The organism is Flavobacterium ginsenosidimutans (genome assembly GCF_003254625.1).
In the GTDB taxonomy this organism is placed as follows: domain Bacteria; phylum Bacteroidota; class Bacteroidia; order Flavobacteriales; family Flavobacteriaceae; genus Flavobacterium; species Flavobacterium ginsenosidimutans.
In genome coordinates, this window is the sequence record NZ_QJRJ01000081.1 from 230,687 (window position 1) to 288,357 (window position 57,671).

A 57,671-nucleotide genomic window follows, 5' to 3' on the forward strand; every position below is an offset into this window, starting at 1 on the left:
AATTTCAGTTGGAGTCATACAGCCTGGAGTGTACAAAACTTCTTTCGAAATTAAGAACGAAGCAATTTCAGGAACAAATCCAGGGCTTATAAAAAAGTCAGCTCCAGTTAAATAATACGTTTCTGCTTGCGCTAAATTTTTGATGGTTCCGATTCCTAAAAGCATTCCTGGCATTTCAGCGTTTCTTACTTTAACCATTTTTTTGAAATTAGAAAGCGCTTCTGGACCGCGGCTTGTATATTCTACTGCTCTAATTCCCGCGTTATAAAGTGTTCTTAAAATCGTGATGCTTTTGCTTTCGTCTGCATTAAAATACAATGGAAGCATTCCTTGTTTGACAATGACATCAATCGAATTCTGAATAGTTCTCATAACTTATATTTTTACTTTAATAACGATCTTTTTCAGTGTTCCTTCACCAATCATTGCGGTATGAACATCTTCTGGAAACAGAATTGCAAATTGTTTTTCCTGCATTTCAAAAAAAGTATCTGGTGCATCATGAAAGAAACGAACGTCTCTTTCATCGCTATAATCGCCATTTGGATTTACACATTTTTCTCTCGGTTTCCATGCAAAAGTTTCAGGTCCTTTAATCGAAATTTGAATGTCGATGTTTTTATCATGACATTCGAATCCTTTTACAGCTTCTTCTTTTGTATTTCCTTGTCCGACAATTACAATTAGTTTTAAACCTTCGCCAATTTCAAAAGCGCCTTCTTCTAGATTAGCAATGTCATTTTGATTTACATAATCAAAAGCTTTTTTGAAATTTGGATGCAAACCATAGTATTTTGGTGCATTTTGTAATGAGTCTAGTATCATTTTAATTGGTTATTATTTTTATTTTTTGATGTTATGTGTATATTTGCGTGTGCGTACACGGTATTTTACAAATGTATGCAAAAAGTGATGTAAAACAACTTATTTTTAGTAAAATAAATTAAATTTACCCGACTGCTTTTATTTTTTTAACTTAAAAAGAATCAATATCATAACAATAAAAAAAATTGCCGAACTAGCTAATATTTCTGCCGGAACTGTCGACAGGATTATACACAAACGCGGACAAGTAGCGCAGGAAACCGTTGATAAAGTGAATGCGATAATTGAAGAGTTTGGTTATACCCGAAATATTCTGGCAAGTAATCTGGCTTTGAACAAAAAATTTCATTTTGCGGTTTTCCTTCCAAAATCTGAAACTTTGGAATATTGGAAAAGTCAGACGGACGGAATCGAAAAAGCAGCTTTAGAATTCAGTAAATTTGGGATTGTATTGGATTATTTTTTCTATGATTATAATTGGGCATCGTTTAAAGAATCTGCGCAAAAAGTATTGGAATTTGATTGCGACGGTTTATTGTTTGCACCAATTTTTTACGAAGATTCTGTTCAGTTTTTAAAGGAATATGAAAAAAAGAATATTCCGATTGTAATGGTCGATTCGAATATTTCTGAAGAAAATGAGCATGCTTATGTTGGGCAAGATGCTTTTCAGAGCGGATATTTGGCTGGGAGATTAATTAGTTTTGCTGTAAAAAATGAGCGACAAGTTTTAATTTTTAAGATTACTAGAGAAATCGAAAGCACTTCTGTGTATCAGCAACGTATAAAAGGTTTCTATTCGTATTTTCAAGATCACGATGAATTGACCAATTTTAAATTTTCTGAATTTGCTTTAAAAGATTCTGGAATCGATCAATTGAGTTTGGAAATGTTTTCTGGCGTAAACAGCGTTTTTGTACCCAATTCCCGAGCGTATATTGTTGCCGAATTTTTAGAAAAAAACAATATAAAAGGCGTTCGAATTATTGGTTTTGATTTGTTGAAAGAAAATATTGAATACTTAAATAAAGGCATAATCGATTTTTTAATAAATCAAAGACCGGAAGAGCAAGGTTATTTGGGAATCAATTATTTGTATAAGAAATTGGTTCTACAGGAAGAGACTGAACGAACGCATTATATTCCGTTGGAGATTATTTTGAAGGAGAATTATTTTCCTGTTAGGAAGTGATTTTTTTATAGTTTTTTTGTCATCCTGACGAAGGAAGGATCGCACAAGTAGCTCTACACAGAATGTCAAAAAACTTTGCCGATTTCGTGTGTGATCCTTCCTTCGTCAGGATGACAAGATTGTGTTATTTTTTCAATTTCACAATCAAAGGATTATTAATCTTGTCAGCAAAAGAACTCAAATACTTTTCCCATTCTTGTTTAGTTTGAAACGGACTTCCTTTTTTCCATCCAAAGCCAACATAATAGATAGCTTTATTGTTCTTAACGGCAATATTTCCGTATAGATTACTTAGATCTTTTTCATCTGTTACATGATTGTCAAAACTGATTAAATTGCCTTTTGGAACAACCAGTCCCGTGCCAATTTCAGAATCGTCGATTGGCTCCCAATAACTTAACCAGCCTTCTTTTAAATTCGTTCCGATTGTTCCTTTTTTATCATGAAGTGTTAATCCAGCAGCAATTTGTTTTGTTCCAGTAATACTGATTTCGAAGCGCGAAAGCTGACTTCCGTAGTCTAAACTGATTAATTTTGATTCGGTTATTTTATTGCCTTTTGCATCCCAATCGGCATAAGTTAGAATAAAACTCGTTCTGATTGGACCCGTTGTAATGGTTTTCCAACTGATGAAATTTTTAGAGAAATAATATTTTCCATCAACATTTACAGCAATTCCGCCCACACCGCGGCTGTCACCTACGTGAAAGTTATCCAAACCTTCGCCAGTATCTTTATGATACGTTCCAGTTCCGTTTGCGGCTTTTTCATACCATTTATTAATTATTGGATAATCGACTCTTTTTAGCCACGCATCGATTCCGCTAGTTAATGTTCCGCCCGCGATATTATCCTCAACCATTTTTTGTGCTACAGGCCCGTAAGTTCTAAAAGCTACTTTATTGTTTTCCCAAGCATAATCGTCTGTACGTTCTGGAACAAAACGAGAATAGCAACTAACAACTTTTGAAGCCGAAGGATTTGTTCCCATTAAAACTTCAAAATCCTGTTTTGATGAAGCTTTAATTTTTGGCTGAAATAAAAGCAAATCTGCAATTCCGTCACCGTCATTATCTACCGTTTGGGTTCCTAAGAAAGAGTTACTGTTGAGATCTTTTACAACATAATTTTCAAGTTTTGAATCCGCATTTAATCCAAGTGATTTTTTAGTCAATTCGATAGTTTCAAACTCTCGGTCAACTTTTAAATTGTTGGTAATTGTAATGATTTTATTCTGAGAAAAAGCAGCAAAATTGGCTGTCAGAAAGGTTATGATAAAAAGATGTTTTTTCAAAATTCGTTGGTTTTATACATTTTAAAAAATAGGTTTGATAGGAATATAAAAGTACAAATCAAAACGGAATTGAAAATACAGAATAGGTGTAATTCTGTACAGAATGCTGAAAATGAGAAAACAAGATTTAGATTTTTGAATTGATTTATTTTACTAAAAAAAATATTCCGTTAGTAATATCTGGTCGGTTGAGAAAACGTATTTGCATAGTGTCCTGTAGGGACACCTATTTTGCGGAATGAATGGTATGTGCGTAATCAAATTTTCTAATCGGCATATTTTCTAATTATCAAATTCTCTTATTAAAACGCGATTTATTGCATTAAAATAAAATTTTATATATTTGAGTTTCGACATTCTCTTTTTTGCTTTAATAATAATGAATAATTGTTATTGATACATTTAAAAAAAGAATGTTTTTTGTCTAGAAAATGACTTTTCCCAAAGAAGCATTTTCCAGATTGTGATTTTAAAATCACAAAACTAACCTACAGACGCAAACAGAATGATGAAATTTAAAATTAGAATTTTACTTTTATTCCTATTATTTTCTCCAATTATCAATTCTCAAATCAAAAAGATTGGAGTTCCTTTTATAGTCAATTACAGTCCGAAAGCTTATAAAGCGGCATCAGAGAATTGGGATGTTTTGCAAGATTCTAAAGGCATGATGTTTTTTGCCAATCATTTTGGAATTATGCAATTTGATGGTGTGCGCTGGGGAATTGTGACGCAACCAGAAAACCGAAGCATGGTGCGCTCTATGACAATTGATAAAAACGATAAAATGTTCGTTGGCGCGCAAGGTGATTTCGGGTTTGTGATTCAGCTTCCAAATGGGCAATATCAATATACTTCTTTAGTAAAACTGCTTCCTAAATCGGCTCGAAATTTTGGAGATGTACTTCATACGGTCATTCGAAATAATGAAGTCATTTTTTTCTCTTATGAAAGGATTTTTATTTATAAAAACAATTCAATCACAGTCATAGATGCTAAAACTTCTTTTGATGATTTTTTCGAAGTAGGGAAAGAGATTTATGTTTCAGACAATGAAAAAGGATTGTTAAAGCTAAAAGATAACGCATTAATTCCTGTAGAAAATAGTCAGAAGTTTGTTGGATTGCAGGTTAGAAAGATTTTTCAAACCCAAAACGGACTTTTACTATTAACTCAAAAAAAGGGTCTTTTTACTTTCAATGAAAATCAAATAAAGCCTTTTATAACGGAAGTTGATTATTTATTAAAGCAAAGTCAGATTTCAGCAGGAATTGAACTTTCAGACGGTTATTTCGGAATTGGAACCCGTCAATCTGGGTTGATAGTTATAGATGGTTCAGGGCATTTGATTCAACACATCGATAAACAAATGGGACTTCAGAATGAATATGTAACCAATTTTAAAATTGATAAAGAAGGAAATCTGTGGGTGACACTTAAAGGCGGAATTTCGTTAATTCAGATTTCGTCTCCTTTGTCAAAAATCATTGACGGCACTAATTCTGAAACCAAAATTTATTGCAGTCAGATTTACCAAAATAAATTATATATCGGTACCGACAACGGTTTGTTTTGGCTGAATTGGGAAGCTTATAAAAGCGGAAAAAGAGAAAACGTGACCTTTCAGCATGTTTCTGGAATGTCTGAAAATGTTTGGAATGTTGGTGTTTTCGGTAATTCGTTATTGGCTTTTGAAAAAAACGGAATATTTGAAATCAATGGAAATTCCGCGAAAGCGTTAGCCAAAATTGATGGCGCTTGGCAGGGAATTCTAGTTCCCAATCATGCTGATTTATTGCTTGTTGGCGGTTATACCGGATTGTATCTTTTGAAAAAAACAAATGGTTCTTGGGTTTTTCAACATCGAATAAAAGGTTTTGAGGAAAGCAGCAGAATTATGGAAACCGATAAACAAGGAAACATTTGGATTGCACACGGATATAAAGGAATTTACAAGATTAAATTCAATGCAGCATTTGATTCGGTTACCGATATTCAGTTTTATAATGATAAAAATGGTTTTCCATCGAGCTTGTTTTTGAACACTTTTAAAGTCGATAATCAGATTTTGTTTGGAACAACAAAAGGCGTTTACAGACAAGATGTATCTTCAAAAAAGATGATTCCAGATCCTGTTTTCAAGAAATATCTCGGATTAGAAAATCATATCCGATTATTAAAACCAGACAATCAGGACAATATTTGGTATGTTTCTGGCGAAAACACAGGAAAAATGAACAAGCAGAAAAATGGAAGTTTTAAAGTGGAAGAACTTCCTTTTCGAAAACTTCGCTATTTATATGTTCCTGGTTTCGAAAATATTCAAACCACAAAAAGTGGCGATGTTTTCTTTGGAACACAAGAAGGTTTGATTCATTACAGCGCTATTAAAAATAAGAAATATCAAACGAAATATAAAGCAGTTATTTCAGAAGTAAAATGTATTTTCCCTAAAGATAGTTTGCTGTTTTCTAGCCGTTATGATGTTCTTCCGAATAAAACAGGATCAGTAAGCGATAAATTTTCGACTGTTTTGTCTCATTCTAATAATGCTCTTCATTTTTCTTTTGCATCCCTTTGTTTTGATGATGCCGATGCCACAAAATATGAATATTGGCTAGAAGGTTTTGAACCAACATGGTCAGATTATAGTCTTCAAACAGAAAAAGAATATACCAATTTGCCTGAAAACGAATATATTTTTCACGTAAGAGCAAAAAATATGTATGATGTAGTTAGTGAAGAGGCCGTTTTTCGATTTGAAGTTTTACCGCCTTGGTATAGAACTACTTGGGCTTATATTTTGTATTTGATGCTTTTTGGAGTTTTAATTTATACCATTATTAAATATCAAAAAGGAGTTGCAGAACGTGAGCGAGAGCAGTTAATTCTCAATCAGGAGAAAGAATTGCTTCGAAATCGTGCGGAACTAAATGAGCAGAAATTGGCTTTAGAACAAGAAAATATGGCGATTGTGCGTGAAAATCTTCAAACTACAATTAACCTCAAAAATGCTAAAGTGGCTTCGAATACCGTCAATTTGATTCATTTGAATGAAATTTTGCTTTCGATAAAAGAATTGATTGGTCAGATTGATAAGAAAAACGATCCAAATGTAAACTTCAGTCTTCTGATGAAAATCAATAAATTAATCGACCACGAATTGCAGGGAGACAAGCATTGGAATGAATTTGAAGAAATTTTCAATCAATTGCATGATAATTTTATGCAACGATTAAAATCAAGTTATCCAGAATTGACTCCACGCGATATGCGATTGTGTGCTTATTTGCGAATGAACTTCAATACAAAGGAAATTGCACCGCTTTTAGGAATTTCTGTTCGAGGTGTTGAAGATACTAGATACCGTATTCGTAAAAAATTGCAGCTTCCATCAGATACAAACATCACCGAATTTATTCTCAATTTTTAGTTTTTCTCTTGTAAATGAAATCCTAAGTAGTTTTACGGTTTTTATGGGCTATTTATTACATTTTTTTAATAGTACCGTAGTCAAACCGTACTCAAAAATGTAAGTCTTGCCTGATTTTTTAGTTAATATTGCGCTGTTATTGTCGGAAAATACGATCTATTTTTATAAAGTAGCATTGATTGAAGGAATAGCATTTACTAACTAAAACCTATTTAAAAATGAAGCAAAATGACTTTTTTTTCGGCCGACCACCGAAAAGCAATTCTTATTTATTTAAACAATTTTGTGTGGCAGTTTTATTCTTAATGCTGCCATTTCTTAAAACTCATGCCCAATGTAATACGCTCGTTTGGTCTGATGAATTTAATGGCACAACTGTAGATTTAACCAAATGGCAAAGCATCTCAGGAAACGGATGTCCGTCGCTCTGTGGATTTGGAAATGCCGAAGCACAGCGTTATGATCCAAATCAGGCCACAATCGTAAAAGAAGGAGCAAACAGTTATTTGAACATTCAGGCAAAGTATGAGCCGAATGCTTCATTTCCAGATCAGCCGTATGCTTCTTCAAAACTGACTACAGAAGGAAAGTATTCTTTAAAATACGGAAGAATTGAAGCTCGAATGAAGTTATCTAACGGGCAGGGAGCATGGCCAGCTTTTTGGATGCTTCCCGTAAATGGAAACTGGCCGTATACAGGTGAAATTGATATTATGGAAGCCAAACACAGAAATCCGCAATCTGTTGACGGAACGATTCATTATGATGGAAACGGATATCATTTTACGGGTAGAAGTTACAGTTCTCCAACTGATTTATCTTCAGATTTTCATGTTTATGCGGTAGAATGGGGACCAAACTTTATCAAATGGTTTGTTGATGATGTTTTATTTCACACCGCAACACCAAATACGACAGTTAATGGCGGATGGCCTTTTAACGATAGTCAGTTCTATATCATTTTAAACCTTGCTGTTGGTAGTGCAGGAACGCCTTACACCAGTGTAAATGGAGCAGGAGTAGCGCCAGTTTCTACTGATTTTCCAGTAAAATTACAAGTCGATTATGTTCGTGTTTACGATGGGAGTTTTAAATATGCGGTAACAGGTGATAATAAAGTTTACCAAAATGAAACTAGTAAAACCTATTCTGTAAATGCAATTGCGGGGGCGACCTACAACTGGACTGTTCCAGCGGGAGCAACAATTGCATCAGGGCAGGGAACAAATTCGATTACCGTAAATTGGGGAACTTCTGGAGGAGATGTTTCTGTAGCTGCAACAGTTTCTGGCTGTAATGTCAATACTTACAAACTAGCCGTTACAACCGAACCAGCATTGCCAGTAGAAAAAATACATGAAGATTTCCAGAGTAATCGAAATGTATTGTATCCTGTAAAAACGGGAGTTTTGACAGAAGCTGTTGCGAATCCTTCGGCTACAGGAATTAACACTTCTGCTTTGGTTGGAAAATATGTTCGAAATTCAAGTGAATTGTACGATGTTTTAAACATCAGAAATGTAACAATTACCAATGCGAACGATTATGTTTACGGAAGAAAAAGACTTTCGTTTGATATTTATACTTCGGCTCCTGTTGGGACAAAAATTTCGATGCAATTAGAAAACAGTAATGTTACGACTGCAACCAATTATCCGTCAGGAAGACATAGCGGTTTTAAAGCGACAACAACAGTTCAGAACAAATGGGAAACGATTGAATTTGAGTTTGAAAAAATAATCGATCCCAATACGAGTGCTTTATCAATCAATAATGTGGTGATTCTTTTTGAATCGAATTCTAATTCTGGAGCAACTTATTATTTTGATAATTTACTGACAAAAGCAGCGCCAGAAAAACCAATTATTGCAACAGATGTTCTGCAAAATTATGACGGCGTAAATAAAATCATAAAAGGAACTACAACGGGAACTTATTCTGTTGTGGCAAATCCTGGAACAAATTCTGTTAATGCTTCTGCGAATGTGGCGAAGTACGTTCGAAATGCATCTGAGCAATATGATGTGCTTTTCTTTAATACACAAACCTCAATTGAAGATGCTGGTTTATTTAAAAATCAGACCAATAAAATCATGATCGATGTATATACAACGGCGCCAATTGGTACGGTTGTAAGCATGAATTTTGAAAATAGTGCAACATCGCTTCCAGCCAATTATCCGACAGGAAGAAATAGTAATTATGTCGCAATTACAACCAAACAAAATCAATGGGAAACATTGACTTTTTACTATAATTCAAGTCCAGATGCGGGAACTTCAAATTTGGCAGTAAATCAAATGGTTTTATTGTTTAATTCAGGTTCATACACAAGCGATACGTATTATTTTGATAATATTAGAATTGGTTCTACTAAACTTCCAGACACATTTACGCAAGGTGTCGTATATGAAGATTATCAAACGATTCACAATATAACGTTTAGAGATGCAATTGGAACGTATACGCCAAACACAGCAAATCCAAATGCTAGCGGAATCAATACTTCTTCGAATGTTGGAAAATACGTTCGTAAATCGACTGAATTGTATGATAACTTCTCATTCAATACGACATTGACCAATATTGGAGATTTTAAAGCTGGAACTAAAAAGTTCGCGATGGACGTTTACACTTCAGCACCAGTTGGATCAATTATTTCTTGGCAGGCAGAGAGCAGTGCTTCGGTTCCATCCAATTATCCTGTTGGAAGACATAGTATTTATCAAGGAGTTGTAAAGCAAAGTAATGCTTGGCATACCATTACTTTTACGTATGTAAGCACGCCAGACGCTTCGACTCCAGATAATGATGTCAACCGTTTTGTTTTCTTGTTTGAACCGGGAACCAATTCTGGAAATACGTATTATTTTGACAATCTGAGAGCTTTAAATTTAGTTTCGACAGAAACTCCAGCAGGATTGCCTTCGCCTTGGATTAGCACCGATTTAGGAGCGGTTTCACCTGCGGGAGAAGCAACACATTCTAACGGTACTTTTACGATTAAAGGTGCAGGAAATGACATTTGGGAAACAAGCGATCAGTTTCAATTTGTGAATCAGCCAATTACTGGAGATGCCGAAATTATTGCTAAAGTAAATTCATTAATTAATACCAACACTTACGCAAAAGCAGGAGTAATGTTCCGTGAAACGTTAACACCGACTTCAAAACACGCCATGACCGATGCAAGCGCTGCGGCAGGAATTGAGTTTTTGACTCGTGAAACAACTTCGGGAGTAACAACTGCAGAAGTGGCAACAGGAGCAGCTCCAAAATGGATTCGTTTAGTAAGATCTGGAAATGTATTTACTTCTTATTCTTCGGATAACGGAACAACATGGACACAAATTGGAACACCAAGAACAATTTCAATGGCTAGTACAATTTATGTAGGAATGGCAGTTACTTCTCACGCTAATGGAACTTTAACAACTGGAGTTTTCAGCGATGTAACAGTTCGAAATATAACTCCAAATCCGAATGTAAATTTAGCTTTAGCTAAAACAGCGACGGCTTCTACAGAAGAAAACGCGACGTTTACAGCAAATAAAGCAACAGATGGAGATGCAGGTACAAGATGGGCGAGTTCTTTTGCAAATGCCACCGAATGGATTTATGTTGATTTAGGAAGCAATTATACTCTTAATCGTGTAGTATTAAAATGGGAAGCAGCTTATGCAACTCAGTACAAAGTACAGCTTTCCACTGATAATGTTTTTACAGAAAATGAAACAATCAATACACAAACGGCAAGCGATGGCGGAACAGATGATTTAGCCGTAAGCGGAACAGGAAGATATCTGCGTATTTTATGTACAACGAAAGCTTTAGCTCCTTACGGATATTCATTATATGAGATTGAAGCTTATGGTTCAGCTTCTACAGCTAGAATGGCTTTGAGTGTTGAGGAAGAACTTCCAGCAGAAGAAACTGTTTTTGCAGTATATCCGAACCCGACAACTAATTATGTTCAAGTTTCATCTCCTGAAAACTTAGATAATAAAGTCATTACGATTTATGACAATACTGGAAATTTGATTTTGCAAAATAGACCTCAAGGAAACGAAAGTGTAATTGACGTAAGTAAACTTCGCAGAGGGATCTACATTCTGAACTTCAAGTCAGATCAAAAAAGCTGGACAAAAAAGCTGATTAAGAAATAATTTTTTAAATCCGTTGGGTGCAATTCAAGGAGGGCATACCAGTTGCACCTGGCGGATTTATTTAGCCATTTATTTGAAAATGGCTTTGGTTAAAATCTATTTACATAACCCCAAAATTATTTAGATATGAATAAAATTAGACTTCAAAGATTTTCTTTTTTGACGACACTTTTTTTAGTGTTTTCAAGCTTGATGCATGCTCAAGGGCCTGTACCATTTACGATTAGTAATAATTCGCCGTTTGCAGACAGCGAATTATATGTAGCCATTGTTGGTATCGATTATACAACTGGAAATCACGTTTGGGTAAATGCCCAAACTAGTCAGGTTTTACCAATGAGCGCTTCTTACAATACGGTTACTGGACCAACTTACGGTGGAAACACAGGACCGGGACAAAATTCTAAATATGCTGCTTGCTTTACTAAGTTGAGTGATATTCCAAACAAAACCTTCACATTGCCATTAATTGCAGGATGCCGAGTTTTTATTTCTAAAGGCTCTCAACTGTATTTTTACTTTTTTGGTGCCAGCGGAGCTCCTTCGGGATATGCATCGCCAAATCCGCAGAACGCAACAGACCCGAATCAGGGAATTTTGTATGAAATGATTGAATTGACTAACAATCAATATGGTTTCTTCGGAAATCCAACAAGAGTTGATTCATACAAATATCCAATGGGATTGGAATTGTTTGGAGCAAACGGCTACCAAAAGAAAGTGGGTGATTTGAAAAAACACGCAGATATTGTTGCGGCTTTTAAAGCCAATGTTCCAGTAGAATTTCAAGGTTGTGTAAACGATGCAACGGGCGAAATTACAGCGCCTTCTAAAACGGCTGCTTACGCTGAAGGATCTGGACAATATGCAAATTATTTAAAATCATACATTGATGCAATTTGGAACAAATACAAAAATGAAGATTTGATTTTCTACGCAGGTGATGCAGGAGTTTTCAAAGGTAGAGTTATTGGAGAACAACTTGAAATGGTTGGACAATCTGGAGCTTTTGTTGGAAGAACTGGACGCGTACAAAATAGACCAACAACCCAAGAAGCTCTTGAAGGAAAAGGTGTTTTGGATAGAAGATTGGTTGACGGAGATTTAGATCTTGTAATTCAATCACAATTAACGGCTGCGATTAATCGTCATGTTGTAAATACAACAACGGCAAATCCGGGTCAGCAAAACTGGTATGATGCGTCTAAATTTTATCAGGTAAATCCAACGAATCATTATTCTAAGTTCTGGCATTTACCAGGCATCAATATTGATAATTTAGCTTACGGATTTGCTTATGATGATGTTGCAGATCAGTCGCCATCACTTCATTCGCCATCACCAACAAAAGTTATAGCAACATTTGGAGGTTATGCAGGATTAACGCCTTCAGTTCCAGCTTCAACAGATGTAATCACAGTTTATAAAGACTGCAACTACACTGGATTCTCAGGCGGATTAACCATTGGAGATTATAACCTAGCTCGTTTAAATTCTTTAGGGGTTTTAAATGATGATATTTCTTCGCTAAAAATTACTCAAGGTTATCAGGCAATTTTATATCAGGATGATAATTTCGGTGGAACTTCAACAGTAATTAATTCTGATAATTCTTGTTTGAATACCACTTGGAACGATAAAGTAAGTTCGATAAGAGTTATTGCAAACGGAACTACTACTTTAGGAAACCAAACTTTCTTCCTTCAAAATAGAAATAGTGGTTTGTATATGGACGTTTGGAATTCAAGTATGTCAAACGGAGCAGGAATTAATCAAGGCGCTTTGAACTCTGGTAACAATCAGAAATTTACGTTTACGCATTTAGGAGACGGAATGTATAAAATCATTGCAAACCATAGCGGAATGTCAATGGATATCAATAACTTCAATAAAGCTAATGGCGCAAGAGTAGAACAATATCCATACAATGCAACTACAAATCAGCAGTTTATTTTGGTTTCAACTGGCGATGGCTATTATAAAATTGTGGCTCGTCACAGCGGAAGAATTGTTGAAGTTGCGGGAGCAAGTACAGCATCGGGAGCAATTGTGCAGCAATGGGATAACAATAATCAAACTTGCGGACAATGGAAATTAGTTCCAGCAACGAGTTCTCAAACTTCAGTTTTAATTCAGGCAGAAGATTACTCAGCAATGAGCGGTATTCAAGTTGAAGCAACTACAGATACCGGCGGAGGTTCAAACGTTGGTTATACAGAAACAGGTGACTGGTTAGCATATAATAGCATCAATTTCCCAACGACAGGTTCTTATTTAATCGAATATCGAGTTGCAAGTGCCGTTACTGGCGGAAGATTATCATCTGACTTAAATGCAGGAGCGATTCTTTTAGGAAATGTTGATATTCCAAATACTGGTGGATGGCAAAACTGGCAAACCGTTTCGCAGACTGTAAACGTAAATGCAGGAACGTATAATTTTGGAATCTACATTCAAAATACAGGAATGAACATCAACTGGATTAAAATTACAAAAGTAGCAGGAACAGCGAGAATGGCTGCAACTGAAACGATAGTAGAAGAAGAACCGATTGCAGCTGAACTAAATATTTATCCAAGTCCAGCAGAAAATACTCTTTTTGTGACAACATCTGTAAGCGGAGAAAAAGTAAGTATTATAGATCAGACGGGAACGCTAGTTTCTGAGCAAAAAATCAATAATAATGCTATTGATGTTTCACGTCTTAGAACTGGAATCTACTTTGTTGTTTTCCATAAAGATGGTGCAAAAACGGTTAAACGTTTCATTAAAAAATAATTTTAGAATGCAGGTTTTAGATTTTAATCTAAAACCTGCAATTTTTCAATATCCCCATAATTTACAAATTAAAACAAATCACTATGAAAGACAATTACAAAAGAATGTCGGCAAAATGGATTCTTATTTTAGCATTGGGTGTTTTTAATTTTTCTGTAGCCCAAAAAAAGGTAATCGCATATATTCCAAATTGGATTGATTTAAATGCTTTTTCAAGCACTATTCAGTATAGTAAATTAACGCATATTAATATTGCTTTCGAAAATCCTGATGCAAATGGATATTTGAGTTTTAATTCGGGAAGCAATACGATCATAAATGCAGCACATGCACAGAATGTAAAAGTTTTTGTTTCTCTTGGAGGAGGATCAGTTTCAGAAGGAGGAGCGATTCGTGACAATTATTTTAATCTGATAACTCCAGCAAATAGAACTGCTTTCATTCAGAAAATATACGATTATGTTGTTGCTCACAATTTTGATGGAGTCGATGTAGATTTAGAAGGGCCAGCAATTAATGGTGATTACGGAGGATTTGTGATTGCTTTAGCGAATAAATTGCATGCCAATGGCAAATTGATTTCAGCAGCGCTTTCAGAAGGATATGGTGGTGCAAATGTACCTTCATCTACTTTTGCAACATACGACTGGATCAATATTATGGCTTATGATGCAACTGGGCCTTGGGCACCAAACAATCCGGGTCAGCATTCTCCTTATAGCATGGCGGTAAATCAGTTTAATTATTGGACAGGAAGAGGATTGCCTGCAAGTAAGGCCGTAATTGGACTTCCGTTTTACGGATACGGTTTTGGAGCTTCTGCTAATCAAGGAATTTCTTATGCCAATATTGTAGCTCAATATCCAGGTGCTGAAAATTTAGATCAAGTTGGAAACACAATTTATTATAACGGAATTCCAACTATCAAACAAAAAACGACTTTTGCGATTCAAAATGCGGCTGGAGTAATGATTTGGGAATTGTCTCAAGATGCAACAGGTTCAAAATCTTTGTTAACTGCCATTAATCAAGTTATTACAGGAAGCAATCCACCAGCAACAGGAACTTTAATTCAAGCAGAAAATTACAATACCATGAGCGGTGTTCAAACTGAAGCAACAACTGATACAGGCGGTGGATTAAATGTCGGATATTGTGATACAGGCGATTGGATGGCCTATTATAATATTAATTTCCCAACTTCTGGTTCTTATCAAATTGAATATCGAGTTGCAAGTGCAGTTACGGGCGGAAGATTATCATCTGATTTAAATGCAGGAACTATTCAGCTTGGTGCTATAAATGTTCCAAATACAGGTGGATGGCAAAATTGGCAGACGATTACTCAAACTGTAAATGTAAATGCTGGAACGTATAATTTCGGGATATATGTTCAAAACACAGGTTTTAATATAAACTGGTTTAAAATTACAAAATCGGGTTCAACGGCAAGATCAGCTGCGCCAACTACTGAACAATCTATCGCCAGTTTAGAAATTTATCCAAATCCAACAGAAAGTGAAATCTTTTTCAGCACCGAAGTTTCTGGCGGAAATGTAAATATTATTAATACTGAAGGCGGAGCAACTGTTTCCTCTCAAACCGTAAATAATAATAGCGTAGACGTTTCTACTTTAAAAACAGGTGTTTACTTGATTTCAGTTGAAAAAAACGGAATCAAAACGGTAAGACGTTTTATTAAAAAATAATCCTAACCCATTTGCCATAATGGTTTTAGATACATTAAATTTTAGGTTTTAATGTAATAAGAAGCTGTCATTTTTGATAGCTTTTTTTGTTTTTATTTTTAACGCAAAGTGCACAAAGGTTTAACGCAAAGTTCGCTAAGGTTTTTTTTAAGCTAAATTTTATAAAATAAAAAAGGGCGCAAAGCTTTATGGACATCGTTTTGTGGAGCTTAGTGAATATAGCCTGCGGTTTCAACCGCAGGAACACAATCCATATTGCCTATCCGTAAGTACCCGCGGTTGAAACCGCGGGCTATGTTAAAATTTAGTTTGTTAAAATTATTTTTCTGTAAATCTGCAAAACTAGAATTCATAAAGCTTTGCGAACTATGATTTGTAAAATCTTACTCAAAATACTCAGCGGACTTTGCGAAAAACCTTAGTGCTCTTTGCGTTAAAAAAAATACATCCTGTACAGAAAAAAATCACTTCAAGCTCTTAATCTCGCCATTTTTCAAATCAACTATGAAATGATCTGCTGGAACTTCGTGCATGAACTTATTGAAAATTATAAGAAATAATTTCATTTGTTTTTGCATCGGATTATCTTTCGAAAGATCAGCTTTAGAACCTTCTAAAAATAAATTAGATAAAACTTTATACTCTTTTGCTCTTTGAGTTCCAACATCAGCTAAAGCTAATTCGTCGGCGCTTCTGAAACGATAGAAATCTACTAAAAGATCGTAGCCTATCCAATTAAAATTATCTTTTTTCAGATTGTTTTGAGCTAAAATTCTATCAGATTTCGCTTCAGCTTCATTCCATTCTTTTTGAAACTGTTCTTTATTTTTTAGAATAAAATCAAAATCTTTATCCGATTGTATATTGGCTAAAACCAATAAATCTTTAGCAGAAACATTCAATATAAAATCTTTGAAAGCAGAAGGCCAATCGTCTTTTAAGAAACGAAGACGAACTAATTCTTTCAAATGAAAATCGGTAAAATCGTGATAGTTTTTTGTTTTTAAAATATCAATATTCCAAATGTCTTGCGTTTTCTGACTTTCTAAAAATTGATATTCTATTTTATACAAATCGAAAAGCTCGTTATATCTCGGAACATCATCGATAGTAATCGTTTGAATATCGACAACATTATCTTTTTTGAAAGTCAATAATTTATAAGCTGGAATATAAGTCGCTAAAGATGGCGTTTGAATATTAACCAAAGTATTTCCTTTTGCAGAAGTTCTGATACCCGTATCGTTTATATGCATGTGACCTCCAAAATGAATCTTCAATCCTGCATCTGCAAAAACCTGTGCCACTTCTTCAACTGGAACACGGTTTAACTGCCATTTGTTTGGGCCGAGAAGTTCTTTTATTTCCGCGGAAGCGTCATCATTAAAATCTATCATAGGGAAATGACTGAAAGCGATTAAAGTTTTTCCTTGTTTTTTGGCTTGAGCCGAAATAGTTTCAACCCATTTTATAAGATGTTTTTTGTTCGAAAGCACATTGTTATAACCTGTACTTGCTTCGCTGTAATTTTTAGAATCTTTTTCAGTAGAAGCATTTTTCTTCGGAATATAAACATTTCCGTCAATTGCCATTAACCAAAGTCCGTCGATTGGTTCTACAACATAACTAACATCTGGAACTTCGTATCCTGGTGCTACTTCATATACGCGACTTTCCAGTTTAGCGCTTTCTAAAGCTTTTTCGAATGTATAGTTTTCATTTGTATAAGAAGAAAATGGAGTAGCCCAAAATTTGTATTTTTTGTTGGGATGAAAGCCAAAATCCTGAAGCTGATCGGTAATTCCTAAATAACCCATTTTAGCAATATCGGCGGTAACAACTACGGGCTGTTCAATGTTTAAATTTGGCTTATAAAGACCTTCTTTGCTATAAATGGGTTGACTTTTACCTTCTTTTCCTAAGAAATCTTCTTTTCCAGATTCTTGAGCAAAAGGCCCAACTGGATCATGGTTTCCTGTAGTAATGAAGAATTCTATTCCGTATTTTTTACTGTATTGATTTAATATTTTGGCTAATCCGCGAACGTGAATTGGCTGGCCGTCATCTGTGTAATCTCCTGGAAGTGCTACATATTTGATTTTTCGCTTTGCGATATCTTCTAAAGCAGCTATAAATGCAAAATAATTTTCATTGAAAATTCGAGTAGAATGAAGCTGTGATGACATGGTGCGCACCAAAGCATATTTTCCTGTTTTCGGATTTAAAACGCCTTTATAATCTGAATCTGAAAATTTGCCAAATAAATCTTGTAAATGGACATCAGATAAAAACGCAACTTGTGTTCCGTTGAGGTTTTTAGCTTTTTGCGCCAATGCGGTATAATTGAAAAAGGCAAAAAACGATAATAGGTACAATATTGTAAATCTTGAATGCATAGGTTTTTAACTTTAATAAATTGGGGTTTATTAGAAGTTTTGGAACTTTTAATTGACCGCAATTTTATTGATTTATAGCGGAAATCAGTTTATGATAGTGTTATGTAATGATAATGTTTTGAGTTTTTTTTTATCGCAATACCTATTTAAGTATTAGACATAAACCTTTGTCACTTTGCACTTTGAAACTTTGTCTCTTAAAAAAATATAATAAACGAATAGTTAAATGTAAATTCTATTTCGCTGATTATAAGTATATTTGAGATACAATTGAGTATTTTATAAAGTGCTCTGACAAAACTCATTTAAGTAACTCAAAAAAGTATAAAAATCATGATACATCAAATTGATACTACCGATAATATTGTAGCTTTTAGAGCATTGGCAGAAGTAACAAAAGACGATTTTTTGACAGCAGTAGTTCCAGCCGTTGAACATTTGGTAAAACAAACCAACGAGATTAATTTTTTATTGGTTTTAGATACCGATATTCAGAATTTTACCGCGGGTGCTTGGCTTCAAGATGGACTTTTAGGGCTTAAACATTTAGGAAAGTGGAATAGAGCTGCAATTGTAACGGATACAGATGAAATAATTTCTTTCACAAACGGATTTAGTTACATTGTTCCAGGGGAATTTCGTGGCTATAAAAAAATAGACTTTAATAAAGCTTTAAATTGGGTTGAAGGAAATATTTCTTAAAAACAGTTTTTAATTGAAATAAAAAAGAGCACTTATACAAAAGTGCTCTTTTTTGATGAGATATAACAAAAACTATTAATGATTGTATTCGATACCGCTGCTTGCTTGAGCGTCTATTTTTTCTTTGCTAACTTGATTGTATTTTTTATAACAAGCCGATGCTAAAATTGGTAAAGCAAGACTTCCTACAACGGCACTTGCTTTTTTATGTCCTGTTTTTTTCAAAACAGCCGATGCTAAAAGAACACCAACCCCAGCACATACCATTTGTTTTACAGAAAGATTCAGCGGCTTTTTTTCAGGTGTGATTCCGTGTAATAATGGGTCTATGAAATTTAAGTTCTCCATAATGTTAATTTATTTAGTTATACTTATTTAATTGTGTTTTCATTATCCGTTTCGCTTTCAATTTTCTCGATTTCGACTTTTTCTTTTTTTATAGTCTGACGAAGCAAAGCAAAAAGACTCATATAAACATTTGCCATAAAAACTAGAGAAAACCCTGCCAAAATATAGCCTCTCCAATCATTTAACAAAAGTTTATAATCGCAGATAATCAAAAAAGCGATTGTGACATAGTGACTAAAGCAATACTCGCACGTAAGAAGATAAAAGAACTTTCTAGACAAGATGTACCTGTCATTTTTAGAATGTCTGACACACCATTCATGAGGTTCTCTAAAAATCTCTTCATGCGTGACAGTCCAACTTACGCAAGCAATCGGAATTGCTAATACAAAAAGCCAGACGATTTGCGTTCCTAAAGTCATAAACTAATGCTTTTACAATTTACGAAAATTTCGTTATTCTCGAGGATGGTTTTCTGGATAATGTTCTGCATCGAAATCGTCTAATTCTTCATCTTGATCGTGATCTGAATCTTTTTCTACATCTTCTTCATAATCTAAATCAGGATGGTGTTCTTCGTTCAAATCATCTTTGGTGCCATCATTGGTAATGGCATCATCTTCATTAATAATTCGCTCTTGATTCGGAATATTTTCTGATCGAATATTGGAGTTCGATTCAAAATCAACTTGCGGATGTTTTGGATCTTCGATAAACTCTTCCTGATATTGATACGGGTCTTCATCTCGCGCATAATTGTCATTATCAATAAGAGTATTTTGTTCGTAATAATCAGGATCACTTTCGCCAAATTCCCGATTGTCATGTTTTTTCAACACTTGTTTAAACTGATCTTCATTTGTATAAGTACCATCAGCAAGAGTGTTTTGATCTATATAATCAGGGTCAAACTGACCATAATCATGGTTGTGTTGCTTTTCCATAATACTGTTTTTTAGATTATTATTTTTTCTTGGGATTTATAATTTCCTGTATATCGCATTTTACAAATTTACGATGAAATCAAGAGCATATCCTTACAAGAAAAAACAAGATAGTTGCATAATTAACAGTTACTTATAATGTAATTGTTGTAAGGAATTATGTAAGTTTAATCTGTTGAAAAGAATCTACATTTGGTTAAGAAAGAAATGTGCAATTAAATCCTAAAACATTATGGCATCTGATAAAGTTACTCAATGCTGCGAAGCCTTAATAGAAAAAAACTTGACAATATCATTTGCAGAAAGTGCTTCTGCTGGAAAAATGTGTTATGAATTTTCGACGGTATTCAACTCCGGAAGAATTTTGATTGGCGGAATGATTTGTTATCATTCATCGATGAAAGAAGATTTACTTCAAATTCCGTGGGGAACTATCGAAAAATACAGTGCAGAATCTGCTGAGGTTACCAAATTAATGGCGCAGAATTTTTATCGGTATATAAACTCTGACATTTGCGTAGGTCTAACGGGATTAACAACTCCTGGTGGAAGTGAAAGTGAGTCAAAGCCAGTTGGAACAATTTTCATGCATATCGTTTTTTCAGATAAAGAAATAGCGAAACGTTATGAATTTAAAGGAGATCCAGAAAGTATAATCAATCAAGCAATTGATGTTGTTGCAGATTTGATTTTGAAGGAGATATAAATTAGAAATATAGATCAAATAACAAAAGCCGTAAAGAAATTAAATTTTACGGCTTTTAAATTTTTAAATTTGCATCTAAAGAATTTTGATTTCCATTTTATGAAACCTCTCTATAGTTTTAATGTAAGAGCTTATGCTATCTGTGAAAATGATAATAAGATTTTAGCACTTTACGAATATCACAAAGATAAAATATACTGCAAATTTCCAGGTGGAGGTGTGGAATTTGGCGAAGGCATTTTAGATTGTCTTCACAGAGAATTTCAAGAAGAACTTAATGCTAAAATCAAAATCGTAGATCATTTATATACACAAGAACATTTTGTTGAATCTATAATTGATGACGGAAGACAGATTCTTTTAGTTTATTATATTGTAAAAATCAGCAATCTTGAAGAAATGGCAATCAGTACTCCAGATATTCAAAGATTTGAATGGATAGATGTTAATGAAAATCCGTTTGTTTTGCCAATTGATAAAATTGCTCTTGCCAAGTACAGAGAACGATTTAATATTCTCAAACAGTAAATTATTTTTTAATATAAAGTGAACCATTCTTTATTGTCTTTTTATCCAATAAACCTTGCTGATATAATTTCTCTAAAATAGAAGTAGCTTCAGAAGTCGATTTATATAAAATGACAGCATATTCTTTTGGAGCCAATGTTGGAAAAATCTCAAACAAATCTAACGGATTTTCATTTTGAATGCTTTTCTTTTTCGCTTCAGGAAATAATACTAATAAAGCATTTTCGTAAGAATCGTAAGGCTTAGAACCATAAACAGTTAATTGATTATTATCGGCATCAGCCAAAAATAAAGTTGGAAAACCTCGTACGCCAAGAGTTTTTCCTAAATTTAAATCTTCTTGAAAAAGTTCTTCGGCATCATCATAATCTGCTTTTAGTTTCGGAACATCCAAACCTGCGATTTTTGCAGCTTCTGCTATGTTTTCCCATTTTGCAATATTCTTTTTATCGAGATAAAGCTTTTCGCGAAGAATACGCATAAAGTAAATCGCTTTTTCTTTGCTTTGCATCTGAGCCGCTTTCATAGCAATGCAAGAAGGATAAGAAGAATCTAACGGATCTTCAATCCAAACATTTCCATCGATTGGCATTTCGTAATATAAACTGGCTTCATCCCAATGATGTGCAACGTCAGAAGGTTTGTTTATTCCGCCGCTGTTATAACTCCAGTCGGGCAATAAACCGCCCATTCGGTAATCAATTTCAAAATAATCTCCATATTCTAATTTTAGTTTTCTAAGTTGAGGTTCAATTCCCCAGCAAGAAGAACAAATTGGATCAGTATAGTAAATTATTTTGACAGGTTTATTTTCTGTTGGAATAGCTGTTTTTTCATTTGATTTTTCGCCAACAGGCATTTCACACATTCCACTTACAGGATCACATAATAACGGATTTGTTTTGTTTTCACTCATTTTTGAATTCGTTTGTGATTGGCAACTTGAACTGCAAATCAGGATTAATAGTATCGACAGTATTTTCATAGTAATTTTTAAAAGGTACTCTCGGATTTATGAATATGTTGCAAAGTTCAGCCGAATATCATCGCCAGTCAATTAGTCAAAAAAACATGACTAGAAAATACATCCTAATCTTAAGAAATTGCTTTTGCTAAAAAGTGAGATTATCATTATAAAGTGATTGCAAGCTTGTAATTAATTGTTTATTTTTCACTTCGTAAAAATAGAAGCCTAAAATGAATTATATTCAAAAGATTAAACGCCTTTACAACTTGTCTGAAACTGAAAACTACGGATTTTCAGAAAATCAAATTCTCGATCTTGAGAAAACATTAGATATAAAACTTCCTTTAAATTAAAAGAATATTATCTGGAATTAGGAAAAGAGGAAAACCTAAATTACTGCTTTAACAGACTTTTGAAACCTGAAAATGAAATCGGATTTTCTGATGATGATTTTTTGATTTTTTATGAAGAAAATCAAAACGTAGCCTTTTGGGGAATTAAAAAGGAAGATCTATCACAGGAAAATCCGCCGATTTATGGCAATTATGATACGATAGAAAAATCGGATTGGGAAATGGAAACCGAGACTACGGAGAACTTTTTTCTGCTGATGGCAGTTTTTAATGGAACTTTGGGCGGACTTCAATTTAATGGAAATTATTTAGGAGAAATTGACTCGAAAATTGTAAAGTTTATTGAAGAGAATTATGCTCTTGTTTCCGAAATCAGCAGAGAAAATCAAAAAGTATATACAGATGATTTTTATGAAGTGATCAGTTTGTCATTCGATCAGGAAAACAATTGTACGGGAGCTTTTATTGGATCAAGCGATCAGGAACGATTTGATGCTATTTTGGATAATATGGATATAGATTGGTCTTATCTTTCTTATGATGATGAAGAATATGATGATGAAGAATATGATGATGAAGAAGAAGAAGAATCAAATTAAAAATGTGACAATAAAATAAAGAATGAGAGAATTAAATTATTTAGTAAAAATAGAAGGAAACGAAGCGCTTTTAGAAAAATTCATTGAAGCGATTGATAATAATACAGTTAAAATTGATAAAGCATATCCAAATCCGTACGTACTAGATTCGGGCGAAAAATTTCTGCTATCACCCATAATTGAATATTTTTTCCAGACTAGACCTTTTTCAAAAGAGTTTTATATTTCATTTGTAGAAAAACTTCGAAAACTTACAGGATTTGATAGTTACCGTTATTCATTAGGATTGCAAGCTGAGGAATTAGTTTTTAATAGTTTTGAAAGAGTAAAAAAAGGCAAATACAAGATTTTTATACCAAAAACTCAAGAAGAACTTCCGAAACCAATATTGACAGAAGAACAAAAAGAACTTTTAAGTTTTATATGTTATATCGCTGTTTCTCATATTAAATACGGCCCAAGTTATGCCACAGTTACTGCAAATGAGTATTTTGATGTTGTAACGGAATTAGGTTCTGATGAAGTAGAACAGCTTAAGAAAAACGGAACAGGAAAACTTCCAAAAGAACTAATTGCATACAAAGACAGCGATTTAACAGCTAAAGCCAATGATGTTTTTGCGACAATCAATATAAAACTGATTACTGAAACAGAAGAAAGTTATAAAAAAGCATTAAACTTCGTTAACAGCCTTCTAAAATTTGATTTTCCTAAAAGCTTCGAAATTAGTTTTTCATCAAAAAATAAAGAATTACTCCCAATAAAAGGCCTTCCAAAATGCGGGCAGAACTATCTTTTTGCTGGAGCTGTTAAATATCCAAATCTTCACAATGACATTTTAGAATATATTAATCTGGCTAAAAAGAAATATGAATGGTACAACAATCTTGAAGACGAAAATTGTGCCATGCCATCGACTTTTGCCGTTTTTGCTTTAGGATTACAAGACGAAAAATATTTTGATACTCTGATTGATTATTATAAAACAGTTGATGATGAACACCAATCTGTTCATGCAAAATTTACATCTGTATTTTTAGAGAAATTCGGCGTAACCGAAAAATCTATAAAGGTTTATATAAATGCCGTTTTATCCATGCAGGAACATCCGCATAATAAAGCTTTCGTTTCTTATTTTGCAAATGAGAAGAGCCTAAAATTATTGTTGGATAGCAGAGAGAATTTCATTTCGTATTATTTTACAGAGGAAGATTTAAAAGAATATTCAGATAGTGGTACTAATATACAGGAAATGGCAGATTATTGCTGGGAAAGCATTATGTATACCACTTTTGGACAAAGTAAAGGTTTTGCTAAGATTAGCAAAGAGCTTAAAAATTCAGAAAAAGAAATTTTTGAAAAACTTTTGCAACGATAGATTTAATTAGCACCATAGAATCTCAACATATTAGAACCTCAAAAGAATCATTAGATTTTCATTAACAAAATCTAATTAAGCATTAGTTTATATTTGTAGGAAACAAATTAATTTTAAGATCAAAAGGTCTATGAAAAATAAACTTTTAAAAATTTCCTTTCTTCTATTTCTGCTTTTTTCCATTAAAGGATACAATCAGAACGTAAAGCTTTTAAATATAAATCAGCTTAATGAAAGAATTAAAAACGGAAAAGACAGCACTTATGTAGTCAATTTTTGGGCAACTTGGTGCGCGCCGTGCATAAAAGAATTACCGCATTTCGAGAAATTGGGAGCAGAACATAAATCAGAGAAAGTAGCTGTTTTATTGGTAAGCTTAGATTTTAAATCCAAATTGCAATCGAATGTAATTCCGTTTGTAAAAAGGAAAAACTTAAAGAATGAAGTCTTTCTTTTAAACGAAAGCAATCCACAAGAGTTTATTGATCGAATTGATCCGAGCTGGTCAGGAAGCATTCCAGCAACGCTTTTCATTAAAAATGATAAAAGAAAATTTGTTGAAAGCGAATTTACCTATGAACAATTATTAACTGAATATAAAAAACTGTAAATCATTATGAAGAAAATAATCTTATTATTAGCATTAGCATTTTCTGCTTTTCTATCTCACGCACAAAATGCTGTAACACTTAAAGCGGGCGATGCCGCTCCAGATTTCAAACTGAAAAATGTTGACAACAAAGACGTTTCTTTTGGAACTTTTAAAGATGCAAAAGGTTATATCGTCGTTTTTACTTGTAATACTTGTCCATACGCAATTGGTTATGAGCAAAGAATTATCGATTTAGATAAAAAATTCAGATCACAAGGATATCCTGTAATTGCAATAAATCCAAATGATCCTGAAGCTTCTAATGCAGATACATTTGCAAAAATGCAAGATTTAGCAAAAGATAAAAAATATCCTTTCCCATATTTATTTGACCCAGGACAAAAAATTACAGATGAATATGGTGCAAAACGCACACCTCACATTTTTATCGTTTCTAAAACTTCAAAAGGAAATGTTGTAGAATATGTTGGAGCAATCGATAATGATCCAGAAGGAAATAACCCTCAAAAAGTAAAATATGCAGAAGATGTAATTGCATCATTAAAAAGCGGTCAAAAACCAGCAATTACCCAAACTAAAGAAATTGGCTGTACAGTAAAAAGAAAAGCAAAAGCTTAATTTTTTTGTTTCAAGTTTAAAGTTTCATGTTTTATTCCGTTGCGTTTAACTTGAAACCTGAAACCTGAAACAAAAAAACATAAAATAGAAACGCCCCATATTTGGGGCGTTTTTGGCATGTATAGTGAACAAGTTTACTTTCTATTTTTTATCAATTTTGTAAAGTCTTCCTTGATCGGTAACGGCGTATAATGCTTCATCTTTTCCTTGAGTAATATCTCTAAATCTTTGTCCTTGTCCGGCCAATAATCGTTCTTCTCCAGCGACTTTATTATCTTTAAAAGCTAAGCGAACAATATGTGTGCCACTTAATGAACCAATGAATAGATTATTTTGCCATTCTGGAATACGGTTTCCAGCGTAGAAAGTCATACCGCTAGGAGAAACTACAGGATCCCAATAATAAACGGGCTGTTCCATTCCAGTTAGCTGTGTAATTCCTTCTCCAATTTTTTCTCCGCTATATTCGATTCCGTAAGTAATTGTTGGCCAGCCATAATTTGCCCCAGCTTTAATTCGGTTAATTTCGTCGCCGCCTCTCGGCCCATGCTCGCTTTGCCATAATTCACCCGTTGTTGGATGAATAGCCAAGCCTTGCGGATTTCTATGGCCAATAGTGTAAAGTTCTGGTAAAGCCCCACTTTGTGTAAAAGATGGATTTCCTGCTGCAGCTTGTCCGTTCGTTGTAATACGAACAATTTTACCCAAACTACTGGTTACAGACTGCGCTAGCGGACGTGTTTGTAAAACAGATCTTTCACCAATGCTCACAAAAAGATTTCCAGTTTTGTCAAATAAAACTCGGCCTCCATAGTGTAGTGTGCTTGCGTTTGGTGTATTCGAACGATAAATAACAGTTGTATTTTCAAGTGCAGTTTCGTTGTCTGAAATTCGTCCTTTCGCGACAGCGGTAATATTTCCGCCAGCTACAATTTCAGAGAAGGTGAAATAAATCATTCTGTTTGTTGCAAATTCAGGATCTAGGCAAATTCCTAATAACCCACCTTGATCTGCTGGATTAACAGTAGGCACACCAGTTAAAGCATTACCAATAACTCCAGCTTGAGTAACAATTCGAATATTGCCTGCTTTTTCAGTAACTAAAAGACGTCCGTCAGGAAGATAAGCAACTCCCCAAGGGGCACTTAAACCGCTGGTAATTACTTTAGCTTCATATTCTGTTGTGGTTTGAATACTTCCTGCACGTGTCTGTCCGGAAAAGGCTGGCTGATAAGTTGTATTTGCAGTACCAGTTTCGACAGGCGGTCCTGTTGGTCCTGGATCGGTGCCTTCGTCAGTATTGTCGTTATTTGAACAACTTCCTAAAGCGAAAATTGCGGTAAGAAGAAAAATACTTTTTTGAATTATCATAATGCTTTCATTTTATAGGTTAAAAAATAGCTCTGCATTATCAAACATCCAAAAGTGAATATTGTTTTTAGAGATTCATTAAAATGAAAGTTTTGCTTTTGAATGAAATTCTCCAGTTATATTTTCAATTAAAGATGCCTAAATGCTTATGCTATTTTTATGAAGCAAAAGAATTTCAAACTAGAAATTAAACTTCTTTTAGGAAAGCATTTAGTGGGACATGCATTAATTGAAAAACGGGATATTGTTGGAAAATATTGCCAGTAAGAATTAGATTATTTATTTCTTAGCCAAAATTTAACATTCAAAAGTTGAAAGAGAATAAGCTTGAAGTCTTATTCTCAAAGGTGTTTTTAAAGACTTTTTAATTTTTTCATGAAGATTGGAAAAACTTCATTTAATTCATCAAAAAGCGGATTTTTGCGATTTTTTATTTTGATTTCGCTAAATAATTTTAATCCTAAAGCAAACTGAACTGCTTGAGAATCGTCTGGAAAAATGTTTTTTTCTTTGATTCGTTCTATAATTGCGAAAATTTCGTCGTGATTGTCAAATTCGATTCCTAATTCTTTTGCTGGCTGAGTTTCGCCGTTTGCATATTCCTTTAGACTTAAAGTCAGGTAATATTTGTTTGATCTTTTTTCCATGATTTTTTGTAATTCTAATTTTATTTCAGCCACTTATCGACTAGTGTTTTAAAAGCTTCTTTATATTGTTCGCCGATTGTAACTTCTATTTTATCAATAAAAATGAAGTTTTTACTAATTGCGCTTATTTTATCTAGCGAAACAATAAACGAACGGTGAACACGCATAAATTTTGATGAAGGAAGTTTTTCTTCGAGAGCTTTTAGAGAAATCAGTGATAATAAAGCTTTTTGAGAATCTTCAAGATGTACTTTTACATAATCTTTCAGACTTTCGATATAAGTAATGTCTTTTAATGAAATTCTAACCCATTGGTATTCGACTTTTAGAAAGATAAATTCATCATCAGCCGCAATAGTATTAAAGTGATTATTAGCTTCTTCTGATAATTGTAAAACTTTACTCGAAGCGCGAAGGAATTCTTCGTAACTAAAAGGTTTCAAAAGATAATCGACTGCATTAACACGATAACCTTCAATTGCATAATGATTGTATGCCGTTGTAAACACGATTTTTGGCAACGGTCCAGGCTGATCTTGAAGAAGTCTTGCCAATTCCATTCCGCTCAAATTGGGCATATTGATGTCTAAGAAAACTAGATCAGGTTTTGTTTCTCGAATGATACCCATTGCGTCTACAGCATTGTCGCATGTTGTTATTAATTCTAAAAACGGAGTTTGGTGTATAAACGTTTCTACTAGTTTTAAAGCCAATGGTTCATCATCTACCGCTATACATTTTAATAAGGTCATTGCTCTAAAGTTATTTTCAGTTTAATTTTATATGTTCCGTGATTGGTAACTCCAAAAGTGATAGAATGCTGATTTGGATAAATCAATTGCAATCTACGTTTGGTATTGGTTAAACCAATTCCGCCTTCATCAGAAACTGATGTTTTTTCGAAGAAAGTATTTTCTACTTCAAATTCAAGATCAGTATCATTTTGCGAAAGTTTAATGTGTATTTCGCTTTTATCAGTTGCATGAACGCCATGTTTAAATGCATTTTCTACTAAAGGTAATAATAACATTGGAACAATTGGATAATCATGCAGTTTTTCAGGGATTTCTGTAGTGATAGTTAATTTACTATTGGCACGAAGTTTCATCAAAGCGATAAAATCTTTTAAGAATTCAACTTCTTTAAATAATGTCGTTCGTTCGCCTTCTGTGCTGTAAAGCAAATAACGCATCATTCGGCTTAAAGTATGAAGTGCATTTCTAGAATCTTCAATATCAGTATAAGTAAGCGAATAAATGCTATTAAGTGAATTAAAGAAAAAATGGGGATTTATCTGTGCTTTCAGCATGGCTAATTCAGCCATAGTTTTGTCTTGCTCTAATTTAAGTTTATGCTGTGCAGCTTTCTGCCAATGCTGTAACATGGCCCAGCTCGTACTGATTCCTAAAACCAGTAATGTCAGTGTAAAAACGTAATTGTCAAAGTACGGATTTTTATATTTTTTAAAACCAATTGCTTTACTAATTTGATTATGAAGATCCGTTTGAGAAGTATAAAAATAAGCGATTAATTGTAATGTAAGAATGGCAAGAAAGGCCCAGATTAAATAGAGAGAAGTATTGTCTTTAATAATGGTTTTTGGAACAACGATTTTTGCTGTTGAATAAAAAACAACTATTAAAAGAAATAAGATTATACTCTGCCAAAGCCAGAATGCTTGCGGAAGTACAACATTCCAAGTTAAAGGAATGTAAAACAACATAAGATACCCTAATAAGAACCATCCCAGTATGTGTAATCCAGTAAAAAGATAAGGTCTAAAAAAGTTTGGTGTCATTTTAATTTCTGATTTTAAGGACAATATTACATTTTATTTGAATATAAAATTTGAGCAATCGCCCAAACCCGATTTAGAGTCTCTAAAAAGCATTTTAGAACCGATAAGATAAAAATTAAACACTTGTTTAATATTTAAAAAAATTCCGTCGGCTGTCATCTTGCCTTTATCGATTGTCTCTCGCTCTTCGTCTATTTGAAAAATTTCGTGTGTTATATTTTAGTTCTTTTGTTGGCATATAATAGATAATTACACATTTTTCAAGATGAAGAAGCAATCATTTTTAAGTATTCTCGCAGCCTCAGTTATTATCGCTTCTTGCGGTAATAAAAATGATAAATCGGCACAAGCCGGCGGTGCACCGCAAATCAAAGAGTATAAAACTGTTGTATTACAGCCGGAATCTGCTACATTAAACAGCGACTTTCCAGCTAGTATACAAGGACAGCAAAATATAGAAATCCGTCCAAGAGTTGAAGGTTACATCGATAAGATTTTTGTTGATGAAGGAGCAGTAGTAAAAGCTGGACAGCCATTATTTAAAATCAGCGCGCCAGAGTATGAACAACAAGTTCGTACAGCAGCAGCAAGTATTAAAAGTGCTCAAGCAGAAGTAAGTTCAGCAAAATTGGCTGTAAATAAAGTTAAGCCATTGGTAGAAAAAGGAATCATTAGTAAATATGATTTAGAATCTGCTCAATATACTTATGAGTCAGCTGTTGCGGCTTTGGCTCAAGCAAATGCAGCTTTAGTAAATGCTAAAGTTAATTTAGGATATACAACTGTTACAAGTCCAGTAAATGGAGTTGTAGGCTCAATTCCTTTCCGTTTAGGAAGTTTAGTAAGCTCTAATACAACAGAACCTTTAACAACAGTTTCTAGTATTGGAAATGTCTATGCTTATTTCGCTATGAACGAAAAAGCACTTTTAAACTTTACTAAAGAAAACAGTACTGGAGCTTCATTAACTCAGAAAATCAAAACCATGCCAGCGGTTTCATTATTATTATCAGATGGTTCGGCGTATGATGAAAAAGGGAATATTGAAACCGTAAACGGATTGATCAATACTGAAACAGGAACTGTAAATGTAAGAGCTCGTTTCCCAAATCCAAAAGGAATTATCAGAAGCGGAAGCAGTACCACAGTTCGTATTCCAAAAGACATAAAAGAAGGAATCATTGTTCCTCAAAGTGCAACGTTTGAACTTCAGGATAAAATGTTTGCGGTAGTATTAGGAAAAGACAATAAAACAAAGAATGTAAATATTACGGTGCTTGAAAATACAGCAGGAAATTATTACGTGGTAACAAGCGGTTTACAAGCAGGAGATCAAATCGTATTAGAAGGAGTAGCTTCATTAAAAGAAGGAACTGAAATTAAAGCCCAAACTCAAAGCCAGGAAACAGTTTACGCCGAATTAAAATAAAAAAAATGTTTAAAAAATTTATACAAAGACCCGTACTCTCGACGGTAATATCTGTTATTATCGTTATTTTAGGTGTTTTAGGCCTAATTGAGTTACCGATTTCTCAATATCCGGATATTGCACCGCCAACGGTAAACGTGGCAGCAAGTTATACCGGAGCCAATGCAGATGTGGTACTTAAAAGTATTGTAATTCCGTTGGAAGAACAAATTAATGGTGTAGAAAACATGACTTACATGACTTCTACAGCCACAAATGATGGAAATGCTTCTATTAAAGTTTTCTTTAAAGTGGGAACCAATCCTGATTTAGCAGCGGTAAACGTTCAAAACAGGGTTTCGAGAGCAACAAGTTTACTACCTGTAGAGGTAACTCAGGCAGGGGTTACTGTTACGAAAAGCCAGAGTAGTAACTTGTTGATTTTCTCTTTATACAGTGATGATAAAGCTTACGACCAAACGTTTCTTCAAAATTATGCGAAGATTAACCTTGTACCACAGATTCAGCGTGTAGTTGGAGTAGGTGATGTAACTGTTTTTGGTTCAAAAGATTACTCTATGAGAATCTGGCTGAAACCAGACGTAATGCAGCAATATAAACTGATTCCAAGTGATATTTCTACAGCTTTGGCTGAGCAGAATATCGAAGCAGCACCAGGTAAATTTGGTGAAAACGGAAATCAGGCGTTTCAATACGTAATTAAATATAAAGGACGTTTAACCAGCGCTCAAGAATTTGAAAATATTATTATCAAATCTGTTGGGAACGGACAAATGTTGAGACTTAAAGATGTGGCTAAAGTAGAGTTAGGATCTTTAAGTTATTCATCAACTATTAAAACAAACGGTGTAGAATCGGCAGCAATGGCAATCAGCCAGACTCCGGGATCTAATGCACGAGATGTAATTATCAATTCTAAAAAACTGATTGAAGAAGCTGCAAAGAGTTTTCCAAAAGGAATGAAATACACCATCATGGTGGATGTCAACGAAAATCTGGATGCTTCTATCGAGAAAGTAATTCACACTTTGATTGAAGCTTTTATATTGGTTTTCATCGTAGTATTCATTTTCCTTCAAGATTTTAGATCGACTTTAATTCCGGCGATTGCAGTTCCGGTTGCGATTGTAGGTACGTTTTTCTTCCTGAATTTATTCGGATTTACGATTAACTTACTGACGCTTTTTGCAATGGTACTTGCCATTGGTATTGTGGTCGATGATGCGATTGTGGTCGTTGAGGCGGTACACGCCAAACTCGATCACGGATATAAATCGGCTAAAAAAGCGACTATTCATGCAATGGACGAAATTTCGGGAGCGATTATTTCGATTACTTTGGTAATGGCCGCGGTATTTATTCCAGTAACCTTTATTAACGGATCAACTGGAGTTTTCTATAAACAGTTTGGTATTACACTGGCTGTTGCGATTATTCTTTCGGCAGTTAACGCCTTGACTTTGAGTCCAGCTTTATGTGCGCTTTTATTGAAACCACATGCCGACGATCATAAACATAAAAGCTATTTACAGCGTTTTTATACTTCATTCAACGTTGCATTCGATAATGTTACGGCACGATACAAACGTTCTGTAAGTTTCCTTTCTGCGAAAAAATGGATTGCATTGGCTTCAATCGTAATTGCTGGTGTGGCATTGGTTTATATGATGAAAACTACACCTTCAGCTTTCGTTCCTTCGGAAGATCAGGGAACTGTTTTCGCGAATATTAGTTTACCGCCATCAGCTTCGATGGAACGTTCAGATATTATTGCGAAAAGAGTTGATAGTATTGCGAAAACTATTCCAGGAGTTAAAAATACACTTCGTATTGTTGGACAGAACTTTACTGCGGGAGCGGGAAGTGCTTACAGTATGGTAATTGTGAAATTATATCCTTGGGATCAGCGTGATTTAAGTGTGGATGATGTAATTGGACAGCTTTTTGCTAAAACTAGCGGTATTCGTGAAGCAAGTATTTTCTTCATTTCGCCTCCAACGATTCAAGGTTTTGGACAAAGTGGTGGATTTGAATTCCAGTTACAGGATAAAGGAGGACATACAACTTCTGAGTTTTATAAAGTAAATAATGAGTTCTTGGCAAAATTAGCAGAACGTCCAGAAATTCAATACGCAACGACGCCATTCAACCCTGGATTCCCTCAGTATATGATGGATATTAATTTAGCGAAAGCGAAAGATGCTGGAGTTTCTGTAAATACTATTCTGTCAACAATGCAAGGTTACTATGGTGGATTGTACGCTTCGAATTTCAACAAATTCGGTAAACAATACCGTGTAATGGTTCAGGCAGCTCCAGAATTTAGAGCGAATACAGAAGGATTGAATAAAATATTCGTTCGAAACAGTGCAGGAAATATGGCACCAATTACAGAGTTCGTAAAAATGACAAGGGTATTTGGACCAGAATCTATTTCGAGATTTAACTTATTTACGTCAATTTCGATTACGGGAGCACCAAAACCAGGTTATAGTTCTGGAGATGCTATTAAAGCAATTCAAGAAGTGGCTGCAGAAAATCTTCCAGCTGGTTATGGATATGAATTCTCTGGATTAACTCGTGAGGAATTAGCTTCGGGAAGTGAAACGATTTTCATTTTCTTATTGTGTTTGGTATTCGTTTATTTCTTGTTAAGTGCGCAGTACGAAAGTTATATTTTGCCATTTGCAGTATTATTATCAATTCCGTTTGGATTGGCGGGAGCTTATTTATTCTCGATTATTTTTAAACTGAATAGTAATATCTACTTGCAGATTTCCTTAATCATGCTTATCGGACTTTTGGCGAAGAACGGTATTTTGATTGTCGAATTTGCTTTGGACAGAAGACGTAAAGGTCTGCCTATTGTACAAGCGGCGATTGAAGGAGCAGTAGCACGTTTACGTCCGATCTTGATGACTTCATTTGCTTTTATTCTCGGACTTGTTCCTTTGATGTTTGCTTCTGGCGCAGGTGCTGTTGGTAATAAATCTATTGGTACAGGAGCCGTAGGAGGTATGTTAATTGGTACAATCTTAGGAGTTTTCGTAATTCCTGTATTGTTTATCATTTTCCAAACATTACAAGAAAAAGTAAGCGGACCAGCAAAAGATGGTTATGATGATGAAGATGACGATGAAGACGAAATTCATTTAATAGAAGCTCACAAAGAGTAAAATTTAATTACAATAAAGATGACGAATAGTTCAAATAAATATATTTTACTGGTAATAACAGCCGCACTAATTAGTGCGTGCTCTGTTACCAATAAATACGAACGCCCCACAACTTTAAAAACTGATCAATTGTACCGTGATGAGTCTTCAACAGATTCGACTTCAATTGCAGATATGCCTTGGAATACTGTTTTTAAAGATGAAAAACTGAATGCTTTAATTCAAAAAGGATTAGAACAGAATTTGAATCTGAAAAATGCAATTGAGAATATTGTGCAGGCAAGAGCTTCTTTGCGTCAAAGCAAATTGGCTTATTATCCAACATTGCAATTAGATGCTAATGTTACGCATACAAAACAATCTCAGGCAGGATTAAACTTTCCTTCAGGAATCAACATCAATACTTTAACAACAACTTATAAGTTAGGTGTAAGCACTTCTTGGGAAATTGATGTTTGGGGAAAACTAAGCAGTTCTAAAAGAGCGGCTTTGGCAACATATTTAGCTTCTGATGCTGCAAAACAAGCAGTTCAAACACAATTGATCGCAGATATTGCAAACAATTATTTCTTGTTGTTGGCTTATGACAAACAATTGGAAATTACAGAACAGACTTTAAAAAGCCGTATCGAAAATGTGGCAACAATTAAAGAGCTAAAAGAAGGTGCAATTGTAACTGGTGCGGCTGTAGTTCAAAGTGAAGCGAATCAGCATGCGGCGGAAGTTTTAATTCCAGATTTAAAACAAAATATACGTGAGACAGAAAACGCTTTAAATATTTTGTTAGGACAAGCTCCTGGACCAATTGAAAGAGGTGTTTTAGGAACGCAGATTATTCCTGAGAAAATTGCAATTGGTATGCCAGCTCAATTATTAAACAATCGTCCTGATGTCCGCCAAGCGGAATTTAACTTCAGAGTGGCATTTGAGTCGACTAATTTGGCTAAAACTTATTTCTATCCAAGTTTGACACTTACAGCAAGCACAGGATTTTCAAATTTAGAATTGAAAGATTTCTTTAGTAATTCTATTTTTTATTCGATTATAGGAGGATTAACGCAGCCTTTATTCAATAACGGACTTAATAAAATGAGATTGACAACAGCTCAATCCCAACAATTACAGGCATATAATAGTTTCCAGCAAAGTCTTTTAGTTGCGGGTCAGGAAGTTTCAAATGCTTTGTATTCGTATCAAATGGCTGTTGAAAAAGAAGATTCGAGAGCAAAACAAATTGCAGCTTTAGAAAAAGCAGTAGACTTTACTCAAGAACTTTTAGAATATAGCTCTGCAACCAATTATACAGACGTTTTAACATCGGAACAAAACCTTTTAGCAGCTCAGTTAAGTGGAGTAGCAGATAATCTGCAGAAATTACAAGCTGTTATTAATTTGTATAGAGCATTAGGCGGCGGCTGGAAATAGTATTTTGATTTCTTAAAATTGTACGTTTGTCGCTACAATTGTGCTTTTGGTCTAAATTTTATTCTATAATGATAAATTGTATTTACTTTTGATTCATCCAAAAACGGATAAGTAAATATGTGAGTTAGTAATCGTTCCACATTGATCATTTTATATCCAATATTATGGTCGCTATTAAAAGAAAACATGACTTAAAAATGCCTCAGAAATGAGGCATTTTTTTTAAAAGCTATGTCGGTAAAAAGGCACTATTCGTCGATTAGTTCAGCGGTTCTGTATAATGAATGCTATAAGCTTAAATATTGGCATTAATTTCGATTAATATCTACTAAAATTAATATTTAATTCTAAAGACATGAAAAAGTTAGTATTCGCCTCAGTGCTATTTATGAGTGTATTTTTTGCTCATGCCCAACAAGTTTCAATCAATGTTAACATTGGTACTCCTCCAAATTGGGGACCACAAGGTAACGACGACAGCAGATATTACTATTTGCCAGACATTGATGTGTATTATGATGTAAATCAAAGTGTATTTATCTACGAGAGCAACGGAAAATGGGCTCGTGATAAAAAACTTCCTGCAAATTACAGACAATATGATTTGTATTCAGGCTATAAAGTGGTTTTAAATGATTACAAAGGAGATACTCCTTATAAATATCATGCAAAACACAGAGCGAGTTATCCAAAAGGTTACCAAGGAAAACCTCAAAAAAATAGAGGAGAAAAACCAAAAGGTAACAATGGAAACCAGAATGGAAACAGCAAAGGGAATAATAAAGGAAAAGAAAATAATAACTCCAAACAACAGTCATCAAACAAAGACCACGATCACTCTAATGGAAAACACCATTAATCTTAAACACGACTAAAAGAAAACGCCTCCAATTGGAGGCGTTTTTGATTTATATATATATCAAAATCTATTCTGAAACTGCTTTTACTTTATGTCCGTAAGTTCCGAAAGAAAGAATAATCAAAAAGCAGATTAACGGAATAATATATCCTGACTGAATATCATCATGATTCATGTCGATTAGAGTTCCCATTCCGTAAGGAATAATCGCTCCACCAACAATTGACATTACTAACCAAGAAGACCCTGTTTCTGTATTCGATTTTAAGCCTTTAATTCCCAAAGAGAAAATAGTTGGGAACATAATTGACATAAAGAACCCAATTCCTCCAAGTGCATAAATTACCACAATTCCAGAGCCATAGATTGCTACTAGACAAAGTAAAACGCTCATTACGCAATAGATAGAAAGCAAAACATAATCTTTCACAAACCTTAAAAAGAAAGTTCCAATAAAACGTCCCGCCATAAAAAGGAAACCATAAATTCCTAAGTAATATCCAGCTGTTTTTTCGTCTAATCCAGCTCCTTGCTGTGCAATTCTGATAAAGAAACTTGTTATGCAAACCTGCGCACCAACATAGAAAAATTGCGCTGCAACTCCCCAGCTTAAATGTCTAAATTTTAAAACGGAGAAAAAACCTGGTTTAATTTCAGCCTCAGCGTGAGTAGCTTTCATAGAAGGCAATTGCACAAAATAGAATACAATTGCTACTAAAACCAAAATGCTTCCCAATACAATATAAGGCATTTTTACAGAGGCTGCTTCTCCTAATAAATAAGCCGCTTTTTCAGCTTCAGGCATTGCTGCCATTTGTTCTTTTGTATGATTTGTTCCAGAAAGAATAAATAATGAACCCACGATTGGCGCTACCATTGCTGCTAATCCGTTGAAAGAAGCAGCTAAATTCAATCTTTTTGAAGAAGATTCAGCTGGCCCTAAAATCGCAGCATACGGATTGGCACTGGTTTCTAAAATGGTTAATCCGCAACCAATTACAAACAAAGCAAATAAGAATAATTCATAAGTTCTAGTATTAGCTGCAGGAACAAATAAAAATGCTCCAATTGCAAAAACTAATAAACCTGTGATAATACTGTTTTTGTAACCAAACCTTTTAATCAGCATTCCAGCTGGAATTGCCATGATAAAATAAGCAAAGAATACAGAAGTATCGATAAGAGTAGATTGGCGATTGTTTAATTCGCAAGCTTTTTTCAAGTGCGGAATCAATACAGAATCAAGATTATGGGCCATTCCCCATAGAAAAAATAGGCATGTAACTAAAATAAAAGGCAAAAGGTATTGATTTCCTTTTCCGCCTTCTGTCGGCACTTCGTGTTGATCGCCAGCTTGGTTTGTAATTTGCATTTTTTAGATAGTTTTTGTTTTTATTTTTTGAGGTTCTAAGATTCTAAGTTTTTTCCTTTTGCCACAAAGGCACTAAGTCGCAAAGTATTTAAAAACTTAGCACCTTAGAATCTTAGCATCTTAGGACCTTTTCTTCACAAGCAATAGATGATCACAAACCAAAACGACTTCACCGCGTTGGTTAATGATTTCTACATGCTCTGTGACAGCGCCCAATTCAGGGTTTTTAGCTTCGCCTTTTTCAGAAATAGTGATTTCAGAATGAATTGTATCGCCAATGTGAACAGGTTTTACAAAACGCATTCTGTCGTAACCTCTTGAAAAAGCTTCTGGATTTATTTCTGATGCAGTCAAACCGATTCCGATACTGAAAACCATGGTTCCGTGTGCAATCCTTTGGCCGAAAGGTTGTGTTTTACACCATTCTTCGTCCATGTGGTGTGGGAAGAAATCTCCCGTGTGTCCAGCGTGAACTACAAAATCAGTTTCTGTTATCGTTCTGCCGACCGTTATACGTTTATCGTCGATGGTATAATCTTCGAAAAAAGTCGCTTTAAAATACATAATTTAATTACTTTTTATTCGTCATACTCTTTCAAATAAATGTCAAAATCACGTTTGTTTTGAAGAGGACTAAAATTTTGTTTTTTGGTTTTGAAATATAGTGTTTTAATTACACTTCATCAAAAGAAATTCCACCATTTTTACTGCTGATGTAGCAAGCTTCTACAACTTTCATTGTGCCTAAAACATCTTGTACGCTGGCAGACAATTTTTCATCAGAACCTTCTTTATAACGCATCAGATTTGACATTGCGCCAATAAAAGCTTCAGGAAACCAAGAACCTTCCAATTTAACTTCTGTCCATTGGTATTCATTTTCGCCTTCTTTTACTGGTAAAGCATATTCAAAAACGTCAGGAAGACCGTCGGGATAGTTCATCAGCAAGCCCATTTTTGCTCTAACAGCGCCTTTTGTTCCTTCCCATTTTATATAGCTTTCTTCGTGTTTCGGCCCAAAATGATGATCGTGATTAGTATTAATAACCACATGCATATCTTCGCCATAATCTAAAATAATGGTAGATCTGCTCGAAGATAATTTTTTAAGAGGATGTTTGGCAGTTTTCGCCATTACACCTTTCGGATTTCCTAGGAAAGAACGAATACAATCGATATAATGAACGCTATGAAAAAGAATCTCCAATCTTGGATGTTCTTTAATTAACGGAAACAATTCCCAAGGAGTATTTACAGTTACTTTGAATTCAAAATCGTATAACTGCCCCAAAATCCCTTCGTTGATTAAATAGCGTGCAGCACTTACAAACGAAGCAAATCTTAATTGAAAGTTAATCGCTGCTACCAAGTTTTTTCTTTCGCAAACGGCTACAATTTCGCGTGCCTGACTTAAATCATTGCCCATTGGTTTCTGAATCAAAACTGCAGCTCCATCAGGCAATTGCTCTAAAATTTCGATGTATTGATCAGGTAAAACCGTAATGTCATAAACAGCGTTTGATGGCGCATTTTTAACTGCATCAGCAACACTTTCAAAAACATGGTCGATTTTGAATTCTTTCTGTAAATCGTGTGCTTTTGAAATTGTTCTATTTGTAATACCAAAAACTTTAAAACCAGCCATTTCGTAAGCAGGAAGATGCGCATCTTTTACAATGCCGCTTGCCCCAATAATGATAATTGGCTGTTCTGTTTCAGGTAATAAAGGTTTATATGGAATATTCATATCTATTCTATTTTTTGAATATTAATCTGTGTTTCTTCTAATAATTGTGCCGAAGGAATATCGCTATTAATGGCTTTTAAAACCATATGGTCTATAAATTCGCAAACCTTTGGCCAAATTGGAGTTTGTGGTAATGTCAAAGCATTTTCGTGAAGCATTTCCAACTTATGATAAAAAGGAATCAAAGTATTGATTTCTTCATCTTTCCAAGTTGATTTTCTGCAGCCAATTCCGCCTTCTTTCGTCAACAATTTATCGCTTTCAGCAGTCGTGGCAAAACGTAGAAAATCATAAGCCAATTTTTTGTGTTTGCTTCCTGAACCAATGGTGTAAAGCCAATAGACATTTAAAGATGCCGTTTTATGATTTGGATCGGATGGAAGAGAAGTAATATCAATTTTGCCTTTTACTTTCGATTCTTCAATCACTTCAGCCATTGAGGCAAATCCGAACCAGTTGATTGCCATTGCAGCTTGTCCTTCGGCGAAAGCCAAACCAGCTTCAACCGAACCAAATTCCTTAGATTTTGGGTGAACGGCATTTTTATTATTGACAATTTTTCGATAAAAATCTAAAGCTTGAACTGCTGCTTCGCTATCGATGCAAATTTGATTTTTATTGTTGATTAAAGAACCTCCACGCGTCCACAATTGCAGGCAGAAGTCAAAGACCATATTGTGTCCATCTGGATAATTGGCAAAAATACTGCCGTATAAATTTTGTTCTGGGCGATTAAAGAAAGTTGCAATTTCAATAAATTCCTTCCAAGTTTTTGGTGTTGAAAGTTCGTAACCAAATTGCTTTTTGAAATTCTCTTTTTCAGTTTCGTTTTCGAATAAATCTTTTCTGTAAATCAAACATTCCGGTCCGTCGTGAAAAGGGAGTCCGTACGTTCCATTATCCAACTTTTGTAAATGCAAAAGCGATTTATGCCAACCGTAAGGATAATTCTCAGGCGGATTTTCTGCTATAAAAGGATATAAATCTTGAACCGCTTTTTCGTGTACAGCATCAAAAATCCAGTCGGTGTTGATGTGCGCAATATCCCATTTTCCTTCTTTTAAGCCTTTCTTAGAAATCGTGGTTTCATACAATTCATGAAGTTTCATTGGAATCATTTCAGATTCAACTTGAATATTATTTTGAAGACAGAAAGCGTCCCACAGCTTTTGGAGTGTGCTTTCGAAGGGATCGAATTTTCGAACGGCGATTCTAATTTTTTCCATTAACAGTCTATAAATTCTTTAATAATTTTCTCGTTGTCTTGACCCAGTTTCGGCGAACCTTTTCCAGAAGTCAGATATTCACCGTCAATTTTTATGGGACAGCGTGTTGTTTTATACGTATATCCGTCAAGCATTTCGACTCGCTGCGTAAAATTCAAAACCTTAAATCCGTCCTCGGCAAATAACTGCTGATAGTTTAAAACTCCTGCGCACCAAATGTCGGCTGGTTCTAAAATATCCAGCCAAAATTGTGTTTCCTGCGTTTGCAGATGATCGGCAAGAATATTTTTTATTTCGTCTCTAAGCGTAAATTTATTTTCAGGGAAAGCCAATAAAGCATCACATTGCAGCAGAGAAGCCAAAACAGGAATCGATCCCATTGCTAATGCTAAATAACCATTTTGGGTTTTGTAAATTCCGTATGGCGCACCCAAATAGGCGTGTGCATTATTCGTTTTAGTTCGAACAGGCAATTCTCCTCCGTCATTAAAGAAAGTGGTAATCGTTTCAAATTGAAAATCAAATGCCGATTCCAGCATACTGACTTGAATTTGTGCGCCAATATTATGAGTTGCTTTTCGGTATAAAGCGGCTAAAATTCCTTGAGCTAAATGTGCTCCGGCAAGCATGTCAACAATCGACAATCCCATTGGAACTGGACCATCTTCTTGATTTCCGCTTAACCAAGTTAGTGCCGTTAAAGATTGTAAAAGCAAATCTTGTCCCGGTAAATCTTTCAAATCGGGATGTTCTCCAAAACCTGAAATAGATCCATAAATCACATTTGGATTAATGCTTTTTACGTCATCATAACTCAAACCAATGCGTTCCATCACGCCGGGTCTAAAATTGTGCATCACAACATCAGCTTTTGCTAATAGTTTTTTTAGTTTTTGGAGCTCTTCTGGCTGTTTAAAATCAATCGCAAAAGATTCTTTGTTTCTGTTGATGGTATGAAAAACGGACGATTCGCCATTCATAATCAAATCAGAAGTATATAAAGTACGGCAGATATCTCCCGTTCCCGGTTTTTCAATTTTTATCACGCGCGCTCCCAAATCGGCCAGACGCAAACTCGCTGACGGCCCCGAAAGAAACTGACTGAAATCTACAATTAAATAATCTTCTAATGGTTTCATGTTGTGTTTAACCGTTTTATCGTTTATTTGTTTAACCGTTAATTCGTCGTTTTGTTTAATACGATTAAACGATTAAACAAATAAACGATTCAACAATCTAGCGAATAAACTCTTTATGTATAATCAAATTATCTTGTCCAACTTTTGGTGCTGCTTTATCACTTAATAAAATCTCACCATCCAACTGAATTGGACTTCTGGTGGTTACCAAAGTTTCGCCTTCGGAATTTTTTACGGTTTGTTTCAACTGTAATTCATTTACAAAAGGCTGATTATCCAGTTCTTCGTAATTAAAAACTTTTCCGCACCAGATGCCTTCTTTCTGCAAAATTTCGATCCAATAATCAGAAGTTTGGGTTTGAATTCTTTCACTTAAAATCGTTCTGATTTCGTCGCGTTTTTCAAACCAAAGATGTTTATCCGCAAATGCATTTAAATCCAAACCTAAAGCTTTTCCAATAAAAAGTAAATCACCCATTGCAAGAGATAAATAACCGTCCTGCGTTTGATAAACTCCATACGGAGCACTCAGAAAAGCATGCGCACTTCCTTTAATATCACCACGTTCAGGCAGTTGACCGCCATCATTTAAGAAAGAAGTAATCGCTTCAAATTGCACATCTAGAATAGATTCTAACAAGCTGACTTCTACCAAAACTCCTTTTTTGGTTTTGGCTCTTTTTAAAAGTGCTGCTAAAATTCCCTGTACAAAATGATTTCCGCACATTAAATCAGCAACTGCCAATCCAAAAGGAACTGGCCCTTGACTTTTACGTCCGCTTAACCAGCTTAATCCAGAAAGCGATTGTAATAATAAATCTTGCCCCGGTTTTTTTGCCCACGGACCTTCATTTCCGTAACCTGTAATGGTTCCGTAAATAATTTGGGGATTTATAGAAAGCGTATTTTCAAAATCTAAACCGATTTTTTCCATCACTCCAGGTCTGAAATTATGCGTCATAATATCCGCCTTTTCGATTAGTTTTTTGATTAAAACCAAATCGTCAGGATTTTTTAAATCGGCTGCAAAAGATTCTTTATTTCTGTTAATCGTATGAAAAAGCAAACTGCTATCATCAACAAATAAATCTTTGATGCTCAATTGTCTGCAAGCTTCACCTTTTACAGGACGCTCGATTTTGATGACGCGTGCGCCCAAATCGGCTAGTTTTAAACCAGCTGAAGGTCCTGCTAAAAACTGGCAGAATTCTAGAACAACTAATCCTTCTAAAGGTCTCATACGGTCTGGATTTTTAGAGATTCCGCGTAAAGCGAATTCATTTCTTCCAATACTTTTAATTCTTCTCCTCCATTCATCAAATAATTACGAACCACATCTCCCGCATGATCTTGGAAATACATATGACCGTAATATCTCGGACGAAGGAAAGCACGTTCTAACGCAGGAAGTGTATTTTTAAAATAATCGTGCGTTACACCATTAATTCTTTCGCTTTTCCAAGCTTGTAAATGTCCTGGCTGACCGCCGTTATCGGTATAAATATTTTGCTGTACTTGTGATGAACACGTAAATTCAGCGTATTTTATGGCAGTTTCAATATGTTCGCTGAATGAAGAAACCGCTAATCCAGTTCCTCCCAAAGAAGAAATCATCGGATTATCATTCAATTTGACTAAATCATAAAAATGTAAAAGGTTTTGGCTGTAGCCAATGCGGGAATAATTAGAATAACCATAAGCAAAAGGGCAATAGGCAATTTCGTCTGAATTAACCATCGCCTCATAAACCTGAATTGGATTACGGTTAAAGTTAGCTGGATCAATTAATTGAGCTAATTCTCTAAACATTTGAAGCGCTTTGATTCCTATCGTTTCAGAAATCACTTTTTCTTCAGAAAGAAAAGGAGCTTCACCCAAACTGCAGCAAAACATATAAAAACTCATTAAAACATCTACTGGAATTCCAGCAAAAGCGACTAAACCTTTTTTCGCTAAAGCCAATAAATCATCATAAGTTTTAGGAACTTCTAAATTATTTTTTTCTAAAAGATCTAAGCGGGCAGAAGCAACCGGAGTTGCAGCATCGATAGGAAGCGCCCATAATTTGTCGTGAAAAACATAACTTCCGTATGATTTTCCAACCGTATTACTTTCTTGATCTTTAATATATTCATTTGATAAATAATCAGATAGCGGAAGAATTGCTTTAGTCTGTGCTCCAAAACCTGTCCAAGGATGATCAATTACCAATAAATCAAATCTTTTGGCTAAGTCTTCGATAGAGGCATCGGCAAATTCTTGTAAACTTCTCTTTTCCCAAGAAATTTCAACTTCGGGATGTAGTTCAGTAAAACGTTGCGATGTAGCAACCATTGGAAGTAAACCTCTTGTATGGTTCCAAGTTATGCCTTTTAATTTTATCATTTTATATAAGAATTTTTGATAATGTAATCGATTGTATTAATAAATGTAAAAATTACAATTACAAAAGTAGGAATAAGATTGATATGAACAAGAAATCATTTATTTTTAAGAAATCTTTTTTACTTAAAGTGATAAATAGGACTGTAATTTTTACAAATCATTTAAAAATTGTTATAATTTATTAAAGTTTGATCATTTTTAAAGGCAGAAAATAAAATATATCTCGGATATTAATTTTTAAAAAGTACTTTTGTAATTGTGTTTTTTACATTTATTATTTTTGCTTCAGCTTTTTTAGCAATTTTTGAATTAGTAAATGGTAAAATATCTTGTAAAATAAAATCGTGATGAAGCTCTTTCATCGAAAAAGAATAAACTAACAATAAAAATATACGATTATGAAATTAATACGTTTTGGAGAAATCGGAAAAGAAAAACCTGGAGTTTTGATTGGAGAAAAGAGATATGATGTTTCTTCGATTGTAACCGATTTTAACGAAAGTTTCTTTGAAGAAAACGGATTAGAGAAATTAAAAAAAGCGCTAGAAAGCAATTCGTCTTTGCCAGAAGTTGATGCTTCGGTACGTTTGGGGTCGCCAGTTGCTCGTCCTTCAAAAATTATATGCATTGGTTTAAATTATATTGATCATTGTAAAGAAACAAACGCTCCGATTCCGACAGAACCTATTATTTTCTTCAAATCGACAACTTCTTTATGCGGGCCAGATGATGATTTGATTATTCCAAAGAATAGCGAAAAAACAGATTGGGAAGTGGAATTGGCTTTTATTGTTGGCAAAAAAGCAAGTTATGTTGAAGAAGCAGAAGCTTTAGATTATGTTGCTGGTTATGCTTTATTGAATGATTATAGTGAAAGAGCTTTTCAGCTAGAACGTGGCGGACAATGGGCGAAAGGAAAAGGAAGCGATACTTTTGCGCCTCTTGGACCTTTTTTGGCGACAAAAGATGAAATCGCAGATGTTGATAATTTAAAGATGTGGCTGACGGTAAACGGTAAAAAGTACCAAGACAGTAATACTTTGAATCTTGTTTTCAAGATTCCTTATTTAGTGCATTATTTAAGTCAGTTTATGACTTTGCTTCCGGGCGATATTATCAGCACAGGAACGCCTCCGGGAGTTGGTTTAGGAATTAAGCCAGATCCGATTTACATTAAAGCGGGCGATGTTGTTGAACTTGGAATTGAAGGTTTAGGAACAAGCAAACAAAAGGCTGTAGCATATCAAAAATAAATTTAAGAAGTATAAAATGAAATATATTGTTTGCGAAAAACCGCAGGAATTTCTACTAAAAGAAACCAGTATTCCAGAACCAAAAGAAGGGGAAGTTTTATTGAAAATTAAAAGAATCGGAATCTGCGGAACTGATATACACGCTTTTGGTGGCACTCAGCCGTACTTTGAATATCCAAGGATTTTGGGTCATGAATTGGCTGCTGAATATGTAAAAGGAAATGCAGAAGGTTTTAAACCGGGAGATAAAGTAACTTTTATTCCGTATTTCAATTGCGGAAAATGTGTTGCGTGCCGAAACGGATTGACAAACTGCTGTGTAAATATCAAAGTTTTCGGAGTTCATATTGATGGCGGAATGGCTGAATATGTTTCGATTCCAGAACAATATTTATTGCACGGTCAAGGTTTAGATTATGATGAACTGGCTTTGGTTGAACCGTTAGCAATTGCAGCGCACGGAGTTAGAAGAGCAGCAGTAAAACCAACTGATACCGTTTTGGTAATGGGAGCAGGACCAATCGGAATTGGCTTGATTCAGTTTGCTAAAATTGCTGGAGCAAAAGTAATTGTAATGGATATCAACGATTACAGATTGAATTTCTGTAAAACAGAACTAAATGCAGATGAAACGATTAATCCGTTAAACGATGATGTTGCACAAAAATTAGCTGAATTAACAAACGGCGATATGGCAAACGTGGTTATTGATGCAACTGGAAATCAGAAAGTGATGAACAGCGCTTTTAATTATATTTCGCATGGCGGAAGATTTGTTTTGGTTGGACTTCAAAAAGGGGAATTAAGTTTTAGTCATCCTGATTTCCACAAAAGAGAATCGACTTTAATGAGCAGTAGAAATGCAACTATTGAAGATTTCGAATATGTAATGAAATGTTTGAAAGAAGGTAAAATCGATCCGAAAAAATACATCACGCACAGAACAAGTTTTTCTGAAATGATTACTGATTTTGGGAATCTGATTGATCCGAAGAATAATGTGATTAAGGCGTTAATCGAAATTGAGTAATTAGTTATTAGTGAAAAGTAATTAGTGAAATGTGAAATGTGAGAATGTTTAAGTAGAATATTTTTACATTTCACTTTTCACTTTTCACATCTTACATCTCACAAATCACATCTAACACAAAAACGAAATGGATTTAAACTTAAAAAATAAAATAGTTGTCGTTTCTGGTTCAGCTGGAAAAGAAGGCAGTATTGGAGAAACGATCGTCAACAGATTGGCTGATGAAGGAGCTATTCCGGTTTTAGTTGATAGAAATGCAAGAGGTTTCGAATACGTAGAAAGACTTCAAAAAAGAGGCGTTAATTCATTATTTGTGCAGACTGACGTAACGGATCCTGTTGCAATAGAAAACGCTGTAAAAGTAATCGGAGCTAAATACGGAAGAATTGATGCCATCGTAAATAATGTCGGTGTAAATGACGGAGCAGGATTAGATTCTAGCTACGAAGAATTTATGAACTCTTTGAAATTGAATGTGGTAAGTTATTTTCTTTTAGCTAAATATTCACTTCCGTATTTAAAAGAATCAAAAGGAAATATTTTGAATATCGGTTCAAAAGTGGCTTTAACAGGGCAGGGCGGAACTTCGGGTTACGCTGCTGCGAAGGGTGGTGTTTTAGGTTTAACCAGAGAATGGGCGGTAGATTTGATTCAGTACGGAATTCGTTCGAATGCGATTATTATTGCAGAAAGCTATACGCCAGCTTACGAAGATTGGATTAAAACATTACCAGACGGACAGACTGTTTTGAATAAAATCAACAAAAGTATTCCGTTAGAAAGTCGAATGACTAAAACCGAAGAAATTGCAGATACAGCACTTTTTATCATCTCAGAAAAATCATCACATACTACAGGACAATTTGTTTTTGTAGATGGAGGTTACGTACATTTAGATCGCGCATTAATCAGCGATGTTAATTAAAAAGTTATGAGTAAAAGAATAGATTCCCATCAGCATTTTTGGAAGTTTGATCCAGTTAGAGACAGCTGGATTGATGAAACGATGCAGAATATCCAAAGAGATTTTCTTCCTGAAGATTTACAGCCATTATTAAATGCGAATGATTTTGAAGGTTGTGTTGCTGTTCAGGCAAGCCAATCGGAAGAAGAAACTCAATTTTTATTGGATTTAGCTTCTAAAAATGATTTCATAAAAGGAGTTGTCGGTTGGATCGATTTGCGAAATGAGAATATCGAAGAACGTTTGCAATTCTTTTCAGATCAAAAAAAGCTGAAAGGTTTTAGACACGTCGTTCAAGGAGAAGCTGATGATTTTATGTATGGAGAAGCATTCAGAAGAGGAATCACAGCTTTAAAAGCATTTAATTATACTTACGATATATTAATTTTCGAACGTCAATTACCAGCGGCAATAAGTTTAGTTCAAGATTTTCCAAACCAAAAGTTTGTAATTGATCATATCGCGAAACCAGATATTAAATCAAGAAGTATTGATTCTTGGAAAAAAGGAATTGAAGAAATTGCAAAATACGATAATGTTTGGTGTAAAATCTCAGGAATGGTCACAGAAGCCGACTGGAAAAACTGGAAACCAGAAGATTTAAAACCGTATTTAGATGTAATTTTTGAAAATTTTCCAGTTGATAAATTAATGTATGGTTCAGATTGGCCTGTTCTAAATGTAGCTTCTGATTATAATGAGGTTGTAAAAACTTTAGAAGATTATATTTCGAAGTTTTCTATTGAAGAACAGAATAAGATTTGGTTTGAGAATGCGAATGCTTTCTATAGTTTGAATGACTAAATATTCAATTTTAGATTTATAATAAAAAAGCGTGAATTATTAATTCACGCTTTTTTGTTTTAAAATTTGAAATTTGAAAATTAAAATTTCACCGCTTTTTTAGGAACGTTTTTATCAATAGTTGTCGTCTTAGAGAAATTAATAGAAGAACCACTTAAATCAATATTCTTACTCGCTTCACCATTAATCGTAATTGTATTTGAAGAAGAAGGATTAAACTCGATATTTTTCAGCGAAAGGTTTTTAGTATTGTAAATTTCGAAAGCATTCTTAGCTTCAATATCCAATTGAGCGTTGCTGATTTTAATTCCGTTAGCATCAATTATAGAAAAACCTTTTTGAGCTTTTGCAATTAGGTTTGTGATTTCAATATTTTCTAAATTCATTTCAGGAAGACCTTGTAAAAATACGGCTTGTTGGGCACCTTTTATTGTAATATTTTTGATCACTATATTTTTAAACTGAGGCGTTTCTTCGTTTACTGGAATTGCTTTTGTGCTTACCGTATTGCCGCCTTCAGCTAAAGTTTCAGCAATAGATTTTCCTCCGTAATACAAATCGAAAGAAATCGCCTGAGATGGAATATCAGTCATAAAAACGTCTGAGATATAAATATTTTCAACGACACCGCCACGTCCGCGAGTGCTTTTAAAACGAAGACCAACATCAGTTCCCATAAAAGTACAATTGGAAACGTGCAGATTTTTTACACCTCCAGACATTTCACTTCCAACTGTAACACCACCGTGACCATGATATACGATATTGTTTTTTACAATGATATTTTCGCAAGGAACACCTCTGTCGCGTCCGTCTTTATCTTTTCCAGATTTAATGCAGATGGCATCGTCTCCAACATCAAAACTTGAATTTTCGATTACTACATTTTTACAAGATTCAACGTCAAGTCCGTCACCGTTTTGAGAAAACCACGGATTACGAACCGTAATGTTTCTAACAATTAAATCTTCAATTAATAAAGGGTGAATATTCCACGCAGGTGAATTTTGAAAAACGGGTCCGTCAAATAGAACCCTTTTGCTATTTTGAATACTCACCAATACTGGACGCAAGAAATCATGAATTGCTTCAAAATCTTCTTTAGTTTTCAAATCATGGCGAATATTCTGATCGGCACCTTTAACCCCTTTTAAGTATTGTTCAGAAGGATACCAGCTGTCTTTCTTTTCATTTAAAACACCGCCCGAAGCTACAAATTTCTTCCATTGTTCGTCTGTCAATTTGCTTTTTTTAACTTGTCGCCAAGCTTCACCAGAACCATCCCAAACGCCATTTCCGGTAAAAGCAACATTCTCTAAATTTTTGCCGTAAATAGGAGAGATGCATCGCCAAGTATTTATACCTTCAAAACTGGTTTCGATAATTGGATATAAAGTTTTGTCTGTCGAGAATTTGATTAAAGCGCCAGTTTGAGCGTGAAGTTCAATATTGCTTTTTAAGATAATTGGACCTGTAAGCCAAATCCCAGGAGGAATAATTAATTTTCCACCGCCTTTTTTAGAAAGTGCATCTATAGCATCAGCGAAAGCTTTTGTGTTTAAAACATAACCGCCATTTACAGCTCCAAAGTCTTTTAGATTTACTGTATTAGCAGGAATTACAGGTTCGTTAACTTTTAGCATTTTAAACTCAATATTCGCATAAGTATCTGCCAAAGCTGTGTTTTGAGCATTGCCAGTCTGCGAACTCATACAAAGCATAATTGCCATTGCAAGAGAAAAAAGATTTAATCGGTTGGTTTTCATTGTTAGTAATTTTTTGGTGTTATTTTTATAGATGTGAAAAATTACTTCTCACATAAATAATAATATTTGAATGTAATCGATTACACAAATCTATAAAAAAAGTTTAAAAGATAGCCACGAATTCACGAATTTTCTTTTAATACTTTATCTAAAAAATATTATTTCGAATTTATTCGAATAAATAATCGCAAAGATTCTAAAAATAAAATTCGTGAATTCGTGGCAAAAAAAACTCAAACAGGAGGGTACAGGATGCATCTAACTTTATGTTCGAGTAAATTGGACGAATTATTTGGTAAAAGTGTTAAAAATACATTTATATGTAAGTTATATATGCTTAAAATTGACTGCCTTATAATTTTTACCCAGAAAAAAATCAAAATATTAAATAATGCGTTTGAATTCATTTACTAAAATCCTGAGCTTCTTTTTAATCTTCTGCATCTCGTTTTCTATGAATGCGGCTGAAATTTGGGTTTCTTCAAAAGGGAGCGATAAAAACTCAGGAACAAAATCAAATCCGCTGGCAACGGTTCACATGGCAATGCGAAAAGCCAGAGAACTTCGTCGTTTAAAAGATCCATCGATTAAAGACGGAATCCGAATCATAGTAATGAATGGAACTTATTATTTAAACGAACCTTTGTTTGTTCGACCTGAAGATTCAGGAACAGCAGACAGTCCGACAACAATTGAAGCCGATGTAAATGCAAAACCAATTATAAACGGTGGAATCGAAATTAAAAATTGGACAAAATCGACAACGGTTATCAACGGACTAAAAAAAGGTGCCGTTTGGGTGGCAGATGCTCCTAAAAAGGCGGGAAGCCTAATTGATTACAGACAATTATGGGTAAACGGTAAAAAAGCTGTTAGAGCCAAAAATACTACTGGAACCGCAATGGAGCGTATTTTATCGTGGAATCACGAAGAACAAACTTGTTGGATTCCGTTTAAAGATAAATCGGTGAAGTTTGAACCGGGAATGGAAATGTTTATTGTGCAATGGTGGTCAAACGCTAATCTTCGAATCAAAAATATCGAAGTTCAAAAAGACAGCGCAAAACTTTCGTTTGAAGAACCAGAAAGTCGTATTCAAAGCGAGCATCCGTGGCCTGCACCGTGGATTTCTAAAAACAACGGGAATTCAGCTTATTTCTTAAATAACGCTTTTTCGCTTTTAAATGAACCCGGAGAATGGTATTTAGACAAGAAAAATGCTAAAATCTATTATATTCCGAGAGCTGGAGAAGAAATTAATTCGGCAATTGTAACTGCGCCTGTTTTAGAAAATCTGGTTGAAGTAAAAGGAACGATCGATTCGCCTGTGAGCCATTTTAGATTTAAAGGAATTTCATTTCAGTACAGCAATTGGCTTCGTCCTTCACAGCAAGGTCATGTGCCGTTGCAGTCAGGTTTATATTTGTTAGATGCTTATAAATTGAAACAGCCGGGAACACGAAATCAGGCGAATTTAGAAAATCAAGCTTGGGTGGGAAGACCTCGCTCGGCAGTTGAAGTAAATTATGCTAATAATATTCAGTTTGAATCTTGTCGTTTTGAGCACTTGGCTTCGACTGGTTTAGATTTAAATAAAGGAACAAATCACAATACGGTAAAAGGAAATTTATTTAAGGATATCGGTGGAAGTGCCATCAATGTTGGGATTTTCTCTGAAGAAGCTTTCGAAGCGCATTTGCCTTTAATTATAAAAGATGAAAGAGAAATGTGTTCTGATGAAGTGATTTCAGATAATTTAATCACCAATGTAACCAATGAAGATTGGGGAACTTTAGGAATTAGTGCAGGTTTTGTTCGAAATATAACCATTGAACACAACGAAATTTCGGATGTGTCGTATTCCGGAATGGCGATGGGCTGGGGTTGGACGCATGCGCCAAACGTAATGCAGAACAATAAAATTCTGGCGAATAAAATTCATCATTATGCAAAACATTTACATGATGTAGCAGGAATTTATACGCTTTCTGCACAGCCCAACAGCCGAATTGAAGAAAATTATATCGACAAAGTTTACAATAGTCCGTATGCGCACGATCCGTTTTTATGGCTGTATTTATATACCGATGAAGGAAGCGAAGGTTTTACGATAAAAAACAATTGGATTGCCGAAAAGAAAATCCTTAAAAACCATAACGGTCCAAAAGGAAATATCTGGGAACACAACGATCCGTATGTAAGTACTAAAATAAAAGATGCAGCGGGAATCAGAGCGCCTTACAAAGATTTAGAAAAAGAAGTCGTAATCGATGAAAAATGGGGATTGCAGGAAATGCCAAAGCCGTATGCAATCGAATTGATAGGTTCTGATTTTGATATCGAAAAAATCAAATCGACTTTGGTTGGGTTTAGAATTGTTGGTCAGGAATTGTACCAATGGAAAAATCATTTGGTGATTTACGGAAAAATGAATCAGCCGGAAAGAACGAAACGAAAACTGGCGGGAGCTTTCCCTTCTTTAGAAATTAAAATCTATGATGATTTGGTTTATGATTTTCAAAACTTCGAAAGATGTAAAGATTCAAAACCTGCATCAGATTGGGAAAATGTGGTTTTAACTGCGAATCTTCCTGCTGATGAAAAATTGCAAAAAGAATATGTCGATTATCATAAAACGCAATTTGAAAAATGGCCAGAAGTGGCAAAAGGTTTCTGTAATGCTGATTTTCAACAATTGCAAGTCTTCAAAAAAGACAGACAATTAATCTTAGTAATCAGTATTCCGAAAGGAGAAAATCTCGATAAACTAAATCCAAAAACAACTGAAAATAATCCTCGTGTAGACGAATGGAATGCCCTAATGAAAAAATACCAATCAGGAATTCAAGGTGCAAAACCAGATGAAACCTGGATATTTTTAAACAAAGTAGAAACTAAATAAAAAAGAGATAGCCACGAATTCACGAATTATTTTTTGAAAATCTTTGCGATTATTTTTTCGAATTAATTCGAATAATATAACATGCAGATTTTAAAAAAATAATTCGTGAATTCGTGGCTAAAAAAAAAATAACTATCAAAAAACTAAAATAAAAACTAATGTTAAAAATAGCTATTCTGGGACTTGGAGAAGGACGAAGCACAATGTCGGCTGCTATAGAAAGTTCAAAACTAGAACTCGTGAAAATATGCGACCGAAACGAAGAATTGTGTAAACAACGAGCAAAAGAATTCGATTTTCATTCGTACACCACCAATTACGACGATTTGTTAAACGATTCATCAATTGATATTATTGCGATTTATACGCCCGATCATTTGCATGCGCAACATGTAAAACAAGCTTTATTAAGTGGAAAATATGTCGTTTGTACAAAACCGTTTATCGATGATCTTTCTGATGCAAAAGAACTCTTAGAATTAAGCAAATCAACAGGAAAGAAAGTTTTTATCGGGCAAAGTTCACGTTTCTTTGAACCAGCTAAAAGACAAAGAGCCGATTATGAAGCAGGATTAATTGGAGATTTAATTACAATTGAAGCACAATACCACGCCGATCACAGATGGTTTTTAAAGAAAGAATGGTCGCTTTTGCAATCGTTTAAATGGTTGTATGGAGGTTTGAGTCATCCTGTAGATTTTATCAGATGGTATTTGCCAAACATACAGGAAGTAATGGGTTACGGAATGATTAGCAGTAACGGACAAAATGCAGGATTAAAAAATGAAGATACGATGCATTTTATCTTTAAAGCAACCGATGGAAGAATTGCCCGTGTAAGCGGTGTTTACACTTCGCCGACTCAGCCAGCGCAACGCGACAGCGGAATGAGTACAATTCTGCGAGCTACAGAAGGCGCTAGCCAAGCCGATTATCATGAATTACGTTATGCCGTTACAGATAAAACGGGCGAAGAAAAAGTAATTACTTGGGGCGATAGCACGATAAAATATTATTTCCGTTTTGAAGGACAAAGTCATCATGGCGGGGAATATCAGAATTATTTAGAATATTTTGTAGATAGCATCGACCAAGGTTTTGAAGCGTATCCAAATATGGAAGAAGGAATTGGAACTGTGGCTTTATTGCAAGCAATGGACAAATCTTTGCAAACTGGAATGCCGGTTAAAATTGCCGATATTCTTAACGAATACGGACTATGAACAGTATCTACGATAAATTAACCACGCTCGATTTTGTAATTGTTGCCGGTTATTTAGTGGCTTTATTAGTCATTGGATATGTGGTAAGTATGAAACAGAGAAAGAAAAACGAAACGCTTTTTCTGGCCGGAAATTCATTAAACTGGTACAGCATCGGGTTTAATATGTGGGGAACCAATGTTGGGCCTTCATCCTTATTGGCTTTTGCGAGTATTGGTTACGCTACGGGAATTGTAGCAGGAAATTTCGAATGGTACGCTTTTGTATTTTTACTGCTTTTGGCAATGGTTTTCGCACCAAGATATATTGCGAGCAAAGTAAGTACGATGCCCGAATATATGGGAAAACGCTACGGTGACAGTACGCAGAATATTTTGGCTTGGTACGCTTTGGTAAAAATATTAGTGAGCTGGCTGTCTTTAGGATTATTCAGCGGAGGCGTTTTAGTACGTCAGATTTTGGGAATTCCAATGTGGCAGAGCGTAACGGTTTTAGTAATTTTCTCTGGAATTTTTACGTTTGCAGGAGGATTAAAAGCGATTGCTAAAGTGAATGTTTTTCAGATGATTCTGCTGATTGTAGTTTCATTGACACTTTCCTTTTTAGGCTTGCAAAAACTGGGTGGAATCGATGTTTTAATTGCTAAAACACCTTCAAACTTTTGGAATTTAGTCCGTCCTTCTGACGATGCGCATTATCCATGGCCAGCTATTTTGTTGGGATATCCTGTTGCTGCAGTTGCTTTTTTCTGTACTGATCAATCGATGGTGCAGAGTGTTTTGGGAGCTAAAAATTTGGAACAAGGACAATTGGGCGTAAACTTTATTGGGTGGCTAAAAGTAATGGCTTTGCCGTTGTTTATTCTTCCCGGAATTTTGTGTTATGCCTTATATCCAGAATTAGGAAGCAATTCTGATCTAGCTTATATGACAATGGTTACGAATCTTTTCCCAAGCGGAATGAACGGTTTAGTAATCTGCGTGATGATTGCGGTTTTGGTGGGAACAATTGGTTCTTCTTTAAACGCTTTGAGCACCGTTTTTACGAATGATATTTATGTAAAGAAAATAAATCCAACGGCGACGATTCAAGATCAAATTAAAATTGGCCGATTAACAATTGCTGCTGGATGTGTTTTTGCGATTCTGATTGCTGTTGCGATTGATAATATTAAGGGACAGAATTTATTCAACATTTTTCAGGCGGTTTTAGGTTTCTTGGCGCCTTCGTTATCTGTTGTTTTCCTTTTGAGTGTTTTCTGGAAACGCACTACAAAAAAAGCGGTAAATGCAACACTTTCTTGGGGTTCTGCTTTTAGTTTGTTTGTTGGGGTTTTGTATCTATGGATTTTTCCTGCCGATAAATATCCTGCTTGGCCTCACTTTTTATTGATTTCGTTTTACATTTTTGCTGTGCTTTTAATTACAGCCGTTATTATTTCTTTAACTGATAAAAATCCTGAAGTTAATGTTTCAGATGAAACGGATATTCCTAAAACTAGTAAAAAGGTGAAGCTTTTGTTTGGTTTGTTGGGGTTGGTGATTTTGGTTTTGTATTTGGTTTTTAATGGGAATTAAATTCTCTTCGAACTCTTATAATTTTAAAAACGCTTCTTTGATAAAAGGAAGCGTTTTTTTATACTTTTTAAAAATTAACACATAATATAATAATTTAAAAAAGAAGGTAAATACGTGTTAAAAATTGAAATAAAATTGTAAGTTTGTTTTTATCGATAACTTTTTTTGAATAAAGAAAATAGAAATCTTTCGGTAAAATTTAAATGGATTTAAAATGAACTATAAAGTAAAAGTTCGGTTTATATAAGAACTTTTAATTATCTTTGCTAAGTTGGTATTATGAGGATTATTGGGAAAAAGACAATTTTAAAAATTAAAAAGAAAAATATAGGTAATAAAAAGTTATGCGATGAAATTGATAAGTTAATTGTTGATTTAGAAAGGTTTAATTCTAATGAAAATACTATTGACGAAATTAGAAATGATGCAGATTGTGTGCACAACGACGGTTTTTATTTCTTCAATATCAATATCCATAGAACACTTATATTAATTGAGTTTGATGATGATGGCGAGGCTACAATTGTATGGGCAGGAACGCATCAGGAATATGAATCAACATTTAAAAATAACAAAGCAACTATTGAAAAATGGTTACGAAAAAATAACTATGTAGAATAATGAAAACACATTTTGATATAGAAAAAATAGTAGAAATAGGTGTAATCACAAACGAACTAGATTATGAAAGAGCTCTTATTGCTGACCGAAAATTAAGGCTTTTGGCGAAAGATAATTCACATTTTAAAAACTTAAGATCTAGTTTGCGTGACATAATTGAGAAGTATGAAAATTCAGAATGGAATGATGTTTATAAAATTGATGATCAAAAAATTTTAGAAAGTGATAAATCTGAGCGCATAGCAGAACTAGAGAGATTGTTTCTTGAAAATAGAAAACAAATAATAAGGAAGAAACTCAAAGAACTTGAATTGACTCAGGAAAATCTGGCTCTAATTTTAGGTCATAAAAGCAAAACGTATATGTCTGAACTTATGAATGGTATTAAACCATTTACTTTGAGAGATTTAATAGTGATAAATCGATTATTAAAAATAGAAATAGCGGTTTTGATTCCAGTATTCCTTTCAAAAGAAGATCAAGCTAAAGTACAAGAAGCTGTAATAAAATTAGGTAAACCAAAGGTAAAGCTAACCAGCGCTGATTTAGTATTGTCGTAAACTTTTAGAATTTTAAACTCATTAAAAAAACGCTTTCCCAATAAGAAAGCGTTTTTTTATGATTTATTTCCAGTAGAAACCAACAACTCCCGAATATCAACCTTCAAATATTTAGCAACCTCATAAAGCGTTTCAATAGAAGGCTGATATTCATTAGTACACCAACGCGAAACAGTCGATACCGTTTTACCCAGATGTTTGGCTAATTCCTTATTGCTTCTATTGTTTTCAACTAAAACAACCTTTATTCTATTTAATTTAAGTTTCGACACAATGTTGATTTATTGATATTTTATGCAAATATCTTATAATTTAAATATAATAAAAAGTATAATATGGTTATTCAAAAGTGCTATGAAATTATAATTTAGTTTTTAAATATCACATTTTGTAGTAAATTTTTTACTATTTTTGTTTCAATGAAATAAAAATAAAATGAAACTATCAGCGACAAGACGATTAAAAATACAGCCAAAACATATGGCAAGATCATATCATCGATACGTTATATTTCCAGAAATTCGTCTTTGCGGAAAATGGCTTCAGAAAATCGGTTTTAATTGCGGGAATTTCGTAACGATTGAACATCAGCAAAATAAAATCATTATTACAACCAATAATGAAATTGAAATAAAATAAAAAAACACACAGCTTTTCAATCTAGAAAACTATGTGTTTTTTTATGAAAACAAAATGCCTTTTAAAGCACTTTTGCTATTTGTGTGTTTACACGAATGTTATTAGGAGCGTCCAAACCTGGTGTTTCGTAAGTGGTGAACTCTAAATTTACACCTGGTCTAAAAAGCAGACAGTGTGTTGATCCTCCAAAATGAAACATACCCAGTTCA

Annotated in this window: 49 protein-coding genes (2 of these 49 running past the window's edge); 27 read left to right on the top strand and 22 right to left on the bottom strand. The window is 34.4% G+C overall.

What is annotated here, in order from left to right; translation table 11 throughout:
• Both DM444_RS19195 and DM444_RS19200 read right to left on the bottom strand, forming a co-directional pair.
• On the bottom strand, positions 1–372 hold the 5' portion of the coding sequence (locus tag DM444_RS19195) for a beta/alpha barrel domain-containing protein (RefSeq protein WP_111289634.1). It extends 291 nt beyond the left edge of the window; 372 of the gene's 663 nt are visible here — the first part of the coding sequence; its start codon is at positions 370–372; the stop codon falls past the left edge of the window.
• Positions 373–375: 3 nt separating this feature from the next.
• Complete coding sequence (locus DM444_RS19200; RefSeq protein ID WP_095930745.1) at positions 376–825, bottom strand: YhcH/YjgK/YiaL family protein; 450 nt, start codon at positions 823–825, stop codon at positions 376–378.
• A gap of 184 nt (positions 826–1,009) precedes the next feature.
• On the opposite strand from DM444_RS19200, the gene DM444_RS19205 reads away from it, so the two are divergent.
• Complete coding sequence (locus DM444_RS19205; RefSeq protein WP_111289636.1) at positions 1,010–2,017, top strand: substrate-binding domain-containing protein; 1,008 nt, start codon at positions 1,010–1,012, stop codon at positions 2,015–2,017.
• A 124-nt stretch (positions 2,018–2,141) separates the two neighbouring features.
• Here the strand turns inward: DM444_RS19205 and DM444_RS19210 are convergent, their stop codons facing one another.
• Positions 2,142–3,311 carry a DUF4861 family protein gene (locus tag DM444_RS19210; protein WP_111289638.1) on the bottom strand — a complete coding sequence of 390 codons (1,170 nt, stop codon included), beginning with the start codon at positions 3,309–3,311 and terminating at the stop codon, positions 2,142–2,144.
• Positions 3,312–3,816: 505 nt separating this feature from the next.
• Here DM444_RS19210 and DM444_RS19215 point away from each other — a divergent pair.
• From DM444_RS19215 to DM444_RS19230, 4 genes are all read left to right on the top strand, one after another.
• A complete protein-coding gene (locus DM444_RS19215) occupies positions 3,817–6,744 on the top strand; it encodes a triple tyrosine motif-containing protein (protein ID WP_239455723.1) in 2,928 nt (975 codons plus the stop codon).
• 287 nt (positions 6,745–7,031) lie between these two features.
• Positions 7,032–10,910, top strand: coding sequence for a family 16 glycosylhydrolase (locus tag DM444_RS19220; RefSeq protein ID WP_239455724.1), 3,879 nt, complete (start codon positions 7,032–7,034; stop codon positions 10,908–10,910).
• 126 nt (positions 10,911–11,036) lie between these two features.
• Positions 11,037–13,688 carry a beta-1,3-glucanase family protein gene (locus DM444_RS19225; RefSeq protein WP_111289642.1) on the top strand — a complete coding sequence of 884 codons (2,652 nt, stop codon included), beginning with the start codon at positions 11,037–11,039 and terminating at the stop codon, positions 13,686–13,688.
• Positions 13,689–13,771: 83 nt separating this feature from the next.
• Positions 13,772–15,397 carry a glycosyl hydrolase family 18 protein gene (locus DM444_RS19230; RefSeq protein ID WP_111289644.1) on the top strand — a complete coding sequence of 542 codons (1,626 nt, stop codon included), beginning with the start codon at positions 13,772–13,774 and terminating at the stop codon, positions 15,395–15,397.
• Between the two features lie 464 nt (positions 15,398–15,861).
• On the opposite strand, the gene DM444_RS19235 is transcribed toward DM444_RS19230, so the two are convergent.
• Positions 15,862–17,793: a metallophosphoesterase family protein gene (locus DM444_RS19235; RefSeq protein WP_111289646.1), complete on the bottom strand. Its 1,932-nt coding sequence runs from the start codon at positions 17,791–17,793 to the stop codon at positions 15,862–15,864.
• A 333-nt stretch (positions 17,794–18,126) separates the two neighbouring features.
• Between DM444_RS19235 and DM444_RS19240 the strand changes: the two genes are divergently transcribed.
• A complete protein-coding gene (locus tag DM444_RS19240) occupies positions 18,127–18,495 on the top strand; it encodes a SpoIIAA family protein (protein ID WP_111289648.1) in 369 nt (122 codons plus the stop codon).
• A gap of 75 nt (positions 18,496–18,570) precedes the next feature.
• Here the strand turns inward: DM444_RS19240 and DM444_RS19245 are convergent, their stop codons facing one another.
• Genes DM444_RS19245 through DM444_RS19255 form a run of 3 tightly spaced genes read right to left on the bottom strand, consistent with a single transcriptional unit; the run spans position 18,571 to position 19,787 of the window.
• On the bottom strand, positions 18,571–18,843 hold the full coding sequence (locus DM444_RS19245; protein ID WP_111289650.1) for a PrgI family protein: 273 nt from the start codon (positions 18,841–18,843) through the stop codon (positions 18,571–18,573).
• A gap of 23 nt (positions 18,844–18,866) precedes the next feature.
• Positions 18,867–19,265, bottom strand: coding sequence for a hypothetical protein (locus DM444_RS19250; RefSeq protein ID WP_111289652.1), 399 nt, complete (start codon positions 19,263–19,265; stop codon positions 18,867–18,869).
• Between the two features lie 33 nt (positions 19,266–19,298).
• Positions 19,299–19,787: a hypothetical protein gene (locus DM444_RS19255; RefSeq protein ID WP_111289654.1), complete on the bottom strand. Its 489-nt coding sequence runs from the start codon at positions 19,785–19,787 to the stop codon at positions 19,299–19,301.
• A 232-nt stretch (positions 19,788–20,019) separates the two neighbouring features.
• Between DM444_RS19255 and DM444_RS19260 the strand changes: the two genes are divergently transcribed.
• Together DM444_RS19260 and DM444_RS19265 are read left to right on the top strand one after the other, a co-directional pair.
• Positions 20,020–20,493, top strand: a complete 474-nt coding sequence (locus tag DM444_RS19260) for a CinA family protein (RefSeq protein WP_111289655.1) — start codon at positions 20,020–20,022, stop codon at positions 20,491–20,493.
• A 99-nt stretch (positions 20,494–20,592) separates the two neighbouring features.
• Positions 20,593–21,021, top strand: a complete 429-nt coding sequence (locus tag DM444_RS19265) for an NUDIX domain-containing protein (protein WP_111289657.1) — start codon at positions 20,593–20,595, stop codon at positions 21,019–21,021.
• 1 nt (position 21,022) lies between these two features.
• On the opposite strand, the gene DM444_RS19270 is transcribed toward DM444_RS19265, so the two are convergent.
• Positions 21,023–21,937: a DsbA family protein gene (locus DM444_RS19270; protein WP_111289659.1), complete on the bottom strand. Its 915-nt coding sequence runs from the start codon at positions 21,935–21,937 to the stop codon at positions 21,023–21,025.
• A gap of 281 nt (positions 21,938–22,218) precedes the next feature.
• Between DM444_RS19270 and DM444_RS24005 the strand changes: the two genes are divergently transcribed.
• From DM444_RS24005 to DM444_RS19290, 5 genes are all read left to right on the top strand, one after another.
• Positions 22,219–22,341, top strand: coding sequence for a hypothetical protein (locus DM444_RS24005; protein WP_262510514.1), 123 nt, complete (start codon positions 22,219–22,221; stop codon positions 22,339–22,341).
• A 59-nt stretch (positions 22,342–22,400) separates the two neighbouring features.
• A complete protein-coding gene (locus tag DM444_RS19275) occupies positions 22,401–22,940 on the top strand; it encodes an SMI1/KNR4 family protein (protein ID WP_111289661.1) in 540 nt (179 codons plus the stop codon).
• 22 nt (positions 22,941–22,962) lie between these two features.
• The gene (locus DM444_RS19280; RefSeq protein WP_111289663.1) at positions 22,963–24,318 is read left to right on the top strand and encodes a DUF6138 family protein; all 1,356 of its coding nucleotides are present in this window, start codon (positions 22,963–22,965) and stop codon (positions 24,316–24,318) included.
• Positions 24,319–24,448: 130 nt separating this feature from the next.
• Positions 24,449–24,928: a TlpA disulfide reductase family protein gene (locus tag DM444_RS19285; RefSeq protein ID WP_111289665.1), complete on the top strand. Its 480-nt coding sequence runs from the start codon at positions 24,449–24,451 to the stop codon at positions 24,926–24,928.
• Between the two features lie 6 nt (positions 24,929–24,934).
• Positions 24,935–25,549 (top strand): thioredoxin family protein, encoded by a 615-nt coding sequence (locus DM444_RS19290; protein ID WP_111289667.1) that lies wholly within the window; start codon positions 24,935–24,937, stop codon positions 25,547–25,549.
• Positions 25,550–25,690: 141 nt separating this feature from the next.
• Here DM444_RS19290 and DM444_RS19295 read toward each other — a convergent pair whose 3' ends face one another.
• The 4 genes from DM444_RS19295 to DM444_RS19310 form a co-directional block, all read right to left on the bottom strand.
• The gene (locus DM444_RS19295; protein ID WP_111289669.1) at positions 25,691–26,920 is read right to left on the bottom strand and encodes a PQQ-dependent sugar dehydrogenase; all 1,230 of its coding nucleotides are present in this window, start codon (positions 26,918–26,920) and stop codon (positions 25,691–25,693) included.
• Between the two features lie 353 nt (positions 26,921–27,273).
• Positions 27,274–27,567, bottom strand: a complete 294-nt coding sequence (locus DM444_RS19300; protein WP_111290139.1) for a DUF3861 domain-containing protein — start codon at positions 27,565–27,567, stop codon at positions 27,274–27,276.
• A 20-nt stretch (positions 27,568–27,587) separates the two neighbouring features.
• Positions 27,588–28,319, bottom strand: coding sequence for a LytR/AlgR family response regulator transcription factor (locus DM444_RS19305; protein WP_111289671.1), 732 nt, complete (start codon positions 28,317–28,319; stop codon positions 27,588–27,590).
• Positions 28,316–29,365: a sensor histidine kinase gene (locus DM444_RS19310; RefSeq protein ID WP_111289673.1), complete on the bottom strand. Its 1,050-nt coding sequence runs from the start codon at positions 29,363–29,365 to the stop codon at positions 28,316–28,318. Before DM444_RS19310 ends, DM444_RS19305 begins: the two co-directional genes overlap by 4 nt.
• 265 nt (positions 29,366–29,630) lie before the next feature.
• Here DM444_RS19310 and DM444_RS19315 point away from each other — a divergent pair, with 265 nt between their 5' ends.
• The 4 genes from DM444_RS19315 (at position 29,631) to DM444_RS19330 (ending at position 36,254) form a co-directional block, all read left to right on the top strand.
• The gene (locus DM444_RS19315) at positions 29,631–30,794 is read left to right on the top strand and encodes an efflux RND transporter periplasmic adaptor subunit (protein WP_111289675.1); all 1,164 of its coding nucleotides are present in this window, start codon (positions 29,631–29,633) and stop codon (positions 30,792–30,794) included.
• 5 nt (positions 30,795–30,799) lie between these two features.
• A complete protein-coding gene (locus tag DM444_RS19320) occupies positions 30,800–33,970 on the top strand; it encodes an efflux RND transporter permease subunit (protein ID WP_111289677.1) in 3,171 nt (1,056 codons plus the stop codon).
• An 18-nt stretch (positions 33,971–33,988) separates the two neighbouring features.
• Positions 33,989–35,395, top strand: coding sequence for an efflux transporter outer membrane subunit (locus tag DM444_RS19325; protein WP_111289679.1), 1,407 nt, complete (start codon positions 33,989–33,991; stop codon positions 35,393–35,395).
• A 355-nt stretch (positions 35,396–35,750) separates the two neighbouring features.
• Positions 35,751–36,254 (top strand): hypothetical protein, encoded by a 504-nt coding sequence (locus tag DM444_RS19330; RefSeq protein WP_111289681.1) that lies wholly within the window; start codon positions 35,751–35,753, stop codon positions 36,252–36,254.
• A gap of 67 nt (positions 36,255–36,321) precedes the next feature.
• Here the strand turns inward: DM444_RS19330 and fucP are convergent, their stop codons facing one another.
• The 7 genes from fucP to DM444_RS19365 form a co-directional block, all read right to left on the bottom strand.
• On the bottom strand, positions 36,322–37,626 hold the full coding sequence (gene fucP, locus DM444_RS19335) for an L-fucose:H+ symporter permease (protein WP_111289683.1): 1,305 nt from the start codon (positions 37,624–37,626) through the stop codon (positions 36,322–36,324).
• 120 nt (positions 37,627–37,746) lie between these two features.
• Positions 37,747–38,190 (bottom strand): MaoC/PaaZ C-terminal domain-containing protein, encoded by a 444-nt coding sequence (locus tag DM444_RS19340; RefSeq protein WP_111289685.1) that lies wholly within the window; start codon positions 38,188–38,190, stop codon positions 37,747–37,749.
• A gap of 109 nt (positions 38,191–38,299) precedes the next feature.
• Positions 38,300–39,373 carry a Gfo/Idh/MocA family protein gene (locus tag DM444_RS19345; RefSeq protein WP_111289687.1) on the bottom strand — a complete coding sequence of 358 codons (1,074 nt, stop codon included), beginning with the start codon at positions 39,371–39,373 and terminating at the stop codon, positions 38,300–38,302.
• 2 nt (positions 39,374–39,375) lie between these two features.
• Positions 39,376–40,599, bottom strand: coding sequence for an extracellular solute-binding protein (locus tag DM444_RS19350; RefSeq protein ID WP_111289689.1), 1,224 nt, complete (start codon positions 40,597–40,599; stop codon positions 39,376–39,378).
• Positions 40,599–41,738, bottom strand: a complete 1,140-nt coding sequence (locus DM444_RS19355) for a CaiB/BaiF CoA transferase family protein (RefSeq protein ID WP_111289691.1) — start codon at positions 41,736–41,738, stop codon at positions 40,599–40,601. Before DM444_RS19355 ends, DM444_RS19350 begins: the two co-directional genes overlap by 1 nt.
• Positions 41,739–41,835: 97 nt before the next feature.
• Entirely contained in the window at positions 41,836–42,978 is a 1,143-nt protein-coding gene (locus DM444_RS19360; RefSeq protein WP_111289693.1) for a CaiB/BaiF CoA transferase family protein, read from the bottom strand.
• Entirely contained in the window at positions 42,975–44,123 is a 1,149-nt protein-coding gene (locus DM444_RS19365) for an ABC transporter substrate-binding protein (RefSeq protein ID WP_111289695.1), read from the bottom strand. The genes DM444_RS19360 and DM444_RS19365 overlap by 4 nt, the downstream gene beginning before the upstream one ends.
• A gap of 398 nt (positions 44,124–44,521) precedes the next feature.
• Between DM444_RS19365 and DM444_RS19370 the strand changes: the two genes are divergently transcribed.
• The 4 genes from DM444_RS19370 to DM444_RS19385 all read left to right on the top strand — a co-directional run bounded on the left by DM444_RS19370 (position 44,522) and on the right by DM444_RS19385 (position 48,174).
• On the top strand, positions 44,522–45,376 hold the full coding sequence (locus DM444_RS19370) for a fumarylacetoacetate hydrolase family protein (protein ID WP_111289696.1): 855 nt from the start codon (positions 44,522–44,524) through the stop codon (positions 45,374–45,376).
• A gap of 16 nt (positions 45,377–45,392) precedes the next feature.
• Positions 45,393–46,406, top strand: a complete 1,014-nt coding sequence (locus DM444_RS19375) for a zinc-binding alcohol dehydrogenase family protein (RefSeq protein ID WP_111289698.1) — start codon at positions 45,393–45,395, stop codon at positions 46,404–46,406.
• Positions 46,407–46,533: 127 nt separating this feature from the next.
• On the top strand, positions 46,534–47,331 hold the full coding sequence (locus tag DM444_RS19380) for an SDR family oxidoreductase (RefSeq protein WP_111289700.1): 798 nt from the start codon (positions 46,534–46,536) through the stop codon (positions 47,329–47,331).
• 6 nt (positions 47,332–47,337) lie between these two features.
• Positions 47,338–48,174, top strand: coding sequence for an amidohydrolase family protein (locus DM444_RS19385; RefSeq protein WP_111289702.1), 837 nt, complete (start codon positions 47,338–47,340; stop codon positions 48,172–48,174).
• Positions 48,175–48,254: 80 nt separating this feature from the next.
• On the opposite strand, the gene DM444_RS19390 is transcribed toward DM444_RS19385, so the two are convergent.
• The gene (locus DM444_RS19390) at positions 48,255–49,940 is read right to left on the bottom strand and encodes a glycoside hydrolase family 28 protein (protein ID WP_111289704.1); all 1,686 of its coding nucleotides are present in this window, start codon (positions 49,938–49,940) and stop codon (positions 48,255–48,257) included.
• A gap of 454 nt (positions 49,941–50,394) precedes the next feature.
• Between DM444_RS19390 and DM444_RS19400 the strand changes: the two genes are divergently transcribed.
• From DM444_RS19400 to DM444_RS19420, 5 genes are all read left to right on the top strand, one after another.
• Complete coding sequence (locus DM444_RS19400; protein WP_239455726.1) at positions 50,395–52,842, top strand: L-rhamnose mutarotase; 2,448 nt, start codon at positions 50,395–50,397, stop codon at positions 52,840–52,842.
• 158 nt (positions 52,843–53,000) lie between these two features.
• Positions 53,001–54,065, top strand: a complete 1,065-nt coding sequence (locus tag DM444_RS19405; protein WP_111289710.1) for a Gfo/Idh/MocA family protein — start codon at positions 53,001–53,003, stop codon at positions 54,063–54,065.
• Positions 54,062–55,642 (top strand): sodium:solute symporter, encoded by a 1,581-nt coding sequence (locus tag DM444_RS19410; RefSeq protein ID WP_111289712.1) that lies wholly within the window; start codon positions 54,062–54,064, stop codon positions 55,640–55,642. Before DM444_RS19405 ends, DM444_RS19410 begins: the two co-directional genes overlap by 4 nt.
• Before the next feature lie 279 nt (positions 55,643–55,921).
• Entirely contained in the window at positions 55,922–56,263 is a 342-nt protein-coding gene (locus DM444_RS19415; protein WP_111289714.1) for a type II toxin-antitoxin system HigB family toxin, read from the top strand.
• Complete coding sequence (locus tag DM444_RS19420) at positions 56,263–56,823, top strand: helix-turn-helix domain-containing protein (protein WP_111289716.1); 561 nt, start codon at positions 56,263–56,265, stop codon at positions 56,821–56,823. The genes DM444_RS19415 and DM444_RS19420 overlap by 1 nt, the downstream gene beginning before the upstream one ends.
• A 56-nt stretch (positions 56,824–56,879) precedes the next feature.
• Here the strand turns inward: DM444_RS19420 and DM444_RS19425 are convergent, their stop codons facing one another.
• Positions 56,880–57,095 carry a helix-turn-helix transcriptional regulator gene (locus DM444_RS19425; protein ID WP_111289718.1) on the bottom strand — a complete coding sequence of 72 codons (216 nt, stop codon included), beginning with the start codon at positions 57,093–57,095 and terminating at the stop codon, positions 56,880–56,882.
• A gap of 163 nt (positions 57,096–57,258) precedes the next feature.
• On the opposite strand from DM444_RS19425, the gene DM444_RS19430 reads away from it, so the two are divergent.
• On the top strand, positions 57,259–57,462 hold the full coding sequence (locus DM444_RS19430) for a SymE family type I addiction module toxin (protein WP_111289720.1): 204 nt from the start codon (positions 57,259–57,261) through the stop codon (positions 57,460–57,462).
• A gap of 61 nt (positions 57,463–57,523) precedes the next feature.
• Here DM444_RS19430 and DM444_RS19435 read toward each other — a convergent pair whose 3' ends face one another.
• On the bottom strand, positions 57,524–57,671 hold the end of the coding sequence (locus DM444_RS19435) for a phosphatidylserine decarboxylase family protein (protein ID WP_111289722.1). Its footprint extends 1,223 nt past the window's final position; 148 of the gene's 1,371 nt are visible here — the last part of the coding sequence; its start codon lies beyond the right edge, outside the window; its stop codon occupies positions 57,524–57,526.

What these genes read in the sequence shown, in the direction of transcription:
- DM444_RS19200 (WP_095930745.1), bottom strand. Translation starts at nt 825, where the DNA reads ATGATACTAGACTCATTACAAAATGCACCAAAATACTATGGTTTGCAT.
- DM444_RS19215 (WP_239455723.1), top strand. Translation starts at nt 3,817, where the DNA reads ATGATGAAATTTAAAATTAGAATTTTACTTTTATTCCTATTATTTTCT.
- DM444_RS19225 (WP_111289642.1), top strand. Translation starts at nt 11,037, where the DNA reads ATGAATAAAATTAGACTTCAAAGATTTTCTTTTTTGACGACACTTTTT.
- DM444_RS19230 (WP_111289644.1), top strand. Translation starts at nt 13,772, where the DNA reads ATGAAAGACAATTACAAAAGAATGTCGGCAAAATGGATTCTTATTTTA.
- DM444_RS19235 (WP_111289646.1), bottom strand. Translation starts at nt 17,793, where the DNA reads ATGCATTCAAGATTTACAATATTGTACCTATTATCGTTTTTTGCCTTT.
- DM444_RS19240 (WP_111289648.1), top strand. Translation starts at nt 18,127, where the DNA reads ATGATACATCAAATTGATACTACCGATAATATTGTAGCTTTTAGAGCA.
- DM444_RS19245 (WP_111289650.1), bottom strand. Translation starts at nt 18,843, where the DNA reads ATGGAGAACTTAAATTTCATAGACCCATTATTACACGGAATCACACCT.
- DM444_RS19250 (WP_111289652.1), bottom strand. Translation starts at nt 19,265, where the DNA reads ATGACTTTAGGAACGCAAATCGTCTGGCTTTTTGTATTAGCAATTCCG.
- DM444_RS19255 (WP_111289654.1), bottom strand. Translation starts at nt 19,787, where the DNA reads ATGGAAAAGCAACACAACCATGATTATGGTCAGTTTGACCCTGATTAT.
- DM444_RS19260 (WP_111289655.1), top strand. Translation starts at nt 20,020, where the DNA reads ATGGCATCTGATAAAGTTACTCAATGCTGCGAAGCCTTAATAGAAAAA.
- DM444_RS19265 (WP_111289657.1), top strand. Translation starts at nt 20,593, where the DNA reads ATGAAACCTCTCTATAGTTTTAATGTAAGAGCTTATGCTATCTGTGAA.
- DM444_RS19270 (WP_111289659.1), bottom strand. Translation starts at nt 21,937, where the DNA reads ATGAGTGAAAACAAAACAAATCCGTTATTATGTGATCCTGTAAGTGGA.
- DM444_RS24005 (WP_262510514.1), top strand. Translation starts at nt 22,219, where the DNA reads ATGAATTATATTCAAAAGATTAAACGCCTTTACAACTTGTCTGAAACT.
- DM444_RS19280 (WP_111289663.1), top strand. Translation starts at nt 22,963, where the DNA reads ATGAGAGAATTAAATTATTTAGTAAAAATAGAAGGAAACGAAGCGCTT.
- DM444_RS19285 (WP_111289665.1), top strand. Translation starts at nt 24,449, where the DNA reads ATGAAAAATAAACTTTTAAAAATTTCCTTTCTTCTATTTCTGCTTTTT.
- DM444_RS19290 (WP_111289667.1), top strand. Translation starts at nt 24,935, where the DNA reads ATGAAGAAAATAATCTTATTATTAGCATTAGCATTTTCTGCTTTTCTA.
- DM444_RS19295 (WP_111289669.1), bottom strand. Translation starts at nt 26,920, where the DNA reads ATGATAATTCAAAAAAGTATTTTTCTTCTTACCGCAATTTTCGCTTTA.
- DM444_RS19300 (WP_111290139.1), bottom strand. Translation starts at nt 27,567, where the DNA reads ATGGAAAAAAGATCAAACAAATATTACCTGACTTTAAGTCTAAAGGAA.
- DM444_RS19305 (WP_111289671.1), bottom strand. Translation starts at nt 28,319, where the DNA reads ATGACCTTATTAAAATGTATAGCGGTAGATGATGAACCATTGGCTTTA.
- DM444_RS19310 (WP_111289673.1), bottom strand. Translation starts at nt 29,365, where the DNA reads ATGACACCAAACTTTTTTAGACCTTATCTTTTTACTGGATTACACATA.
- DM444_RS19315 (WP_111289675.1), top strand. Translation starts at nt 29,631, where the DNA reads ATGAAGAAGCAATCATTTTTAAGTATTCTCGCAGCCTCAGTTATTATC.
- DM444_RS19320 (WP_111289677.1), top strand. Translation starts at nt 30,800, where the DNA reads ATGTTTAAAAAATTTATACAAAGACCCGTACTCTCGACGGTAATATCT.
- DM444_RS19325 (WP_111289679.1), top strand. Translation starts at nt 33,989, where the DNA reads ATGACGAATAGTTCAAATAAATATATTTTACTGGTAATAACAGCCGCA.
- DM444_RS19330 (WP_111289681.1), top strand. Translation starts at nt 35,751, where the DNA reads ATGAAAAAGTTAGTATTCGCCTCAGTGCTATTTATGAGTGTATTTTTT.
- fucP (WP_111289683.1), bottom strand. Translation starts at nt 37,626, where the DNA reads ATGCAAATTACAAACCAAGCTGGCGATCAACACGAAGTGCCGACAGAA.
- DM444_RS19340 (WP_111289685.1), bottom strand. Translation starts at nt 38,190, where the DNA reads ATGTATTTTAAAGCGACTTTTTTCGAAGATTATACCATCGACGATAAA.
- DM444_RS19345 (WP_111289687.1), bottom strand. Translation starts at nt 39,373, where the DNA reads ATGAATATTCCATATAAACCTTTATTACCTGAAACAGAACAGCCAATT.
- DM444_RS19350 (WP_111289689.1), bottom strand. Translation starts at nt 40,599, where the DNA reads ATGGAAAAAATTAGAATCGCCGTTCGAAAATTCGATCCCTTCGAAAGC.
- DM444_RS19355 (WP_111289691.1), bottom strand. Translation starts at nt 41,738, where the DNA reads ATGAAACCATTAGAAGATTATTTAATTGTAGATTTCAGTCAGTTTCTT.
- DM444_RS19360 (WP_111289693.1), bottom strand. Translation starts at nt 42,978, where the DNA reads ATGAGACCTTTAGAAGGATTAGTTGTTCTAGAATTCTGCCAGTTTTTA.
- DM444_RS19365 (WP_111289695.1), bottom strand. Translation starts at nt 44,123, where the DNA reads ATGATAAAATTAAAAGGCATAACTTGGAACCATACAAGAGGTTTACTT.
- DM444_RS19370 (WP_111289696.1), top strand. Translation starts at nt 44,522, where the DNA reads ATGAAATTAATACGTTTTGGAGAAATCGGAAAAGAAAAACCTGGAGTT.
- DM444_RS19375 (WP_111289698.1), top strand. Translation starts at nt 45,393, where the DNA reads ATGAAATATATTGTTTGCGAAAAACCGCAGGAATTTCTACTAAAAGAA.
- DM444_RS19380 (WP_111289700.1), top strand. Translation starts at nt 46,534, where the DNA reads ATGGATTTAAACTTAAAAAATAAAATAGTTGTCGTTTCTGGTTCAGCT.
- DM444_RS19385 (WP_111289702.1), top strand. Translation starts at nt 47,338, where the DNA reads ATGAGTAAAAGAATAGATTCCCATCAGCATTTTTGGAAGTTTGATCCA.
- DM444_RS19390 (WP_111289704.1), bottom strand. Translation starts at nt 49,940, where the DNA reads ATGAAAACCAACCGATTAAATCTTTTTTCTCTTGCAATGGCAATTATG.
- DM444_RS19400 (WP_239455726.1), top strand. Translation starts at nt 50,395, where the DNA reads ATGAATGCGGCTGAAATTTGGGTTTCTTCAAAAGGGAGCGATAAAAAC.
- DM444_RS19405 (WP_111289710.1), top strand. Translation starts at nt 53,001, where the DNA reads ATGTTAAAAATAGCTATTCTGGGACTTGGAGAAGGACGAAGCACAATG.
- DM444_RS19410 (WP_111289712.1), top strand. Translation starts at nt 54,062, where the DNA reads ATGAACAGTATCTACGATAAATTAACCACGCTCGATTTTGTAATTGTT.
- DM444_RS19415 (WP_111289714.1), top strand. Translation starts at nt 55,922, where the DNA reads ATGAGGATTATTGGGAAAAAGACAATTTTAAAAATTAAAAAGAAAAAT.
- DM444_RS19420 (WP_111289716.1), top strand. Translation starts at nt 56,263, where the DNA reads ATGAAAACACATTTTGATATAGAAAAAATAGTAGAAATAGGTGTAATC.
- DM444_RS19430 (WP_111289720.1), top strand. Translation starts at nt 57,259, where the DNA reads ATGAAACTATCAGCGACAAGACGATTAAAAATACAGCCAAAACATATG.